51 protein-coding genes and 1 tRNA gene (1 of these 52 only partly in view) are annotated in these 57671 nt (G+C 64.9%); 28 read left to right on the top strand and 24 right to left on the bottom strand.

Annotated features, from left to right (window positions below; all coding sequences use genetic code 11):
• Positions 1 to 58 precede the first annotated feature (58 nt).
• From L286_RS33505 to L286_RS33515, 3 genes are all read right to left on the bottom strand, one after another.
• Positions 59 to 1252, bottom strand: a complete 1194-nt coding sequence (locus L286_RS33505; RefSeq protein WP_007685797.1) for a type III PLP-dependent enzyme — start codon at positions 1250 to 1252, stop codon at positions 59 to 61.
• A gap of 148 nt (positions 1253 to 1400) precedes the next feature.
• Positions 1401 to 2573, bottom strand: a complete 1173-nt coding sequence (locus tag L286_RS33510; RefSeq protein WP_020820760.1) for a carboxynorspermidine decarboxylase — start codon at positions 2571 to 2573, stop codon at positions 1401 to 1403.
• 92 nt (positions 2574 to 2665) lie between these two features.
• The gene (locus L286_RS33515) at positions 2666 to 3871 is read right to left on the bottom strand and encodes a saccharopine dehydrogenase family protein (RefSeq protein WP_020820761.1); all 1206 of its coding nucleotides are present in this window, start codon (positions 3869 to 3871) and stop codon (positions 2666 to 2668) included.
• A gap of 435 nt (positions 3872 to 4306) precedes the next feature.
• Between L286_RS33515 and L286_RS33520 the strand changes: the two genes are divergently transcribed.
• A complete protein-coding gene (locus tag L286_RS33520) occupies positions 4307 to 5092 on the top strand; it encodes a hypothetical protein (protein ID WP_029986881.1) in 786 nt (261 codons plus the stop codon).
• Between the two features lie 15 nt (positions 5093 to 5107).
• On the opposite strand, the gene L286_RS33525 is transcribed toward L286_RS33520, so the two are convergent.
• The 4 genes from L286_RS33525 to murI form a co-directional block, all read right to left on the bottom strand.
• On the bottom strand, positions 5108 to 6691 hold the full coding sequence (locus L286_RS33525) for a cisplatin damage response ATP-dependent DNA ligase (protein WP_020820763.1): 1584 nt from the start codon (positions 6689 to 6691) through the stop codon (positions 5108 to 5110).
• A 138-nt stretch (positions 6692 to 6829) separates the two neighbouring features.
• On the bottom strand, positions 6830 to 7822 hold the full coding sequence (locus tag L286_RS33530; protein ID WP_020820764.1) for a ligase-associated DNA damage response exonuclease: 993 nt from the start codon (positions 7820 to 7822) through the stop codon (positions 6830 to 6832).
• A 220-nt stretch (positions 7823 to 8042) separates the two neighbouring features.
• On the bottom strand, positions 8043 to 9263 hold the full coding sequence (gene hemA, locus L286_RS33535; protein ID WP_025160536.1) for a 5-aminolevulinate synthase: 1221 nt from the start codon (positions 9261 to 9263) through the stop codon (positions 8043 to 8045).
• A gap of 153 nt (positions 9264 to 9416) precedes the next feature.
• Entirely contained in the window at positions 9417 to 10220 is an 804-nt protein-coding gene (gene murI, locus L286_RS33540) for a glutamate racemase (protein WP_020820766.1), read from the bottom strand.
• A 242-nt stretch (positions 10221 to 10462) separates the two neighbouring features.
• Between murI and plsY the strand changes: the two genes are divergently transcribed.
• The 3 genes from plsY (at position 10463) to topA (ending at position 14857) form a co-directional block, all read left to right on the top strand.
• Positions 10463 to 11077, top strand: a complete 615-nt coding sequence (plsY, locus tag L286_RS33545; RefSeq protein WP_025161032.1) for a glycerol-3-phosphate 1-O-acyltransferase PlsY — start codon at positions 10463 to 10465, stop codon at positions 11075 to 11077.
• Complete coding sequence (dprA, locus tag L286_RS33550; RefSeq protein ID WP_020820768.1) at positions 11074 to 12156, top strand: DNA-processing protein DprA; 1083 nt, start codon at positions 11074 to 11076, stop codon at positions 12154 to 12156. The genes plsY and dprA overlap by 4 nt, the downstream gene beginning before the upstream one ends.
• A 112-nt stretch (positions 12157 to 12268) precedes the next feature.
• Complete coding sequence (gene topA, locus L286_RS33555) at positions 12269 to 14857, top strand: type I DNA topoisomerase (protein WP_020820769.1); 2589 nt, start codon at positions 12269 to 12271, stop codon at positions 14855 to 14857.
• 89 nt (positions 14858 to 14946) lie between these two features.
• On the opposite strand, the gene era is transcribed toward topA, so the two are convergent.
• The 3 genes from era to lepB form a co-directional block, all read right to left on the bottom strand.
• A complete protein-coding gene (gene era, locus L286_RS33560; RefSeq protein ID WP_020820770.1) occupies positions 14947 to 15855 on the bottom strand; it encodes a GTPase Era in 909 nt (302 codons plus the stop codon).
• Positions 15856 to 15968: 113 nt separating this feature from the next.
• Positions 15969 to 16640, bottom strand: a complete 672-nt coding sequence (rnc, locus tag L286_RS33565) for a ribonuclease III (protein ID WP_020820771.1) — start codon at positions 16638 to 16640, stop codon at positions 15969 to 15971.
• Positions 16637 to 17461: a signal peptidase I gene (gene lepB / locus L286_RS33570; RefSeq protein WP_007685824.1), complete on the bottom strand. Its 825-nt coding sequence runs from the start codon at positions 17459 to 17461 to the stop codon at positions 16637 to 16639. The genes rnc and lepB overlap by 4 nt, the downstream gene beginning before the upstream one ends.
• A 235-nt stretch (positions 17462 to 17696) precedes the next feature.
• On the opposite strand from lepB, the gene pgi reads away from it, so the two are divergent.
• Both pgi and gor read left to right on the top strand, forming a co-directional pair.
• A complete protein-coding gene (gene pgi, locus L286_RS33575; protein WP_020820772.1) occupies positions 17697 to 19202 on the top strand; it encodes a glucose-6-phosphate isomerase in 1506 nt (501 codons plus the stop codon).
• 101 nt (positions 19203 to 19303) lie between these two features.
• Positions 19304 to 20650 carry a glutathione-disulfide reductase gene (gor, locus tag L286_RS33580; protein WP_020820773.1) on the top strand — a complete coding sequence of 449 codons (1347 nt, stop codon included), beginning with the start codon at positions 19304 to 19306 and terminating at the stop codon, positions 20648 to 20650.
• Between the two features lies 1 nt (position 20651).
• On the opposite strand, the gene L286_RS33585 is transcribed toward gor, so the two are convergent.
• Together L286_RS33585 and L286_RS33590 are read right to left on the bottom strand one after the other, a co-directional pair.
• Positions 20652 to 21365, bottom strand: a complete 714-nt coding sequence (locus tag L286_RS33585; protein ID WP_020820774.1) for a 2OG-Fe dioxygenase family protein — start codon at positions 21363 to 21365, stop codon at positions 20652 to 20654.
• Between the two features lie 85 nt (positions 21366 to 21450).
• Complete coding sequence (locus tag L286_RS33590; RefSeq protein ID WP_013040031.1) at positions 21451 to 22866, bottom strand: helix-turn-helix domain-containing protein; 1416 nt, start codon at positions 22864 to 22866, stop codon at positions 21451 to 21453.
• Positions 22867 to 22986: 120 nt separating this feature from the next.
• Between L286_RS33590 and L286_RS33595 the strand changes: the two genes are divergently transcribed.
• The 8 genes from L286_RS33595 to alr all read left to right on the top strand — a co-directional run bounded on the left by L286_RS33595 (position 22987) and on the right by alr (position 34020).
• A complete protein-coding gene (locus L286_RS33595) occupies positions 22987 to 24519 on the top strand; it encodes an acyl-CoA carboxylase subunit beta (protein WP_007685833.1) in 1533 nt (510 codons plus the stop codon).
• Positions 24520 to 24629: 110 nt separating this feature from the next.
• Positions 24630 to 25067, top strand: coding sequence for a methylmalonyl-CoA epimerase (gene mce / locus L286_RS33600; RefSeq protein WP_007685838.1), 438 nt, complete (start codon positions 24630 to 24632; stop codon positions 25065 to 25067).
• Positions 25068 to 25215: 148 nt separating this feature from the next.
• Positions 25216 to 27381, top strand: a complete 2166-nt coding sequence (scpA, locus tag L286_RS33605) for a methylmalonyl-CoA mutase (RefSeq protein ID WP_020820775.1) — start codon at positions 25216 to 25218, stop codon at positions 27379 to 27381.
• Between the two features lie 116 nt (positions 27382 to 27497).
• The gene (bioB, locus tag L286_RS33610) at positions 27498 to 28484 is read left to right on the top strand and encodes a biotin synthase BioB (protein ID WP_020820776.1); all 987 of its coding nucleotides are present in this window, start codon (positions 27498 to 27500) and stop codon (positions 28482 to 28484) included.
• 162 nt (positions 28485 to 28646) lie between these two features.
• On the top strand, positions 28647 to 30632 hold the full coding sequence (locus L286_RS33615) for an acetyl-CoA carboxylase biotin carboxylase subunit (RefSeq protein ID WP_007685845.1): 1986 nt from the start codon (positions 28647 to 28649) through the stop codon (positions 30630 to 30632).
• 73 nt (positions 30633 to 30705) lie between these two features.
• Positions 30706 to 31077: a tRNA-binding protein gene (locus tag L286_RS33620; RefSeq protein WP_020820777.1), complete on the top strand. Its 372-nt coding sequence runs from the start codon at positions 30706 to 30708 to the stop codon at positions 31075 to 31077.
• Positions 31078 to 31342: 265 nt separating this feature from the next.
• A complete protein-coding gene (locus tag L286_RS33625) occupies positions 31343 to 32932 on the top strand; it encodes an MFS transporter (protein WP_020820778.1) in 1590 nt (529 codons plus the stop codon).
• 41 nt (positions 32933 to 32973) lie between these two features.
• Positions 32974 to 34020, top strand: coding sequence for an alanine racemase (gene alr, locus L286_RS33630; protein ID WP_025161033.1), 1047 nt, complete (start codon positions 32974 to 32976; stop codon positions 34018 to 34020).
• A gap of 139 nt (positions 34021 to 34159) precedes the next feature.
• Here alr and L286_RS33635 read toward each other — a convergent pair whose 3' ends face one another.
• Positions 34160 to 35332: an acetyl-CoA C-acetyltransferase gene (locus L286_RS33635; protein WP_007685849.1), complete on the bottom strand. Its 1173-nt coding sequence runs from the start codon at positions 35330 to 35332 to the stop codon at positions 34160 to 34162.
• A gap of 51 nt (positions 35333 to 35383) precedes the next feature.
• Complete coding sequence (locus tag L286_RS33640; RefSeq protein WP_020820781.1) at positions 35384 to 36472, bottom strand: alpha/beta hydrolase; 1089 nt, start codon at positions 36470 to 36472, stop codon at positions 35384 to 35386.
• Here L286_RS33640 and phaR point away from each other — a divergent pair.
• Complete coding sequence (phaR, locus tag L286_RS33645; protein WP_007685851.1) at positions 36471 to 37049, top strand: polyhydroxyalkanoate synthesis repressor PhaR; 579 nt, start codon at positions 36471 to 36473, stop codon at positions 37047 to 37049. The two genes, L286_RS33640 and phaR, sit on opposite strands and share 2 nt — an antisense overlap.
• A gap of 102 nt (positions 37050 to 37151) precedes the next feature.
• The gene (locus L286_RS33650; RefSeq protein ID WP_025160907.1) at positions 37152 to 38678 is read left to right on the top strand and encodes an aminoacyl--tRNA ligase-related protein; all 1527 of its coding nucleotides are present in this window, start codon (positions 37152 to 37154) and stop codon (positions 38676 to 38678) included.
• Between the two features lie 165 nt (positions 38679 to 38843).
• On the opposite strand, the gene hslU is transcribed toward L286_RS33650, so the two are convergent.
• Complete coding sequence (hslU, locus tag L286_RS33655) at positions 38844 to 40145, bottom strand: ATP-dependent protease ATPase subunit HslU (RefSeq protein WP_007685854.1); 1302 nt, start codon at positions 40143 to 40145, stop codon at positions 38844 to 38846.
• 147 nt (positions 40146 to 40292) lie between these two features.
• The gene (hslV, locus tag L286_RS33660; RefSeq protein WP_025160906.1) at positions 40293 to 40859 is read right to left on the bottom strand and encodes an ATP-dependent protease subunit HslV; all 567 of its coding nucleotides are present in this window, start codon (positions 40857 to 40859) and stop codon (positions 40293 to 40295) included.
• Positions 40860 to 41030: 171 nt separating this feature from the next.
• Here hslV and L286_RS0124490 point away from each other — a divergent pair, with 171 nt between their 5' ends.
• A complete protein-coding gene (locus L286_RS0124490; RefSeq protein WP_013040016.1) occupies positions 41031 to 41219 on the top strand; it encodes a hypothetical protein in 189 nt (62 codons plus the stop codon).
• Between the two features lie 18 nt (positions 41220 to 41237).
• On the opposite strand, the gene L286_RS33665 is transcribed toward L286_RS0124490, so the two are convergent.
• Positions 41238 to 41366, bottom strand: coding sequence for an entericidin A/B family lipoprotein (locus L286_RS33665; protein WP_007685859.1), 129 nt, complete (start codon positions 41364 to 41366; stop codon positions 41238 to 41240).
• 134 nt (positions 41367 to 41500) lie between these two features.
• On the opposite strand from L286_RS33665, the gene L286_RS33670 reads away from it, so the two are divergent.
• The 5 genes from L286_RS33670 to L286_RS33690 all read left to right on the top strand — a co-directional run bounded on the left by L286_RS33670 (position 41501) and on the right by L286_RS33690 (position 46599).
• Positions 41501 to 41575: transfer RNA gene (locus L286_RS33670), tRNA-Val, on the top strand.
• A 127-nt stretch (positions 41576 to 41702) separates the two neighbouring features.
• Positions 41703 to 43922 (top strand): S9 family peptidase, encoded by a 2220-nt coding sequence (locus tag L286_RS33675; protein ID WP_025160484.1) that lies wholly within the window; start codon positions 41703 to 41705, stop codon positions 43920 to 43922.
• A 194-nt stretch (positions 43923 to 44116) separates the two neighbouring features.
• A complete protein-coding gene (locus L286_RS33680) occupies positions 44117 to 45142 on the top strand; it encodes an aspartate-semialdehyde dehydrogenase (protein WP_007685970.1) in 1026 nt (341 codons plus the stop codon).
• Between the two features lie 10 nt (positions 45143 to 45152).
• Entirely contained in the window at positions 45153 to 45833 is a 681-nt protein-coding gene (locus tag L286_RS33685) for a DUF2238 domain-containing protein (protein WP_020820850.1), read from the top strand.
• Positions 45834 to 45837: 4 nt separating this feature from the next.
• Positions 45838 to 46599, top strand: coding sequence for an alpha/beta fold hydrolase (locus L286_RS33690; RefSeq protein ID WP_020820851.1), 762 nt, complete (start codon positions 45838 to 45840; stop codon positions 46597 to 46599).
• Between the two features lie 130 nt (positions 46600 to 46729).
• Here L286_RS33690 and L286_RS33695 read toward each other — a convergent pair whose 3' ends face one another.
• Together L286_RS33695 and L286_RS33700 are read right to left on the bottom strand one after the other, a co-directional pair.
• On the bottom strand, positions 46730 to 48184 hold the full coding sequence (locus L286_RS33695) for an AMP nucleosidase (RefSeq protein WP_020820852.1): 1455 nt from the start codon (positions 48182 to 48184) through the stop codon (positions 46730 to 46732).
• Between the two features lie 74 nt (positions 48185 to 48258).
• Positions 48259 to 48741: a peroxiredoxin gene (locus tag L286_RS33700; protein WP_007689220.1), complete on the bottom strand. Its 483-nt coding sequence runs from the start codon at positions 48739 to 48741 to the stop codon at positions 48259 to 48261.
• A gap of 146 nt (positions 48742 to 48887) precedes the next feature.
• Here L286_RS33700 and L286_RS33705 point away from each other — a divergent pair, with 146 nt between their 5' ends.
• From L286_RS33705 to ahcY, 3 genes are all read left to right on the top strand, one after another.
• Complete coding sequence (locus L286_RS33705) at positions 48888 to 49448, top strand: YqgE/AlgH family protein (RefSeq protein WP_020820853.1); 561 nt, start codon at positions 48888 to 48890, stop codon at positions 49446 to 49448.
• Positions 49449 to 49610: 162 nt separating this feature from the next.
• Positions 49611 to 50162, top strand: a complete 552-nt coding sequence (locus tag L286_RS33710; RefSeq protein ID WP_021223329.1) for a hypothetical protein — start codon at positions 49611 to 49613, stop codon at positions 50160 to 50162.
• A gap of 121 nt (positions 50163 to 50283) precedes the next feature.
• Positions 50284 to 51693 (top strand): adenosylhomocysteinase, encoded by a 1410-nt coding sequence (gene ahcY / locus L286_RS33715; protein ID WP_007689212.1) that lies wholly within the window; start codon positions 50284 to 50286, stop codon positions 51691 to 51693.
• 150 nt (positions 51694 to 51843) lie between these two features.
• Here ahcY and L286_RS33720 read toward each other — a convergent pair whose 3' ends face one another.
• From L286_RS33720 to L286_RS33730, 3 genes are read right to left on the bottom strand one after another with little or no spacing between them, the layout of a single operon-like run.
• A complete protein-coding gene (locus L286_RS33720) occupies positions 51844 to 52125 on the bottom strand; it encodes an acylphosphatase (protein ID WP_020820855.1) in 282 nt (93 codons plus the stop codon).
• The gene (locus L286_RS33725) at positions 52125 to 52859 is read right to left on the bottom strand and encodes an NYN domain-containing protein (RefSeq protein WP_020820856.1); all 735 of its coding nucleotides are present in this window, start codon (positions 52857 to 52859) and stop codon (positions 52125 to 52127) included. Before L286_RS33725 ends, L286_RS33720 begins: the two co-directional genes overlap by 1 nt.
• Before the next feature lies 1 nt (position 52860).
• The gene (locus tag L286_RS33730) at positions 52861 to 53511 is read right to left on the bottom strand and encodes a carbonic anhydrase (protein ID WP_025160485.1); all 651 of its coding nucleotides are present in this window, start codon (positions 53509 to 53511) and stop codon (positions 52861 to 52863) included.
• 20 nt (positions 53512 to 53531) lie between these two features.
• On the opposite strand from L286_RS33730, the gene lipA reads away from it, so the two are divergent.
• Complete coding sequence (gene lipA, locus L286_RS33735) at positions 53532 to 54515, top strand: lipoyl synthase (RefSeq protein WP_020820858.1); 984 nt, start codon at positions 53532 to 53534, stop codon at positions 54513 to 54515.
• 4 nt (positions 54516 to 54519) lie between these two features.
• Positions 54520 to 54996 carry a type II toxin-antitoxin system RatA family toxin gene (locus tag L286_RS33740; protein ID WP_007689200.1) on the top strand — a complete coding sequence of 159 codons (477 nt, stop codon included), beginning with the start codon at positions 54520 to 54522 and terminating at the stop codon, positions 54994 to 54996.
• On the opposite strand, the gene L286_RS33745 is transcribed toward L286_RS33740, so the two are convergent.
• Together L286_RS33745 and L286_RS33750 are read right to left on the bottom strand one after the other, a co-directional pair.
• Positions 54942 to 55460, bottom strand: a complete 519-nt coding sequence (locus L286_RS33745; RefSeq protein ID WP_007689197.1) for a CinA family protein — start codon at positions 55458 to 55460, stop codon at positions 54942 to 54944. The two genes, L286_RS33740 and L286_RS33745, sit on opposite strands and share 55 nt — an antisense overlap.
• 5 nt (positions 55461 to 55465) lie before the next feature.
• Positions 55466 to 56632, bottom strand: a complete 1167-nt coding sequence (locus L286_RS33750; protein WP_029986414.1) for a bifunctional 2-C-methyl-D-erythritol 4-phosphate cytidylyltransferase/2-C-methyl-D-erythritol 2,4-cyclodiphosphate synthase — start codon at positions 56630 to 56632, stop codon at positions 55466 to 55468.
• A 106-nt stretch (positions 56633 to 56738) separates the two neighbouring features.
• Between L286_RS33750 and dusB the strand changes: the two genes are divergently transcribed.
• A protein-coding gene (dusB, locus tag L286_RS33755) for a tRNA dihydrouridine synthase DusB (RefSeq protein WP_020820861.1) crosses the window boundary here: on the top strand, positions 56739 to 57671 show its 5' portion. The gene runs 87 nt beyond the window's last position; only the first 933 of its 1020 coding nucleotides appear in the window; it begins with the start codon at positions 56739 to 56741; the stop codon falls past the right edge of the window.

The following is a 57671-nucleotide window of genomic DNA, read 5'->3' on the forward strand; positions in this document are numbered from 1 at the left end:
CCGCGGGGGAGTGCGGCGAGGGGCCTTGCATCCTCTCCCCAAGGGGAGGCCTGAGCCTCTACCCCAGCTTGATGACAGTGGCGCGACGGCGGACCGGGACGGCGTCGACATAGAGGCTGGCCATCGGCTCATCCTCCACTTCAACGACAGCTTCGGACGTGAAGCCGTTGAAGCCGGTGCGCATCGCAGCGCCATAGGCGCCCAGCATGCCGATCTCTATATAGTCGCCCGCCTGCACGTCGTCCGGCAGCATGAAGGGGCCAACCATATGGTCCATGTCGTCGCAGGTGGGGCCATAGAAGGAGAAGCCGGTCAGTTCCGCCTCGCTCTCTTCCTCCCGCAGCAGGGCCACGGGGAAGCGCCAGCCGATATGCGCCGCGTCGAACAGCGCGCCATAGGCGCCGTCGTTGATGTAGAGTTCGGTGCCGCGACGGCGTTCGACGCGCACGACGACCGAGCTATATTCGGCGGAAAGGGCACGGCCAGGCTCGCACCACAGTTCAGCCGAATAGCTGATCGGCAGGCTTTCGAAACCGCGGTGGATCGCGTCGAAATAATTTTCGAGCGCGACCGGCTCCATGCCTGGATAGATGGACGGAAAGCCGCCGCCGACATCGATGATGTCGACCGTGACGGCCGCATCGACGATGGCTGCGCGGACGCGCTCTATGGCGTCGCTATAGGCCTGGGGCGACATGGCCTGGCTGCCGACATGGAAGCAGATGCCCAGCGCGTCGGCGGCCTGGCGGGTGGCCATCAGCAGTTCGCGGGTTTCGCCCAGTTCCGCGCCGAATTTGGAGGCGAGGCTGAGTTCCGAATGTTCGGACGACACGCGCAGGCGGACGCACAGTTCCAGGTCCGTCGCGTCGTTGGTGGCGCGCATGATCTTGGCCAGCTCGTCCATCGAATCGAGCGAGAAGGTACGCACGCCGTGGACATGATAGGCTTCCGCGACGGCTTCCTCGGCCTTGACCGGGTGCATGAAGCAGAGCTTCGCCTCATTCCCCAGCGTCTCCGCGACAAGGCGCACTTCCGCGATGGACGCCACGTCGAAATGCGTGACTCCGCAAGCGAACAGGGTGCGGATCAGATCGGGAGACGGATTCGCTTTGACCGCATAGAGCGAGCGCCCCGGAAACTTCTCGGAAAAGAAGCGGGCGGCCCGGGCCGCAGCCTGGGGTCGAACAAGCGTTACCGGAGCTGCCGGTTTGAGGGTGGTCGCTACCCCCAGCGCGCTATGATGCTTGTGCAACTCAAGGGACCTCCAGGGTAGTCGTTGGCAAAGAAGCTGCCTTGCGGTGGAAGTCCCATGGGGCAGCGGAAGGGCGATATATGCGGCGGGGGTCCCCCTGTAAAGCGCGTCCGTAAATTTTGTTGCGCTTGCCGCTATGAAATGTGCGTCAGGAGAGGCGGGACTTGAAATCCTCGTAGGAAAACTGGCGGATTTGCTGGAGTTCGTCGGTTTCCGAGTTCCACAGCCAGATGGACGGCAGGGGCACGCCGTTGAATGTATTGGTCTTTACCATCGAATAATGGGCCTGGTCGAGGAAGGCGATCCGCCGTCCCGGAGTCGCGCCGCCGGGGACTCGATAGTCGCCGATGATGTCCCCTGCCAGGCAGGACGGGCCACCGAGTCGGGTGAGCTGGCCTTCCATTTCCTCATGCAGCATGGCGGGGCGGTAGGGGGCCTCTATGACGTCGGGCATGTGGCAGGTGGCGGAGATGTCGGTGATCGCGACGGGCATGCCGTTGTCGATGACGTCCAGGATTTCGCCGATCAATATGCCGGCGTCCAGAGCCATGGCTTCGCCCGGTTCGATATAGAGTTCCAGGCCCGTCTGCGCTTTGATCCGCTGGAGGAAGGCGATCAGCAGGTCGGTCTGGTAATCGGCGCGGGTGACATGGTGGCCGCCGCCGAAGTTCAGCCATTTGAGACCGCCGACATGCGGCATGACGCGGGATTCGATGGCGGCCCAGGTGCGTTCCAGCGGCAGGAAATCCTGTTCGCACAGATTATGGACGTGCAGGCCGTCGACGCCCGCCAGATGTTCGGGGCGCAACTGGTCGATGGGGAAGCCCAGGCGGCTGTGGGGCTGGGAGGGGTCGTATTTGGGGACTTCGCCCTCCGCGTGGAGGGGGTTTATGCGCAGGCCGATGTCGAAGTTCACACCGTTGTTGCGAGCATTTTCGATGACCGGGCGCAGGCGGGCGATCTGGCCGGGGCTGTTGAAGATCACATGGTCGGAAATCTTCAGGATTTCGGCCAGATCTTCGGCCTTGTAGGCGGCGCAATAGGTGGCGATCTCGCCCCGATATTCCTCATGGGCGAGGCGCGCTTCGTAGATGCCGGAGGCGCAGACGCCGTCGAGATATTCCGCGATGACGGGGCCGAGGGACCACATGGAAAAGGCCTTGAGCGCGCCCAGCACCTTGATGCCCGCGCGGTCGCCTATGTCGCGCAGGACCGAAAGGTTGCGGCGCACCGCGGCCTCGTCCACCACGAAGGCGGGCGAGGGGACGCGGTGGAGGTCGAAGCGGGCGAAGGCGGCGGGGTCGCCGGCTTTGGTTTCCATGGGCATTCCATTCGATGCCGTGTTCCTGCGTAGGCAGGAACCCAGTTCAGACGGCGGGACTGGGCTCCTGCCTTCGCAGGAGCACGTGGCTTTTAAAAGTCGAGCGGCGCGGCCAGTTCCTTTACCTGCCAGGGCAGGCCGTGCTTGTTCAGCATGTCCATGAAGGGGTCGGGATCGAACTGTTCGATGTTGAACACGCCTTCCCCCTTCCACGCGCCGGTCAGCATCAGCGCGGCGCCGACCATCGCCGGGACGCCGGTGGTGTAGCTGACCGCCTGGTTGCCGGTTTCGGCATAGGCGTCCTCATGGTCGCAGACATTATAGACATAGACGGTCTTCTGCTGGCCGTCCTTCTGGCCGGTCGCGATGTCGCCGATATTGGTCTTGCCTTTGGTTGTGGAACCCAGGCTGGACGGTTCGGGCAGCACGGCCTTCAGGAACTGGAGCGGGATGATCTCCTGGCCGTTGTAGATGACCGGATCGATGCGGGTCATGCCGACATTCTGGAGCACCTCCAGATGCTTCAGATAGGCGTCGCCGAAGGTCATCCAGAAGCGGATGCGCTTGATTTCCGGGTAGAATTTGGCGAGCGATTCCAGTTCCTCATGATACATGAGGTACATGTTCTTTTCGCCCACCTGATCGAAGTCGAACGGCTGCTTGTGCTTGAGCGCCGGGCCTTCGACCCACTTGCCGCCTTCCCAGTGCCGGGAGGGGGCGGTGACTTCGCGGATGTTGATTTCCGGGTTGAAGTTGGTCGCGAAATGCTGGCCATGGTCGCCGCCATTGCAGTCGAGAATGTCGAGCGTGTCGATCCGGTCGAGCAGATGCTTCTTGATATAGCTGGCGAAGACGCTGGTGACGCCGGGGTCGAAGCCGGAACCCAGCAGCGCCATGATCCCGGCTTCCTTGAAGCGGTCCTGATAGGCCCATTGCCAGCTATATTCGAACTTCGCCGTGTCGCGGGGTTCGTAATTGGCGGTGTCGAGATAGTCGGTCTTTGTCGCCAGGCAGGCGTCCATGATCGCCAGATCCTGATAGGGCAAAGCGAGGTTCACGACCAGCTTGGGCTGCACCCGTTCGATGAGGGCGACGGTTTCGGCGACATTGTCCGCGTCCACCTGCGCCACGTCGATGGTGACGCCGGTGCGGGCCTTCACCGATTCGGCCACCTTCTCGCAGGAGACGATGCGGCGGCTGGCGAGGGTGATATGGCTGAAAATATGAGGGTTTTGGGCCATCTTGTGAACCGCGACAGAACCCACGCCGCCCGCGCCAATGACCAGAACCTTGCTCAATTCAACTGCTCCATCGCTGTGCCGCGCCTCAGGCGCGAAAGCGCCCATATAGGGACTGTGCGTGACAGCGCAAAGTCGGAGGTTGGGGGAGGGGTGATCGACTCCTTACCGTTCGCGCTGAGCCTGTCGGCGCTTCCTGAGCGGCTGCCTTGGAGGGGTGCTTGTTTTGAAAGGGAGAAGTGAGGGGCTTCGACAGGCTCAGCCCGAACGGGGGTGGATTTTTGTGACGCGGGTAGGTTTTTGTGACGGGGGTGGGGTTCTCGTGACGGCGGTGGGGCTTTTTGTGACGGTAGCCGATTTGAGGATGCTCCGGACCACGGCTCATCTTCTCATCGGCATGGGGACGGTATATCAAGGGAAGCATCGCGGCGTGGGCATGAGGGGCGATGGAGAGGACATTGCTTTTCCGGCCTTGATCACAGGGGGGGAATGGAGATGGCGACAATCAGCGATGAGGCCTTGCGGCAGCGGGGCTTTCCGGATGCCGAGCGCAATTTTTTCCGCGTCATGGCGGTCGTGATGGCGATGGTCATCGTTGCGGGCTTCACGCTCAATCTGGCGATGGGGCGATCGACCTTCGCCGTGCCGGTCGTCTATCATGTCCACGCCTTGGTCTTTTTCGGCTGGGTGGCGCTCTATGTCGCGCAAAACTGGCTGATCGCGGGCAATCATGTCGCCCTGCACTGGAAGCTGGGCCTGCTGGCCTATGGCTGGGTTCCGGTGATGGTGGTGCTGGGCTTTGCCATCATGTTGACGTCGCTGCGCCGGACGGGCGGACCCTTCTTCTTCGACCAGAGCGAGTTTCTGTTCAGCAATTCGATGCTGCTGCTGCTTTTCGGCGCGATGGCGATGACCGCGTTGCGCCGCCGCCGCCACATGGGTTGGCACCGCCGGTTGATGATGACGGCCATGGCCATCCTGACCGGACCGGGACTGGGGCGGTTGCTGCCCATGCCGCTGTTCATTCCCCATGCCTGGCGGATCGGGATATTGGCGACGCTGATCTTTCCGGTGATCGGCATGATCGCCGACAAGCGGCGGCATGGCCATGTCCATGCGGCCTGGTTCTGGGGCGTGGGAGCGATCGTCCTGACGCAGCTCCTCGCCGATGTCATCGCCTATAGCGGTTTCGGGATCGGCATCACCCACGCCTTGCTGGAAGGCACGCCCGGAAGCGCGCGGCCCATAGAAGCCTTCCTTCCGCCGGCTTTCGGTTCCTGACGGCGGGGCGCGCAGTCAGATCAGGAACCGCCTGAGGCCGGCGATGCTGTCCGCCTCATGCGCCGGCTTGTCGCGGCGGATGCGGGATATGCGGGGGAAGCGCATGGCGAGGCCGGATTTGTGGCGCCTGCTTTCGTGAATGCTGTCGAAGGCGACCTCCAGCACCAGCGACTTTTCCACCTCCCGCACCGGGCCGAAGCGGTTGACCGTGTTGGTCCGCACGAAGCGGTCCAGCCATTTCAGTTCCTCGTCGGTGAAGCCGCTATAGGCCTTTCCCACGGGCAGCAGTTCGCCCTCCTCCGTCCAGCAGCCGAACGTATAGTCCGAATAGAAGGATGAGCGTTTGCCGTGGCCGCGCTGCGCGTACATCATCACGCAGTCGGCGGTCAGCGGGTCGCGTTTCCACTTATACCAGAGCGCGGCCCTTCGCCCCGCGACATAGGGGCTGTCGCGGCGTTTGAGCATCACGCCCTCTATGGCGGCGTCGCGGGCGCCTGCGCGTATTTCCGCCAGGCTCTCGAAATCGGGCGCTTCGATCAGGGCGGACAGGTCGAAGCGGTGCGGGTCGAGTTGCGGGACGATGCTTTCCAGCCGGGCGCGGCGTTGTTCCCACGGCAGCGGGCGGAGGTCTTCGTCGGCGTCCAGCAATATGTCGTAGAGGCGGACGAAGGCGGGATAGTCGTCCATCATCTTTGCCGTCACCGCCTTGCGGCCCAGCCGTTGCTGGAGGGCGTTGAAGCTGGCGGCTTCGCCTCCCTGGAATTCGCCCTTCACCAGCAGTTCGCCGTCGAGGACGGCGTGGTGGCGCAGGGCCTGCGCTATGTCGGGGAAGCTGCCGGTGATGTCGTCCCCGGCGCGGCTGTAGAGGCGGGTTTCATTTGGCGTGCCGACGATCTGCACGCGGATGCCGTCCCATTTCCATTCGGCGGCATAGTCGGAGAGGTCGACGCTTTCCGCCTCCAGCGGGTGGGCGAGCATGAAGGGGCGGAAGAAGGGCGTGCCCGCCGGGTCGGGGCGGTCGGCCTTCCCCTCCGCCCATTGGAAGAGGTCGGCATAGGGCGGTGCGAGGGCGTGCCAGCATTCCTCCACATCGTCGACGTCGAGGTTGAAGGCCTGCGCGAAGCCGGTCTTGGCGAGGCGGGCGGAGATGCCGACGCGCAGGCCGCCGGTCGCCAGCTTGAGCAGGGCGAAGCGGCCGGAGGCATCGAGATGGTCCATCATCCGGGCGAGGATCGCGGGGGCGGCGGCGCGGCTGGTGGCGTGGAGCCGGTCTATGATGGCGGAGAGGGAGAGGGAGCCGTCGTCCACCTCCGGCGGCTGGTCTTCGGCCTTGGGCCAGAGCAGGGCGACGGTTTCGGCCAGGTCGCCGACATAGTCGCGGCTCATTTCGAACAGCACGGGGTCGACGCGGGCGCGGGTCATTTCGGCGATGGTGGAAGCCTTGACCGCCTTCAGGTCCAGATTGCCGGTGAGGGCGGCGAGCGCCCAGCCCCGGTCGGGGTCGGGGGCGCTGCGCATATAGGCGGCGATAAGGTCCAGCTTGCCGTTGCGGGAGCGGGTGTAGACCAGGCCGTCGAGGAGTTGGGAGAAGGCGCGCATTTCAATCCCGACCCCCGTTCGTTTCGAGCGCAGTCGAGAAACGAGGCAGGACCGAGTTCAGCGACGCCAAATGGTATGTGCGTGCTATCCGTTTCTCGACTTCGCTCGAAACGAACGGATGTGGTGCGGTGGGGACCATCAGCCCTCATCCTCGTCTTCGCGGCCGATCAGGGCCAGCGCGCGGGCTCGCATCTGGTGGGTCATGCACCAGTGGAGCAGGGCTTCCTCCCGGCCGTGGGTGATCCAGGTTTCCGACGGGGCGACTTCGCGGATGGTGTCGGTCAGTTCGTCCCAGTCGGCATGGTCGGAGATGATGAGGGGCAGTTCGACATTGCGCTGGCGGGCGCGCTGGCGGACGCGCATCCAGCCCGACGCCATGGCGGTGATCGGATCGGGCAGGCGGCGGCTCCAGCGGTCGTTGAGGGCGGAGGGGGGCGCCACGACGATGCGGCCGCGCAGCTCTTTGGCCGGTTGGTCGGTGGCGGGGCGCAGCTCGCCCAGATCGACGCCGAATTGCGCGTAGAGGGCGCACATGCGGTCGAGCGCGCCGTGGATGTGGATGGGGTCGTGATGTCCTCTTGCGCGGAGTTCGCTGATGAGGCGCTGGGCCTTGCCGAGGGCATAGGCGCCGACCAGCACGCAGCGGTCGGGATTGGCGTGGAGGGCGGCGAGCAGGCGGTCGACTTCGCTGCCGGTGTCGGGATGGCGGAAGACGGGGAGGCCGAAGGTGGCTTCGGTGACGAAAATGTCGCAGGGGACGGGCTGAAAGGGCTGGCAGGTGGGGTCGGGGCGGCGTTTATAGTCGCCGGTGACGACGACGCGCTCGCCCGCATGGTCGAGGACGATCTGGGCGGAGCCGAGGACGTGACCGGCGGGGATGTAGCTGATCGTGACGCCGTTCATGCGGATTTCTTCGCCATAGGCAAGCGCCGTGCCGGATGTAGTGCCGTAGCGCAGGGCCATGATGGCCAGCGTCTCCCGCGTCGCCCACACATGGCCATGGCCGCCCCGCGCATGATCGGCATGGCCGTGGGTGACGAGGGCGCGCTCCTGAGGGACGGACGGATCGATCCAGGCATCGGCCGGGCGGACATAGATGCCGGTCGGGTGGGGTTCGATCCAGTGGGGCATGGCTGTCTGAAATGGTGAGGGAGGCGGGTTGGTTCCGCAAGGGGCTTTGCATGGCCGCGGGGTGGGTGGGGGCGCGGGGCGGCGTGGCGTTGCGCTTGGCACCGTTAGGAGGCCCGGCAGGCGGGGTGAATTGTTCGAAGGATGGAAGAGGATTTGCCTCGGGCGTTGCGTTGGCCCACCCCCTAGCCCCCTCCCGCTTGCGGGAGGGGGAATGCGGTTGTCAGGCGGCCTTTTTGAATTCCAGTTCCAGGCGGTCCCAGATTTCGACCAGGGCGTCGACCAGTTCGCGCATCATCTCTTCGTTGTGCGCCGGGCCAGGGGTGAAGCGCAGGCGTTCCGTGCCGCGGGGGACGGTGGGGTAATTGATCGGCTGCACATAGGCGCCATATTCGGCGAGCAATATGTCGCTGATCCGCTTGGCCTTCACCGGATCGCCCACCATCAGCGGGACGATGTGCGTGACCGAGGGCATGACCGGCAGGCCCGCTTCGGCCATCAGCCGCTTGAGGGTCGCGGCGGACGCCTGCTGGCCGTCGCGTTCCTCGCTCGACTGCTTCAGGTGGCGGACGCTGGCCAGCACGCCCGCGACCAGCACCGGCGACAGGGATGTCGTGAAGATGAAGCCGGGCGCATAGCTGCGGATCACGTCGACGATCATCTGGTCGGCCGCGATATAGCCGCCCATGACGCCGAACGCCTTGCCCAGCGTGCCTTCGATGATGGTCAGGCGGTGGGCGACATCGTCGCGTTCGGAAATGCCGCCGCCGCGCGCGCCGTACATGCCGACCGCATGGACCTCGTCCAGATAGGTGAGGGCGTTATATTCGTCCGCCAGGTCGCAGATCGCCGCGATGGGGGCGATGTCGCCGTCCATCGAATAGACGCTTTCGAAGGCGATCAGCTTGGGCGCGTCGGGGTCTTCGGCGGCCAGCAGTTCGCGCAGATGGTCGACGTCATTGTGGCGGAACACCCGCTTTTCGCAGCCCGAATTGCGGATGCCCGCGATCATCGAGGCGTGGTTCAGCTCGTCGGAGAAGATGATGCAGCCGGGCAGGATCTTCGCCAGGGTGGACAGCGTCGCCTCGTTCGAGACGTAGCCGGAGGTGAAGAGCAGCGCGCCTTCCTTGCCGTGCAGGTCGGCGAGTTCCGCTTCCAGATCGACATGATAATGGGTGTTGCCGCCGATGTTGCGGGTGCCGCCGGAGCCTGCGCCGACATCGTGCAGCGCCTCCTCCATCGCGGCGACGACCTTGGGATGCTGGCCCATGGCGAGATAGTCGTTGGAGCACCAGACGGTGATCGGCTTGGGCCCGTTATGGCCGTGGAAGCAGCGGGCGTTGGGGAAGGCGCCCTTGTTGCGCAGGATGTCGATGAACACCCGATAGCGACCTTCGCTATGGAGCCGGTCGATCGCCTGCGTGAAGATGTGCTTGTAGTTCACTTGAACGCCCAGTCCCTGTTCCCGCATCCCCTCTTTAGAGGGGCATTTATCCGCTGTTTCGGCCTATTACCAGTGATAACCGCTCGCAGCCTTAGGGAGAATTACCTATCACACTGATAGAAAGGCTTGCGATTGGACCAAAGGTCCACCCCTTCAAAGCCCCTCTATCCTTTGCAGGCCATAGCTTTCAAGAGCGGGGCGGAGCCGTTCGACGCTATCGTCCAGGCGGGTGAAGACGGCGGTTCCGGGGAGCGGTTCCGACGGCCATGGCTGCCCCTGGGTCAGATAGGCGATGCGGCGGGCAATTCCTTCACCGCCGTGCACGAAACGGAGCGGGCGGGGCGATGCGGCGGCCAGTTCGGCCTCGACCAGCGGGAAATGCGTGCAGGCGAGGACCACTATGTCCATCCGGTCGCCGCCGGGCTGGTCCAGCAGTCCGGCCAGAGCGTCGCGCGCCACGGCAGGGTCCAGCGGTTCGCCGCGCAATTTCGCTTCGGCCAGTTGCACGAGGGCAGCCGAGCCATGCCGCAGGACCGTGCAGTCGGAGCCATGTTCGGCGGCGAGCCGGTCCACATAAGGCTGGCGTACCGTGGCGTCGGTGCCGAGGACGCCGAAGACCCGGCTTTGCGAGAGCAGGGCGGCGGGCTTGATCGCGGGAACGGTGCCGACGACGGGGATGTCCAGCGCGGCGCGGACTGCTGGCAGGGCGATGGTGGAGGCGGTGTTGCAGGCGATGACCGCCAGGCGCGGGCGGTAGCGTTCGACCAGGCGGCCCAGCAATGCGGGCACGCGGGCGGCGATCTCCGCCTCGCTCCTTGTGCCGTAGGGGAAGCCAGCGCTGTCCGCCGCATAGATGACCGGGGCATGGGGCAGGGCGGCTTGGGCGGGGGCCAGGATGGAAAGGCCGCCGACTCCGGAATCGAAGAACAGCAGGGGGGCTTGGGGTGCGACTGTCATTATGGTCCGACATGTCGCGGGATGGGGCGGGCCTGTCAACATGGGGGAGGGGGATCATGTTGAGGTTGGTGGAGGGGGTGGGGCGTGACCTGTGGATTTCCCCTCCACCATTCGCTTCGCGAATGGTCCCCCCCCCCATCTGCGATGGGGAGGAATTGGGTGGGTTTCCATATATGTCGCCTTCGCCATTGCCCGGCGCGTTGGGGGCGCTATGGTCGCGCCGCAACTATTTCGGCGAGATCATGACTCCTCCCTGGCTTCTTCCCGCATTCGTCCTGCTGATCGGTTATCTGCTGGGTTCCATACCCTTCGGGCTGTTGCTGACGCGCTTCACCGGGGCGGGCGACCTGCGCAAGATCGGGTCGGGCAATATCGGCGCGACCAACGTGTTGCGGACGGGGCGCAAGGAACTGGCGGCGGCGACGCTGCTGCTCGACCTGCTGAAGGGCGGAGCGGCTGTGCTGGTGGGCGCGGCGCTGGTCGAGGGAGGCGGGCCGATGGCGGGGGGCATGGCCTTCATCGGCCATTGCTATCCTGTCTGGCTGCGCTTTGCCGGGGGGAAGGGCGTGGCGACCATGATGGGCGTGGTGACGGCGCTTTACTGGCCTGCCGGGATCGTCTTCGCGGTCGTGTGGCTTGGGGCGCTGTTCGGGACGAAATGGTCCTCCGTGGGCGGCATGGCGGCGGCAGTGAGCGCGCCTGTCGCCATGTGGTGCTTCGGCCGGATCGACCTGGTCCCCGTCGCGCTGGCGCTGGCGCTGATCGTGCTGTGGCGGCACCGGGAGAATATCGCGCGCCTCCTAAGGGGCACCGAGCCGAAGGTGGGCGCTTCGAAAAAGGCTTCGACCGGGGAATGAGCGAGCAGGAGCGGTTCAACCGCCTGCGCCTGATCCGTTCGCCGCGCATCGGCCCTGTCACCTTCCGCCAGTTGATGGCGCGCTTCGGCACGGCGGGCGAGGCTTTGCGGGCGCTGCCGGACATGGCGGCGCGGGGCGGCGGCAAGGCCAGCATCGTCGACGCGAAGATAATCGAGCAGGAAATCGCCCGCAGCCGGGCGGCCGGCGCCCGCTACCTGATCATGGGCGATGCCGATTACCCCTTCCTGCTCGACCAGATGGAGGGCGCGCCGCCCGCTCTGATCGTGCGCGGCGACGTGTCGCTGGCGGCGCGGGAATGCGTGGCGATGGTGGGGGCGCGCAATGCCTCCGCCGCCGCGTGCCGGTTCGCCCGCATGCTGGCGCAGGAACTGGGGCAGCGGGGCGCGGTGGTGGTGTCCGGGCTGGCGCGGGGCATCGATACGGCCGCGCATCGGGGCGCGCTGGAGAGCGGCACCATCGCCGTCATCGCCTGCGGCATCGACATCGCCTTTCCGCCCGAAAATGCGGAGTTGCAGGAGCGGCTGGCCGAGCAAGGGCTGCTCGTCACCGAGCATCCGCCGGGCACGCAGCCCCTGGCCCGGCAGTTTCCGGCGCGCAACAGGATCATAGCCGGGCTGGCCAGGGGCACCGTAGTGGTCGAGGCCGCGCCCAAATCCGGCTCGCTGATCACGGCGCGGCTGGCGGGGGAGGCGGGACGGGAGGTGATGGCGGTGCCCGGCTCCCCGCTCGATCCCCGCGCCCAGGGGTGCAACCAGTTGATCCGCGAGGGCGCGGTGCTGATCCAGAACGCCGCCGACGTGATCGAGGCGATCGGCGCCATCGATCCGCGCATGGTCCGGCAAGCCGGAGGCGACTTTGCGGGCGAGCCGCCGTCGGGCGATGTGGCCGAGCGGGAGCGGGCGTCGGTCGTCGCGCTGCTGGGGCCGGCGCCCGTGCCGGTGGATGAACTGATCCGGCTGTCGGGCCTTGGCCCCGCCGTGGTGCAGACCGTGCTGCTGGAACTGGAACTCGCCGCCCGGCTGGAACGGCATGCGGGCGGGAAGGTCAGCCTGTCGTGACGGGCGTCCTGACCGTGCGGAATGCCGCCTGCATCGCGGCGGCTTGACGGGGGGCGGAAACAGCTTTCAGACTCGCGCGTGTACGTGAGAGACAATTTGAACCGGGGCTTGAATGCAGCTTGTCATCGTTGAATCGCCGGCCAAGGCGAAGACCATCGAAAAATATCTGGGCGGCGATTTCCATGTGCTGGCCAGCTATGGGCATATTCGCGACCTGCCGCCCAAGGACGGGTCGGTGGACCCCGACAACGGCTTTGCCATGAGTTGGGAAAATTATGGCGACAAGGGCAAGCAGCTAAAGGCCATTGCCGACGAAGCCAAGAAGGCGACCCGGCTGATCCTGGCGACCGACCCCGATCGCGAGGGGGAGGCGATAAGCTGGCATGTGCAGGAGGTGCTGCGCGCCAAGAAGGCCTTGCCGCAGAAGGTCGACCGCGTGACCTTCAACGCGATCACCAAGCAGGCGGTGACGGAGGCGATGGCCCAGCCGCGCGCGCTGGACGAGGATCTGATCGACGCCTACCGGGCGCGGCGGGCGCTGGATTATCTGGTCGGCTTCACGCTATCGCCGGTGTTGTGGCGCAAGCTGCCGGGCGCCAAGTCGGCGGGGCGGGTGCAGTCGGTGGCGCTGCGGCTGGTGGTCGAGCGGGAGCGCGAGATCGAAAGTTTCGTGCCGCAGGAATATTGGTCGGTCGCGGCGGAAATGGAGCAGGCGGGACAGGGTTTCACTGCCCGGCTGGTCAAGTGGCGCGGCGAGAAGATCGAGCGGCTGACCATCGGCCGGGAAGGCGACGCCATGGCCGCGAAGGCGGACGTGGAGGCGGGGCGCTTCACCGTCGAGAAGGTCGAGACCAAGCCGGTTTCGCGCAATCCTCCGCCGCCCTTCACGACTTCGACGCTTCAGCAGGAGGCGGCGCGCAAGCTGGGCTTTTCCGCCAGCCATACGATGCGGATTGCGCAGCAGCTTTATGAGGATGGCGCGATCACCTACATGCGTACCGACGGCGTGCAGATGGACGGCAGCGCCATCTCCGCGGCGCGCAAGGCGATAGCGGAGCGTTATGACGGCGGCTATCTGCCCGAAAAGCCGCGTCAATATCAGACCAAGGCGAAGAATGCGCAGGAGGCGCATGAAGCGATCCGACCGACCGAATTTTACCGGGACAAGGTGGGATCGGGCGATCATGCGCGGCTGTACGACCTGATCTTCAAGCGGGCGCTGGCGAGCCAGATGGCGTCGGCGCGGCTGGAACGGACGACGGTCGATCTGGTGGACGGGACCGGGCAGCATGGGCTGCGCGCCACGGGGCAGGTCGTCATTTTTCCGGGGTTCCTGGCGCTTTATGAGGAAGGCCGGGACGATCCTGAGCGCGGCTCCGGCAAACATGCCTCCGCCGATGGCGAGGACGACGACAGCAAGCTGTTGCCGCGCATGGCGGCGGGCGATGCCCCGGCGAAGCGGAAGGTGACGGCGGAACAGCATTTCACCCAGCCGCCGCCGCGCTATTCCGAAGCGTCGCTGGTCAAGAAGCTGGAGGAACTGGGGATCGGGCGGCCCTCCACCTATGCGTCGACCTTGCAGGTGCTGAAGGACCGCGACTATGTGCGGATCGAGAAGAACCGCTTTTTCGCGGAGGAGAGCGGGCGGCTGGTGACGGCCTTCCTGGAGCGTTTCTTCGAGCGTTACGTGTCCTACGACTTCACGGCGGGGCTGGAGGAGGAGCTGGACGATATTTCCGGCGGGCGCGCCCAGTGGCAGGCGGTGCTGGAAGCCTTCTGGCGCGATTTCAAGCCCAAGACCGCCGAGGTGATGGAGCAGAAGCCGTCGGACATCACGGCGGAACTGGACAAGTTCCTGGAGCCGATGCTGTTTCCGCTCAAGGCGGACGGGTCCAACCCCCGCGCCTGCCCGATGTGCGGCGACGGGCAATTGTCGCTGCGCGGCGGGCGGTTCGGGGCGTTCATCGCCTGTTCCAACTATCCCGAATGCAAATATACGCGGAAGTTCGGGCAGCCGGGGGGCAAGGACGGGGCCGAGGATAGCGGGCCGGAAGTGCTGGGCAAGCATCCTGAGACCGGGCAGGACATCGTCCGGAAATCCGGGCGTTTCGGCCCTTATCTCGAGATGGGCGAGGGCAAGGAGGCGAAGCGCGGGTCCATTCCCAAGGATTTGCCCGATGGCGAATTGACGCTGGACTGGGCGGTGAAGCTGCTGAGCCTGCCCCGCGAGATCGGGCTGCATCCGGAGACGGGGAAGCCCATCGTGGCGAATATCGGGCGGTTCGGGCCTTATCTGCTGCATGACGGCAAATATGGGCGGCTGTCCTCCACCGCCGAGATTTTCGAGGTGGGGATGAACAGCGCCGTCGCGAAGCTGGCGGATGCGGCGAACAGGGGCGGGCGCGGGGCTTCATCGCGGGAGCCGCTCAAGGTGCTGGGCAAGCATCCGCGCACGGAGGCCGAGATCAAGCTGATGGCGGGGCGCTATGGGCCTTATGTGACTGACGGCACGACCAACGCGACCTTGCCCAAGACGATCGAGCAGGACGCCCTGACGCTGGAGGAAGCGGCGCAGTTGATCGATGCGCGGGCTGCTGCCGCGCCGGCGAAGAAGGGGAAGAAGGCGGTGGCGAAGAAAGCGGCGGCGAAGAAGCCCGCTGCCAAGAAGGCGCCTGCGAAGAAGAAGGTGGCGGCGGAGTAAAGCTCTACCTCCGTTCGCCCTGAGCGAAGTCGAAGGGCCTGGCTGAGCGCAGCCGAAGCCACTTCGACAAGCTCAGTGGAGGGCGAACTTTACTCCACCCAGTCCAGGCCGATGTCGCGGTAGATGAAGCGGTCGTCCTCCCAATCCTCCTTCACCTTGACGTGGAGGTAGAGGTGGACCTTGACGCCCAGTAGGCTCGCCAGTTCGGCGCGGGCCTTCGAGCCGATTTCCTTGAGGCGCTGGCCGCCCTTGCCCAGCACGATGGCGCGCTGGCTGGCGCGGCCGACCAGGATCTGCTGGTGGATTTCGACCGATCCGTCGTCCCGCTCGCTATATTTTTCCGTGTCGACGGCGGCGGCATAGGGGAGTTCGGCGTGGAGTTGATGGTATAGCTGCTCGCGGGTGATTTCCGCCGCCAGCATGCGGTCGGTGGCGTCGGAGACCTGATCCTCCGGGAAGTGCCAGGGGCCTTCGGGCATGGCCCTGGCGAAGGCGGTCTTGAGTTCGGGAAGGCCGTCGCCGGTCGCGGCGCTGACGAAGAAGGTCTCCGCTATGTCGAGCTGTTCGTAGAGACGCTGGGTGTGGACGAGCAGCTTTTCCTTGATGGCGATGTCGACCTTGTTGAGGATCAGCCATTTCTTTTCCGGGCGGGCGGCGAGGGCGCCGACGATCGGTTCCATCTTGGCGCCGAGGCCCGCCTTGCCGTCGACGACCAGCGCGATCAGGTCGGCGCCCTGCGCGCCGCCCCAGGCGGCCTGCACCATCGCGCGGTCCAGGCGGCGCTTGGGCTGGAAGATGCCGGGGGTGTCGACCAGCACGATCTGCGCGTCGCCTTCGATCGCCACGCCCATGACGCGGGTGCGGGTGGTCTGCGCCTTGGGGCTGGTGATCGCCACCTTCTGGCCGACCAGCGCGTTCACCAGGGTGGATTTGCCCGCATTGGGCGCGCCGACGATGGCGATGACGCCGCAGCGCTGATTGTCGAGATCGAGGTCCAAAAATTACTCCGTTTCACAAAAGCGAAGCGTGTTCCTGCGAAGGCAGGAACCCAGGTCAAACGGCTGAACTGGGCTCCTGCCTACGCAGGAGAACGCCATATCATAAAAGTCGCTCAGATTGTCAGCTTGTCCAGCAGGGCCTTTGCCGCTGCGGTTTCCGCTTCCTGTTTGGAACCGCCCGTCGCGCTTGCTTCGCCTGCGCCCTTGATGCTGACCGTTACCGTGAATTTCAGGGCGTGGTGGGGTCCGGAGCGGTCGGTCATCGCATATTCCGGGGGCTTGCGCTTGTTGGCGGCGGCCCATTCCTGGAGGGCGGATTTGGGATGTTTGGGCGCGCTTGCCTGGGTGTCGACGCGGTCGGCCCAGAGGCGGCGGACCAGGGTGCGGGCTTCCTCCAGACCGCCCTCCAGATAGAGTGCGCCGATCAGCGCCTCCATGACGTCGCCCAGCACATTGTCGCTGTCGGCGGCGCCGTCGTCGCGGGCCTGCTTGCCAAGGATGAGATGCGCCGGAACCCCGGCGCCGCGGGCGACTTCGGCGCAGGTCTCGCCCGACACCAATGCGTTGAAGCGGCGGGAGAGCTTGCCTTCGGGTTCGCCCGAAAAGCGGTCGTAGAGCCACTCCGCGATCAGCAGGCCCAGGATGCGGTCGCCCAGGAACTCCAGCCGCTCATAGTTCACCGCATGGGCGCTGCCATGGGTCAGCGCCTGGGCGAAGGCCGTCCGGTCCTTCGGCGCGTGGCCGATCAGGGCCTTCAGCCAGCCTTCGGTGTCCGCTTTCGTCAAAAGCCTTCCCCGATGCGGCTCCAGCGCGCCGCGGACACCCAAGTCCAGGGCAGCAGCCAGTTGGCGCTGCCGTCGGTCGAGAAGACGGAGATCATCGCCTTGCCCACCAGATTTTCCTCCGGCACCAGGCCGATGCCGCCGCCGTCGACCGCCGGGAAGCGGCTGTCGGCGCTGCGGTCGCGATTGTCGCCCATCATGAAGAGGTGGCCTTCGGGCACCACCACCGTGTCGCGGTCGTCCGCCGCGCCGTCCGGCACCAGGTCGAGGACATTGTAGCTCTTGCCGCCGGGCAGGGTCTCGCGAAACTGCGGGTAGCGGCACTGGCGGCCGCCTCCCGCAAGCGGTTCCTCGAACTTGGGGCGGTAGCAGGGGGAGGGGCTGCCCTCCCTGGCCGCCGCATCCTCCATATTGGGGGTGACGGGGATGACGAGGTCGGCCACCTTCTGCTTCGGGATCGCCTGGCCGTTCAGATAGACGGTGCCGCCGCGCACGGAGATCATGTCGCCGGGCAGGCCGATGACGCGCTTGATATAGTCGTTCTTCTGGTTCGGCGGCGCCTTGAACACCACGACGTCGCCCCGCTGCGGCGTGGAGGCGAGAATGCGGCCGGGGATCAGCGGAATGCCGAAGGGCAGCGAATAGCGCGAATAGCCATAGGGCCATTTCGCCACCAGCAGATAATCCCCGATCAGCAGCCGCGGCTGCATGGATTCCGACGGGATGTTGAAGGGCGACACGATGAAGCTGCGCAGGACGAAGACGAACACCGCCAGCTTTGCGAGAAACCAGAGGAAATCCCGCGTTTCGGATTTTGCGCTCATGCTTTGGTCGTCTTTTCCTTCAATTCGCCCTGAAAACAGGCCGTCGCGGCTTTTGCGGGTTCGTAAAGCCGCCGTCAAGCAGGCTAGAGACCAAGCGATCATCACCCGATGACCCTTCGCGACCTGAATTTTCTGTCCAAACGGTGCAATAGCGGAACGACTTGGCTAGGATGGGCAAGAATCGACAGGTGCAGCGTCGGTATCGATCAACGGCGAAACAAGAGGATATTCCCCAATGTCCAGCCCTGCACTGGCAGCGCTCGCGGCTCTTCCCCAGGCCGATCTCAAGGCCATCTTCACCGCCGATCCCGACCGGCTGAGCAAGTTCACGCTGACCCAGGGGCCGATCCGTTTCGACTGGTCGAAAACGCATCTGACTGACGATCTGTTCGCGGGCTTTCTGAAGCTGGCGGAGGAGAAGGGCTTTGCCGCGCAGCGGGACGCGCTGTTCGCGGGCGAGGCGGTGAACAACACCGAGGGCCGCGCCGCCGAGCATCCCGCCGAGCGGGGCGAGGGCAATGCCGACAGCGTGGCGCGGGCCAAGATGTTCCATGCGCGGATGCGGGCGCTGATCGACGCGATAGAGGGCGAGGCGCTGGGGCCGATCCGGCATATATTGCATATCGGCATCGGCGGGTCGGCGCTGGGGCCGGACCTGATCGTCGATGCGCTGGGCGGGGACGGGGCGCGTTATGACGTCGCCATCGTGTCCAATGTCGACGGCACGGCGCTGGAACGGGCGATTTCGCGCTTCGATCCGGAAGCGACATTGATCGCCGTGGCATCCAAGACCTTCACCACGACCGAAACCATGCTGAACGCCGCGAGCGCGATCAACTGGATGGTCGAGGCGGGGGTGGACGATCCTTATGGCCGGGTGATCGCGCTGACCGCCTCGCCGGACAAGGCCATCGAATGGGGCGTGGACGAGACGCGGGTGCTGCCCTTCGCGGAGTCCGTGGGCGGGCGCTATTCGCTCTGGTCGTCCATCGGCTTTCCGGCGGCGCTGGCGCTGGGGTGGGATGCGTTCGAGAGCCTGCTGGAGGGCGCGGCGGCGATGGACCGGCATTTCCGGTTGAATGATCCCGGCCGGAACGCGCCGCTGATCGCGGCCTTTGTCGACCAATATTATGCGCGAGTGCTGGGGTGCCAGACGCGGGCCTTGTTCGCCTATGATGAAAGGCTGCGGCTGCTGCCATCCTATCTCCAGCAACTGGAGATGGAGAGCAACGGCAAGAGCGTGACGCGGGACGGCAAGCCTGTCGACGGGCCGACGGCGGCGATCACCTGGGGCGGGGTTGGCACGGACGCGCAGCATGCGGTGTTCCAGTTGCTGCATCAGGGGACGATCCTGACGCCGGTGGAGTTCATCGCCTCCATCGAGCCGGGCCATGCGCTCGACCCGGCGCATCATCGGGCGTTGCTGGTCAACTGCTTCGCGCAGGGGGCGGCTTTGATGCGGGGGAAGGAGAATGACGCTGATCCGGCGCGGGCCTATCCCGGCAACCGGCCTTCGACCACCATCCTGCTGGACGATGTGACGCCGGAGGTGCTGGGGGCGCTGATCGCCTTCTACGAGCATCGGACCTTCGCCAATGCGGTGCTGATGGGAATCAATCCGTTCGATCAGTTCGGGGTCGAACTGGGCAAGGAGATCGCCAGGTCCATCGAGGCGGAGGGGCCGCAGGGCTTCGATCCGTCGACCATGGCGTTGATCGACCTGGCCTTGGGCGGGCTTTGACGAGCAGGCCCATCCCGCTTGCGGGACGGGCTTAGCCAGATTCCGATTTGTAACTCCGCCGGGGACGCTCCATATGCGGGCGCAATGCAGCGGAGGCTTATATGAGCGACTACGACTTCGACCTTTTCGTCATCGGCGCGGGATCGGGCGGCGTGCGGGCTTCCCGCGTGGCGGCGGCCCATGGCGCGAAGGTCGCGGTGGCGGAGGAATATCGCGTCGGCGGCACCTGCGTCATTCGCGGTTGCGTGCCCAAGAAGCTGCTGGTCTACGGCGCGCATTTCGCCGAGGATCTGAAGGATGCGCGGCGTTTCGGCTGGAACGTGCCGGATTGCGGTTTCGAATGGAAGACGCTGCGCGACAATGTGCTGGCCGATGTGGACCGGCTGGAGGGTCTCTACAGGAACACGCTGGACAACCATAAGGTCGAACTGATCCCGGAACGGGCGACGATCACGGGGCCGCATGGCGTCAGGCTGGCGAGCGGGCGGGAAGTCAGCGCGAAATATATCCTGGTTTCGACCGGGGCATGGCCCATCGTTCCCGACATCGAAGGCGCGGAACATGGCGTGACCTCCAACGAGGTGTTCCATCTGGACGAGTGCCCGAAGCGGATCGTGATCGTGGGCGGCGGCTATATCGCCAATGAATTTGCGGGCATTTTTCACCAGTTCGGCAGCCATGTGACCATGGTGAACCGTTCGGGCACGCTGCTGCGCGGCTATGACGCGCAGATACGCGATCGGCTGCTCCAGATTTCGACAATGAAGGGGATCAATTTCCGCTTCAATGCGGAGATGGAGAAGATCGAGAAGAAGGAGGACGGCACGCTGACCGTCCGGTTCAGGAGCGGCGATCCCATCGCGTGCGACCTGCTCCTCTTTGCGACCGGGCGTAGGCCGCATGTCGAGGGGCTGGGGCTGGAAAATGCCGGGGTCGAACTCAGCGACAAGGGCGCGATCAAGGTCGATGACTATAGCCGCACCAGTTGCGAGAGCATCTATGCGGTGGGCGACGTCACCGACCGGATGCAGTTGACGCCGGTGGCGATCCGGGAGGGACATGCCTTCGCCGATACGGTGTTCGGGGACAATCCGCGCACCGTCGACTATGCCTGCGTGCCGTCCGCCGTGTTCAGCCATCCGCCGCTCGCCGGGGTCGGGATGACCGAGGCGGAGGCGAGGAACAAGCTGGGCACGGTGAAAATCTATACCTCCGATTTCCGGCCGATGAAGAATGTGCTGGCCGGGCGGGACGAGCGGGCGCTCTACAAGATGGTGGTGGATGCGACGACCGACCGGGTGGTCGGGCTGCACATGATCGGCCCGGACGCGCCGGAAATATTGCAGGCGGCGGCCATCGCGGTGAAGGCCGGTCTCACCAAGCAGGCTTTTGACGACACCGTGGCCCTGCATCCCAGCATGGCCGAGGAACTGGTGCTGTTGAAATAGGTCAGGCGGCGGCCGCGAAGGTGACTACCAGGGCGTCGCGCCAGGCGGGTCGGGCCGGGTCGACGGCATGGATTTCGGTGACGCCGTGCATGATGCGGTGGTCGTCGATCAATACCGCGTCGCCGGGGCGGGCGAGGGTGAATTCGCCCAGTTCCCTGCCCTGCGGCGTGCCGATGCGGGTGACGCCTTCGCGCACGTTGCGGCGCTCGACCAGCATCACGAACACCCAGTCGACGCCGTCGCGGTGCATGCCTTCGGGCGTGGGGCGGCCCCGTTCGCCGCTGCGCGCCTCTATGCGGAACTGGTGGAGTTCGACATGCTGCCGCCCCGACAGGGGGAAGCTGCGGGCGCAGAAGGCCAGGATCGACTGCATCGCGGCATTGTCGACGGTGCTTTGTTCGATGGGGTCGAACCAGCGCTGCACGTCGCCGTTCAGCGGATTATAGTCGCGGCTCTGGAAATGGGGCTGGTGCGGCATGCGCGTGAAGCCGTCCTGATCGCAGGCGAAGGTCGCGTGGCGGCGGCGGCGATACCGGCCGCCGTCGGCCATATAGAGGTCGGGGCCGAGATCGTCCCAGCTTCGGGCGAGCGCGGCCCAGTCGGCGCTCCGGATCGCGAGCAGGTCGAACAGGCCGGAACCCGGCAGGCGGGCATAGCCGTCATCCACCAGTTCCTGCCGGAGGGAGTTGTTCGTCAGAATATCCGCGTCGCTCATCCATCATTCCTTATCCGGAAGGGCGGACGAGCGACAGGGCCAGTTCCCGCAAGCAGGATTGGCGGAAAAAAGCCCCTTTTGCTTGTCAGCCGATCCAGTAGGGCACGATCTGCCGATTGTCGGGATCGACGCGGATCGGGCGGTCGGCGGGCGGGAAGGCGCGCTGGTCGCAGCTTTGGCGCGGGCAGAGGCGGCAGGTGATGCCGATGGGGGTCGCGGCCCCCTCCACCTCCAGTTGCAGGCCGTCGGCATAGACGAAATTGGCCGCATGGGCGGTCTCGCAGCCCAGCACCACGGCGAAGCGGCGGGGGGTGCGGCTGTAGCTGCCGGAGGGCTTCACCAGCCCCTTCGCCATGGAGACATAGCGGACGCCGTCAGGCGTTTCCCCCAGTTGCACGTTGATCCGGTCGGGGACGGCGACCGCTTCATGGACATTCCAGAGCGGGCAGGCGCCGCCGAAGCGGGCGAATTGCAGACGGGTGGCGCTGTGCCGCTTGGTGATGTTGCCCGCCATGTCGACGCGGCAGAAGAAGAAGGGGATGCCGCGCAGGCCGGGCCTTTGCAGCGTCGAGAGGCGGTGGCAGGCCTGTTCGAAGCTGACGCCGAAGCGGCGGGCGAGACGGTCTATGTCATGGCGCACTTCGCGAGCGGCTTCGCGGAACGGGGCATAGGGCATCAGCAGCGCGCCCGCCGCATAATTGGCGAGGCCGATGGCGAGCAGCCGGTCCGCGCCGGGCACGGGCAACGCCGCCTTGTTGACCACGTCCGCGATCACGGCCTGCCCCTCCAGCATCATCAACTGGTGGGCGAGCATGAATTTCCGGCTTTCGGTCGGCAGGGCCGCGTTCACGAACAGGCGCTTTTCGCTGCTGGTGTAGGAGCGGAGCGCGGAATCCGGCGTCTCGGCGATCAGCGTTTCGATGCCGTGGCGGCGGGCCAGCGCCTCCACCAGCATGCCTTCGTCCAGCGTCTGGCCGGCGGTGAAGCTGGCGGCCATATCCTCCGCCAGGCAGTCGAGGACATGGACGTAATTGCCGGCTTCGTGGAACCAATCCCGCGCCGCTTCCCAGGGCAGGCGGGCCTGCACCGCATGATCGTTGGCGATCGCCTCCTCGATCATGTTGATGCGTTCGTTGGCGCGCATATGGGCGTTGTAGAGGTCGACATAGCGCGCCGCGAATTCGGGGAAATGCAGGTGCAGCTTCTCGATCCGCTCCGGCTCCATCGGCGTGCCGGGCAGTTCGGGATGGGCGAGGGCGAAGGTGAAGGCGCCCAGAAGCTGCTCCTCCTCCCGACTGTCGAAGCTGGCCCAGTCGGTGGGAAAGGCGCTGGCGACGGCCGCCTTGACCTTGGCCGTCAGGGGACGGTCGTCATTCTCCAGCTGGCTGAGATAGGATACCGATATGCCCAGCGCATGGGCCATGGTCGCCTGGTCCATACGGTGATCCAGGCGGAGTTGGCGCAGGCGCGGACCTGCGAAGATTCGATTGCCACGGGCCATGATTCGTCCATAATTTGCAAAGTCGCAATTTGCAAATTGGCAAAATCGCATTTGCGAAAATGCGGAAAGATTGGGAAGGGCGGGCAAAGATGTCCGCGACAAGCCGGAGAAATGCCTGATATGTCGAAGCTCGCCATCATCGAACAGCTCGAAGCCAAGCGCGACGCAGCCCGCCTGGGCGGCGGACAGCGCCGCATCGACGCCCAGCATGCCAAGGGCAAGTTGACGGCCCGTGAACGGCTGGAAGTGCTGCTGGACGAGGACAGCTTCGAGGAGCTGGACATGTATGTCGAGCATAATTGCATCGACTTCGGCATGGACGAGCAGCATATCCCCGGCGACGGCGTCGTCACCGGATCGGGCACGATCAACGGCCGTCTGGTCTATGTGTTTTCGCAGGACTTCACCGTTTATGGCGGCGCGGTGTCGGAACGGCATGCGATGAAGATCTGCAAGATCATGGACATCGCCATGAAGGTCGGCGCGCCGGTGATCGGCCTCAATGACTCCGGCGGCGCGCGCATTCAGGAAGGCGTGGCGTCGCTGGGCGGCTATGCGGAGATTTTCCAGCGCAACGTGCTGGCTTCGGGCGTGGTGCCGCAGATCAGCGTGATCATGGGGCCTTGCGCGGGCGGCGCGGTCTATTCGCCCGCCATGACCGACTTCATCTTCATGGTGAAGGATAGCAGCTTCATGTTCGTGACCGGGCCGGACGTGGTGAAGACCGTCACCAACGAGGTGGTCACGCAGGAGGAACTGGGCGGCGCGGTGACGCACACGACCAAGTCGGGCGTGGCGGACGTGGCGTTCGAGAATGACATCGAGGCGCTGCTGGCGGTGCGCGATTTCGTGGACTTCCTGCCCGCCTCCAACAAGGAGCCGGTGCCGGAGCGGCCGAGCGCCGATCCGTGGGACCGGATCGAGGAGAGCCTGGACACGCTGATCCCCGCCAATGCGAACCAGCCCTATGACATGCACGAGCTGATCCGCAAGGTGGTGGACGAGGGCGACTTCTTCGAAGTGCAGCCGGCCCATGCGGGGAACATCATCTGCGGTTTCGGACGGGTCGAGGGCAAGACCGTCGGCATCATCGCCAACCAGCCGATGGTGCTGGCGGGGGTTCTGGACATCAACTCCTCCAAAAAGGCCGGGCGGTTCGTGCGTTTCTGTGATGCGTTCGAGATTCCCATCGTCACCTTCGTCGACGTGCCGGGCTTCCTGCCGGGGACGGCGCAGGAGCATTCGGGCATCATCAAGCATGGCGCGAAGCTGCTGTTCGCCTATGCGGAGGCGACCGTGCCGAAGATCACCGTCATCACGCGCAAGGCCTATGGCGGCGCCTATGACGTGATGGCGTCGAAGCATCTGCGCGGCGACCTGAACTATGCCTGGCCGACGGCGGAGATCGCGGTGATGGGCGCGAAGGGCGCGGTGGAGATCATCTTCCGCGGCAAGACGCCCGAAGAGATCGCGCAGAAGACGAAGGAATATGAGGATCGCTTCGCCAACCCGTTCGTGGCGGCGAGCAAGGGCTTCATAGACGAGGTGATCCAGCCGCACTCGACGCGCAAGCGGATCGCGCTAGGGCTGCGCAAGCTGCGCAACAAGGCGTTGGAGAACCCCTGGAAGAAGCACGACAATATTCCGCTTTGATGCCCCAACGGCCGTCATCCCAGCGCAGGCTGGGATCTCAGGCGGCCATGTGGAACGTAAAGGCACGAGACCCCAGCTTTCGCTGGGGTGACGAAGTTGGGAATGGGACTATGAAACTCGGTCGCTTGAACCATATCGGCGTCGCGACGCCTTCGCTGGAAGCCAGCATCGCTTATTATCGCGACGTCATGGGCGCGACGATCGCGCATGAGCCTTTCGACCTGCCCGCGCAGGGGGTGAAGGTGTGCTTCGTCGATACGCCGGGCGAGAATGGCACGGCGGGGACGCAGATCGAACTGATCGAGCCTTTGGGCGAGAACAGCCCGATCCATGGCTTCATCGCCAAGAACCCGGCGGGCGGGCAGCATCATATGTGCTATGAGGTGCCCGACATTCATGAGGCCAAGGCATGGTTCGAGGGCCTTGGCAAGAAGGTGCTCGGCGAGCCGCGCATCGGGGCGCATGGGACGCTGATCTTCTTCGTCCACCCCAAGGATATGAACGGGGTGCTGACGGAGATCATGGAGACGCCCAGGGAGGCGCATTGAATAGCGCCGTTCGTCCTGAGTAGCCGCCGAGCCTGTCGAAGCGGGAGATCGAAGGATGGGTTGCGCAAGGCCCTTCGATACGAGGCTTCGACAAGCTCAGCCTCTACTAAGGGCGAACGGATTTGGGTTTGAGGGTAGGTTAGAGACAATGACCGAGAAGCCGACGCTGGATCAGTGGGCCGCCGCCGCCGCCAAGGAGGTGAAGGGCAAGAACCTGAACTGGGAAACCCCCGAAGGGATCACCGTCAAGCCGCTCTACACGGCGGAGGACGTGACCCCAGATAAAGTTGGCGATCCGGGCCTTCCCGGTTTCGCGCCTTTCACGCGGGGCGTGCGCGCTTCCATGTATGCGGGGCGGCCCTGGACCATCCGGCAATATGCGGGCTTTTCCACTGCCGAGGAATCCAACGCCTTCTATCGCCGCAACCTGGCGGCGGGGCAGAAGGGGCTTTCCGTCGCCTTCGACCTGGCCACCCATCGCGGCTATGACAGCGACCATCCCCGCGTCGTCGGCGACGTCGGCAAGGCGGGCGTCGCCATCGACACCATAGAGGACATGAAGATCCTGTTCGACGGCATTCCGCTCGACAAGATGTCCGTTTCCATGACGATGAACGGCGCGGTGATCCCGATCCTGGCCTTCTTCATCGTCGCGGGCGAGGAGCAGGGGGTCGAGCGCAAGCTGCTGGACGGGACCATCCAGAACGACATCCTCAAGGAGTTCATGGTCCGCAATACCTATATCTACCCGCCCGAACCCTCGATGCGGATCATCTCCGACATTTTCGGCTATACCAGCCGCGAGATGCCGAAGTTCAACAGCATCTCCATCTCCGGCTATCACATGCAGGAGGCCGGGGCGACGCAGGTGCAGGAACTGGCCTTCACCATCGCGGACGGCATCGAATATGTGAAATATGGCGTGGCGTCGGGCCTGGACATCGACAAGTTTGCCGGGCGTTTGAGCTTCTTCTTCGCCATCGGCATGAACTTCTTCATGGAGATCGCGAAGCTGCGCGCCGCCCGCGTGCTGTGGCATCGCGCCATGACGAAGCTGGGCGCGCAGGACGAGCGCAGCAAGATGCTGCGCACCCATTGCCAGACGTCGGGCGTGTCGCTGACCGAACAAGACCCCTATAACAATGTCATGCGCACCACCATCGAGGCGATGGCGGCGATGCTGGGCGGCACGCAGTCGCTGCACACCAACGCGCTGGACGAGGCGATCGCGCTGCCGACGGATTTTTCGGCCCGCATCGCCCGCAATACGCAGATCGTCATCCAGGAAGAGACCGGCATGTGCAATGTCGTCGATCCGCTGGGGGGCAGCTATTATATCGAGGCGCTGACGCAGCAGCTTGTCGACGCCGCGCAGCAGATCATCGACCGGGTCGAGGCCGAGGGCGGCATGGCGAAGGCCGTGGGCGCGGGCTGGCCCAAGGCCATGATCGAGACCGCCGCCGCCGCCCGTCAGGCTCGCGTGGATCGGGGCGAGGACGTCATCGTCGGCGTCAACAAATATCGTCTGGCGAACGAAGACCTGCTGGAGACGCTGGAAGTCGACAACACGAAGGTCCGGGAAGCGCAGATCGCCCGCATCAACAAGGTGAAGGCGGAGCGTGACGAGGCCGCTTGTCAGGCCGCGCTGGAATCGCTGCGTGCAGCCGCCGCCGGTCCGCAATCCATCGAAAACAACCTCCTCGCCCATGCGGTCGAGGCGGCGCGGGCGCGGGCCACGCTGGGCGAAATCTCCTCCGCCATGGAGGACAGCTTCAACCGCTACGGCACGGTGCCGACGCCGGTGAAGGGGGTCTATGCCCAGCCCTATGCGCAGGATGCCCGCTGGAAACAGGTACTTGACGGGGTGCAGGCCGTCGAGCGGCGCCTCGGTCGCAAGCCGAAGATCCTCATCGCCAAGATGGGGCAGGACGGCCATGACCGGGGCGCCAACGTGATCGCTTCGGCGTTCGGGGACATGGGTTTCGACATCGTGTCGGGGCCGCTGTTCCAGACGCCGGAGGAAACGGTGGTGCTGGCGCTGGACAGCGGCGTCGACGTGGTGGGCGCTTCGTCGCTGGCCGCGGGGCACAAGACGCTGATCCCCGAACTCATCCGGCAGCTTCGGGAGAAGGGGCGGAACGATGTCAAGGTGATCGCGGGCGGGGTCATTCCGCCGCAGGATTACGACTTCCTCCGTGACGCGGGCGTTCAGGGGATTTATGGACCGGGTTCCAACGTCGTGGAATGCGCCGCCGATGTGCTGCGCCTCCTCGGCCACAACATGCCCCCAGCGGGGCTGGAGGAAGCCGCTTGACCGACCTGAATATTTCCAGTGCTCCTGCGAAAGCAGGAGCCCAGGGCTCCAAAGGAAGCGCCCCGAACCCCACTCCGAACTCTGGGCCCCTGCCTTCGCAGGGGCGCACCGCGGGCGTGCGGTGCGACTGGACTCGCGAAGAGATCGCCGCGCTGTTCGACCTGCCCTTCAACGACCTGATGTTCGAGGCGCAGTCGATCCATCGCGCGAATTTCCCGCGCAATGAAGTGCAGTTGTCGACCCTGCTGTCGATCAAGACTGGCGGGTGCCCGGAGGATTGCGGCTATTGCAGCCAGTCGACCGAGGCGGAAAGCGGGCTGAAGGCGACCAAGCTGATGGACGTGCAGGCCGTGCTCCAGGCGGCGGCGCAGGCGAAGGACCATGGTTCGGGCCGGTTCTGCATGGGCGCGGCGTGGCGCAATCCCAAGGAACGGGACATGCCCAAGCTCATCGAAATGGTGAAGGGCGTTCGCCAGATGGGCATGGAAACCTGCATGACGCTGGGCATGCTGTCGGCCGGTCAGGCGAAGCAGTTGGCCGATGCGGGGCTGGATTATTACAACCATAACATCGACACTTCGCCGGAAAATTACGCCAACGTCATCACCACCCGCACCTTCGAGGACCGGATCGAGACGCTGGAGAATGTGCGCTCCGCGGGCATCAACGTGTGCTGCGGCGGGATCGTCGGCATGGGGGAGACGCGGAGCGACCGGATCGGTTTCCTGCATGCTCTGGCCACCATGCCGCATCCCGAAAGCGTGCCGATCAACGCGCTGGTGCCGGTAGAGGGCACGGTGCTGGGCGACATGCTGAAGGACACGCCGCTCGCGAAGATCGATGAAGTCGAGTTCGTGCGGACCGTGGCGGTGGCGCGGATCGTCATGCCGCAGTCGATGGTGCGGCTCTCCGCCGGGCGCGAGAGCATGAGCGAGGCCTGTCAGGCCCTCTGCTTCATGGCGGGGGCGAACAGCATCTTCACCGGCGACAAGCTGCTGACGGCGGCCAATGCCGGGGACGACAAGGATAGCGCGCTGCTTTCCAAGCTTGGGCTGACGCCGATGATGGCGCAGCCGCATGGGCATCTGGAGGCTGCGGAGTGATCGATTAAGGCACTAGCTCGTCACCCCGGACTTGATCCGGGGTCCCGCTTCCTGTCGCTGCCGTCGCATGGGAAGACAGCGGGATGCCGGATCAAGTCCGGCATGACGAGGGTGCTTGAGTGCTAACGAACGGCAGCATAAGGACTGGGGCAAGGATAGATAATGGCAATCACCAAGATCCTGATCGCGAACCGTGGCGAAATTGCGTGCCGGGTCATCCGCACAGCGCGGAAGATGGGCATCAAGACCGTGGCGGTCTATTCGGATGCGGATGCGCGCAGCCCCCATGTCCTGATGGCGGACGAAGCCGTGCATCTCGGCCCGCCGCCCGCCGCCCAGTCCTATCTGCTGGCCGACAAGATCATCGAGGCGTGCAAGGCGACCGGCGCGGACGCCGTGCATCCGGGCTATGGCTTCCTGTCGGAGCGGGAGAGCTTCCGCAAGGCGCTGGACGAGGCGGGCATCGTCTTCATCGGCCCCCCCGCAAACGCCATCGCCGCGATGGGCGACAAGATCGAGTCGAAGAAGCTGGCCAAGGAAGCGGGCGTCAACGTCGTTCCCGGCTATGTCGGCGTGATCGAGGATACGGAACATGCCGTCCGCATCTCCAACGAGATCGGCTATCCGGTGATGATGAAGGCGTCGGCCGGCGGCGGCGGCAAGGGCATGCGCCTGGCCTATAGCGAGCAGGACGTCCGCGAAGGTTTCGAAGCGACCAAGCGCGAGGGGCTGAACAGCTTCGGCGACGACCGCGTGTTCATCGAGAAGTTCATCGAAAGCCCGCGCCATATCGAAATCCAGATATTGGGCGACCAGCATGGCAATATCCTTTACCTGAATGAGCGCGAATGCTCGATCCAGCGCCGCCACCAGAAGGTGGTCGAGGAAGCGCCTTCGCCCTTCGTCAGCCCCGAAATGCGCAGGAAGATGGGCGAGCAGTGCGTCGCTTTGGCGCGGGCGGTGGGCTATTTCAGCGCGGGTACGGTCGAGCTGATCGTGTCGGGCGCGGACAAGACGGGCGACGGCTTCTACTTCCTGGAAATGAATACCCGTTTGCAGGTCGAGCATCCGGTGACGGAAGAGATTACCGGCCTGGACCTGGTCGAGCAGATGATCCGCGTCGCCAATGGCGAGGAGCTGAGCTTCCGCCAGGAGGATGTGAAGATCAATGGCTGGGCGATCGAGAACCGCGTCTATGCCGAAGATCCCTATCGCGGCTTCCTGCCGTCGACCGGGCGTCTGATCCGCTATAATCCGCCGGAAGCGGTGGACGGCGTGCGCGTCGATGACGGGGTGGTCGAGGGCGGCGAGGTCAGCATGTTCTACGACCCGATGATCGCCAAGCTGATCACCTGGGCGCCGACCCGTCTGGAGGCCATCGACAAGCAGATCGCGGCGCTCGACCAGTTCGAGATCGAGGGGCCGGGGCATAATATCGATTTCGTATCGGCGCTGATGCAGCATGAGCGGTTCCGTTCGGGCAACATCACCACCGGCTTCATCGCGGAGGAATATCCGGAGGGCTTCACCGGCGCTCCGGCATCCGAAACGCTGCTGAAGCGTCTGTCGGCCATAGGCGCCTTCGCGGCCATGGCGCAGGCGGATCGCGCCCGCCGGATCGAGGGGCAGTTGGGCAAGCGCCTTGCGCCGCCGACCGGATGGCAGGTGAAGATCGGGGATGTCATCCATGACGTCGTGATCAACGGCGATGACGTCACGGTGGATGGCGAGGCCATCGAACTGGCGCTGGAATATACACCGGGCGACCGGCTGATCGAGGCGGAGTTCGGCGAGGAGCAACTGGCGGTGAAGATCGCGCCGGTGCGTTCGGGCTTCGTGCTGACCGCGCATGGCGCCAGCCACAAGCTGCGCATCCTGCCCGCCCATGCGGCGGTGCATGCCAGGCATATGATCGAGAAGATTCCGCCGGATCTGTCGCGCTTCCTGATCTGTCCGATGCCGGGCCTGCTGGTCGCGCTGAACGTCAAGGAAGGCGACAAGGTCGAGATCGGCCAGCCACTCGCCGTGATCGAGGCGATGAAGATGGAGAATATCCTGCGCGCGCAGAAGGCGGGCGTGGTGAAGAGCGTGTCCGCCGCGCAGGGCGAAAGCCTGCCGGTCGACGCGATCATCCTGGAACTGGAATAATTCGGGCCATTTGGGCGAAGTCGGGGGATCATGTCCCTCGACTTCGGCTGGCTGCTGGCATTAGCCTGTCGGCATGCATCTGAACCATGATCCCGCGGCGGCGGCCGCAGACCTTGTCGGCTTCGACGATTTCCTGAAGGTCGATATTCGCGTCGGCACGATCCTGTCGGCGGAGCCTTATCCGGAGGCGCGGAAGCCCGCCTATAAGCTGCTGATCGATTTCGGGCCGGGGATCGGGCGAAAGAAATCGAGCGCGCAGATCACCGAAAATTACGCGCTGGAAGATTTGCCGGGGCGGCAGGTGGCGGCGGTCGTCAATTTTCCGCCGCGGCAGATCGGGAAATTCCTGTCCGAAGTGCTGACGCTGGGGTTTGCGGACGAGGCCGGGGCGGTGGTGCTGTTCGCGCCGGATCGGGTTGTGCCGGATGGGTCGCGGTTATTTTGAGGGGGTGCGGATTTGGGCTGTGGGCGGCCATCAATTCCTCCCTGCGCGAAGCGTGGGGAGGGGGACCGCCGCCGAAGGCGGTGGTGGAGGGGAATTTTCGGAGGTCGTGCCCCTTCCCCTCCACCAGCCTGCGGCTGGTCCCCCTCCCCATCTCTCGATGGGGAGGAATGGGATAACCCATATCGACGATAGTCCTTCTCGCGCTTGCCGGAATTCAGCGCTTCATTACAACGACGGCGAACGGACAGGATGAGCAAGGGGCGGAATGGTGGGAAGTGCTGGCGGCACCGGCTATGTGATGGACGCCCGGCGGGACCGGCTGGTGATCACCGCGTCCGCGCTGGGCACGTTGTTCGAATGGTATGATTTCTACATTTACGGCGTGCTGGCGCCGATCATCGGGCGGACATTCTTCCCGACCGACAATCCGACCGTCGAACTGCTCTATTCCCTCGCCGGTTTCGCCATCGGCTTCGGGTTCCGGCCGTTGGGCGCGGCGCTGTTCGGCTATCTGGGGGACAGGCTGGGGCGCAAATATACTTTCCTGGCCACCATCGTGCTGATGGGCGCGGCGACGGCGGGCGTCGGGCTGACCCCGTCCGCCGCGAGCATCGGCATCGCCGCGCCCATCATCCTGATCCTGCTGCGGATCGCGCAGGGGCTGGCGTTGGGCGGGGAATATGGCGGCGCGGCTATCTATGTCGCGGAACATGCGCCGCCGGGGAAGCGGGGCTTCTACACCAGTTTCATCCAGGCGGGCGTGATCGGCGGGTTCGTCCTGTCGCTGATCGTTGTGGTCGGCACGCAATGGGTCGTCGGCAAGGCAGTGTGGGAGGATTGGGGCTGGCGGCTGCCCTTCATATTCTCGTTGGCGTTGCTGGCGATCTCGCTCTGGATGCGGCTGATGCTGCGCGAAAGCCCGATCTTCGCGGCGATGAAGGCGGCGGGCGAGCAATCGCGCAACCCGTTGAAGGAGGCGTTCACCTATCCCGGCAACAGGCGGCGGATGCTGGTGGCGATGATCGGCCTCGCGGCGGGCTTTACCGTCATCGCCTATACGGCGATGTTCCAGGCGCTTTATTTCCTCCAGAACGGCCTGCATGTGACGCCGGGCATGGCGCAGTTGCTGGTGGGCGGCAGCGCCTTTGTGGGGGTCGGCTCCTTTGTCTTCTTCGGCTGGCTGTCGGACCGGGTGGGGCGGAAAAAGCCCATCATCGTCGGCTATGCGCTGCTGCTGGCGCTGCTGTTGCCGCTCTATCAGTTCATGGGGAGCGTGGCGAACCCGGCGCTTTATCGGGCGGCGGAGCGCGCCCCGGTGGTCGTCAGCGGTCCCGATTGCAGCTTCGATCCCTTCGCCAAGGTTCAGCTGACTGCTTGCGGCAAGCTGCTCGATCATTTTTCCAGGCGCGGCATCGCCTATGAAAAGCGGGAGGCGGCGGCGCCTTCGGTCAGCATCGGGTCCGTGCCGGTCGCGGATCTCAGCCCCCATGGGCTGGATGCGGCCCTGCATGCGGGGGGATATGATTCGGCGGCGGTGACGCCCGACTGGCCCCGCGCCCTGCTGCTGTTCGTGGCGCTGCTGCTGCTCTGGACGCTGTCCGGAGCGACCTACGGCCCGGTGGCGGCGCTGCTGTCGGAATATTTCCCGGCGCGGATACGCTATAGTTCGCTGTCCATCCCCTATCATATCGGGACCGGCTATTTCGGCGGGTTCCTGCCGCTGGTCAGCCAATATATCGTGGCGCGGACGGGCGATCCCTATGCGGGGCTGTGGTACACCATGGCAGTGGTGGCGGTCGCCCTGCTGACCTGCATCGTCGCCCTGCCGGAAACGCGCGGGGCGAAGATGGACTGATGGTCTCGACGGCCGCGTTCCGGGACGCTAACGGGGCTGGCATGACTGAATTTTCCGCACCGTTGCGCTTGCGTATGGATGAAGGGGCGCTGCTTTCCAACTGGCGCTGGTTGAAGCGGCAGGGCGGCGACGCGGCCTGCGGCGCGGCGATCAAGGCCGATGGCTATGGCCTGGGCGCCGTGGAGGTGATGCGGCGCCTGCTGGGTGCGGGGTGCCGGGATTTCTTCGTGTCCAACTGGGCGGAGGCTGCGGTTCTGGAACCGCTCGTGACGGAGGGGGTGTCGCTTTCCGTGCTGCATGGCGTGCGGGAAGAGGATCTGGCCGTGGCGCTGGCTTCCCGCGCGCGGCCGGTGCTGTGCACCGAATGGCAGATCGCGCGCTGGAGGCATGCGGGCGGCGGCCCTTGCGACGTCATGGTCGACACGGGCATGAACCGGCTGGGCCTGGACTGGCGCGGCGATGTTCCGGCGCGGTTGGCGGGGCTGGAGATCGCGAACCTGATGAGCCATCTGGCCTGCGCCGATGAGGACGGGCCGCTCAGCCCTGTGCAGTTGGAGCGGTTTTCCGCCTTGCGGGGGCAGGTGAAGGCGGCGCGCTACAGCCTGGCGAACAGCGCGGGCATCTGCATGGGCGCCGACTATGCCTTTGACATGACGCGGCCGGGGATCGCGCTTTATGGCGGGGTGCCGCGTCGGGAAGCCGCCGGACACATCCGGCAGGTCGTGGTCCCCGAAGCGCAGGTGCTGCAACGCCGCCGCGTCCGGGCGGGCGACACCATCGGCTACAATGCGACATATCGCGCACCGAAGGACATGCAGATCGCGGTGCTGAACCTGGGCTATGCCGACGGCTATCTGCGCTGCTTTTCCGGGCGCGGTTCCATGAGCGCGGGGGGCAGGCACCTGCCGGTGGTGGGGCGCATATCGATGGACCTGACCGCCGTGGACGTGAGCGGCCTGCCCGACATTTCGGAGGAGGACTGGCTGGAGGTCGATTACAAGCTGGTCGACGCGGCGGCGGCTTCGGGCCTGTCGCAATATGAATTGCTGACGGGGCTGGGGGCGCGGTTCGACCGGGTGTGGCGCTGAGTCCGGGGCGGACGTTGGGACTGGGTTCCTGCCTTCGCAGGAACACGTCCCACTTCAACCTCGCCGGTGGGTATCAGCCGACATGAAAAGGGCCGCCGATCTGCAATGAGATCGGCGGCCCTTTTCGTTTACCGCAAGCTCAACGTTCGATGCACATGGCGACGCCCATGCCGCCGCCGATGCAAAGCGTGGCAAGGCCCTTCTTCGCGTCGCGCTTCTGCATTTCGTAGATCAGGGTGGTGAGCACGCGCGCGCCCGAAGCGCCGATCGGGTGGCCGATGGCGATGGCGCCGCCGTTCACATTGACCTTTTCCGCGTCCCAGCCCAGTTCCTGGCCAACCGCCAGCGCCTGCGCGGCGAAGGCTTCATTGGCCTCGATCAGGTCCAGGTCTGCGAGCGACCAGCCCGCCTTGGCCAGCGCCTGGCGGCTCGCCGGAGCCGGGCCGATGCCCATGATCGACGGATCGACGCCGCAGGTCGCGAAACTGGCGATGCGGGCCAGCACGGGCGCGTCGCGCTTCGCCGCTTCTTCCGCGCTCATCAGGACCAGGGCGGCCGCGCCGTCGTTGATGCCGCTGGCATTGGCGGCGGTGACGGTGCCGTCCTTCCTGAACGCGGGACGCAGGCTCTGCATCGCCTCCAGCGTGGCGCCGGCGCGGATATATTCGTCGGTGTCGACGATGGTGTCGCCCTTGCGGCCCTTGACGGTCACGGGCGCGATCTCGTCCTTGAAACGGCCCGATGCGCGGGCGGCCTCCGCCTTGTTCTGGCTGCCGACGGAGAAGACGTCCTGCGCTTCGCGGCTGATCTGATATTTCTCCGCCAGATTTTCCGCCGTGATGCCCATGTGATAATTGTTGAAGGCGTCGGTCAGGCCGTCATGCGTCATCGTGTCGACCAGGGAGATCGGACCCATTTTCGCGCCGCCGCGCAGATATTGGGCGTGCGGGGCGAGCGACATGCTTTCCTGCCCGCCCGCGACCATGATGCGGGCGTCGCCGGCGCGGATCGCCTGCGCCGCCAGGGCGACGGCGCGCAGGCCCGAACCGCAAAGCTGGTTGACGCCGATGGCGGTGCGCTCGACCGGGATGCCGGCGTTGACGGCGGCCTGGCGGGCGGGGTTCTGCCCCTGGCCGGCGGTCAGGACCTGGCCCAATATGACCTCGTCCACCTCCTCCGGCGCGACGCCCGCCTGGGCGAGGGCGGCGAGGATGGCGGTACGGCCCAGTTCATGCGCGGGCGTCGATCCGAAGGCGCCCATGAAGCCGCCGACGGCGGTGCGCTTGGCGGCGGTGATGACGATGTCTGACAAGGGCATTGATCCTCAGTTCCAGGGGTGATGCTTTCGCGGTTGCACATATCATCATCCGCCATGGCTGGAAAGCCATTGGGACAGGGGTTCCCACAGCATCGTTCGCGCCCGGCCGCCCACGATCATGCCGACATGGCCCAGGTTCAGGGTCGCGTTCTCCGCCATTTCCGGCGCGGCGGCGGCGGGCACGATGCGGTCGGCGGCGGAACGGATCGACAGCGTGGGACAGGCCAGCCGGCGCGACTCGATCGCGCGGCCGCCGACAAGCCACTCCCCCCGTCCGCTCGCATTTGCGGCATAGAATTGCTCGAAAAGGTCGCGCCCCGCGGCATGGCTGAGCGGCGGACCGCCATTGGCCCAATCCTCCACCGCCAGAAAGGCATGTTCTTCGTCGGAACCCGGCGCCATGTCGGCGAAGGCGGCATATTTGCGAATCGTCCGGGCCGGGTCCATCGCCCAGAAGCCCGATTGCAGCACCTCCATCGGCACATAGCCCAACCGCTGGCACATCGGCTTGGAACTGCGCCAGAGCGCGCCGATCTCTTCCCGGTCGGCGGCCGGGAAGCCGTCGAAATCCCAGGGCGTGGCGATGGTCGCCAGCGCCCTTACGGGGTGCAGCACCGCCGCGCCGATCGCCAGATTGCCGCCCAGGCAATATCCCACGACGATCGCCGGTCGGTCGAGGGCGGCCAGCATCGGCAGCAGCCGTTCCGTCACGTGCCGGTCGAGGCCCAGCGCGCCGTCGTCCGCGGCCGGCGTGCCCCAATCGACCAGATGGGCGTCATGTCCTGCTGCACTCATGTGGCGCAGCATGGAGCGGCTGGCGGACAGGTCCAGCACCTGCGGCGGGTTGATCAGCGAGGGCACGAACACCACCGGAAAACGGCCGTTTTCCGTCCCATATCGAAGCAGCCGGGCGCTGCCCGCGCTGGCGACGACCGGAACGGCCGGCGGCGGGGAAGGGCGGCTGGCCTCCTGATATTTCCGCAGGCCCTGGAAAGCCCGTTTGCGCAGTTCGGGATCATCCTGCGTTTCGCGCCATAAAATATTGAGAAAAAGGGGTAAGGGCCGCGGGCCATGTTGCGGCGCGGCATTGCCTTGTGCTAATGCGGAAAATGCAGGTGTGGGAGAGGTATCCATGGCCAAATCTAAGACCGCGAACGAATCCGAGCCGGTCGTTATCAAGAAGTACGCTAACAGGCGGCTCTATAACACAGAAACGTCAAGCTACATCACGCTGGATCTTTTGTCGCAAATGACTCGCGAGGGGCGCGAGTTCGTCGTCGTTGATGCGAAGACGGGAGAGGACATCACGCATAATGTCCTCACGCAAATCATCATGGAGGAGGAGCAGCGGGGCAAGAACATGCTGCCCGTCAACTTCCTGCGCCAGTTGATCGCCATGTACGGCGATTCCATGCAGTCCATGGTGCCGCAATATCTGGAAGCGTCGATGGACGCGTTCCGCAAGAACCAGCAGCAGTTCCAGGAAGCGATGAAGGGCGCGTTCGGCGGCGGCCCGCTGGCCGAGATCGCCAAGCGCAACATGCAGATGTTCGAGGCGGCGGCGAGCGCCTTCGGCACGGGCATGCCCGGAATTCCCGGCATGCCGACGCCCGCTTCCCCGCCCGCCTCCGACGGGGCGAAGGACGATGAGATCGCGGAACTCAAGGCGCAGCTTGCCGCGCTCAACGCGAAGATCGACAAGCTGAGTTGATCGTCATCCCGGCGTCGACCGGGATCGTGACCGTTGGGAGTCGACAGGGGCGGCGCGCTTGTCCTATGGCGCGCCATCCACTCGAATTTTAAGGTCGACCCCGTGAAGCATGCCCTTTCCGTTACCCGCGAACAGGATTTTTCCGCCTGGTATCAGGCCGTCATCTCCGAAGCCGACATGGCCGAGGAAAGCGGCGTGCGCGGTTGCATGGTCATCCGGCCCTGGGGCTATGGCATCTGGGAACGGATGCAGAAGCTGCTGGATGACCGGATCAAGGCGACCGGCCATGAAAATTGCTATTTCCCGCTGTTCATCCCGCTTTCCTATTTCGAGAAGGAGGCGGAGCATGTCGACGGCTTCGCCAAGGAGATGGCGGTCGTCACCCATCACCGGCTGATCCAGAAGGACGGCAGGCTGGTGCCCGATCCCGATGCGAAGCTGGAGGAGCCGCTGGTGGTGCGTCCGACTTCGGAGATGGTGATCGGCGCGGCCTTTTCCCGCTGGGTGCAGAGTTGGCGCGACCTGCCGGTGTTGATCAACCAGTGGGCCAATGTGGTGCGGTGGGAGATGCGCACGCGCATGTTCCTGCGCACGGCGGAGTTCCTCTGGCAGGAGGGGCATACCGCCCACGCCAGCGTCGAAGAGGCGATGGAAGAGACGCTCAAGATGCTGGAAGTCTATCGCGGCTTTGCCGAGGAGTGCGTGGCGCTGCCGGTGATCGCGGGCGAGAAGCCGGAGAATGAGCGCTTTCCGGGCGCGGTCGCGACCTATTCCATCGAGGCGATGATGCAGGATGGGAAGGCTTTGCAGGCCGGGACTTCGCATTTCCTGGGCACGACCTTTTCTTCGGCGCAGAATATCAAGTTCCAGAATGCCGAAGGAGCGCAGGAACTGGCGCAGACCACCAGCTGGGGCATGTCGACGCGCATGATCGGCGGGCTGATCATGGTGCATGGCGATGATGACGGGCTGCGCGTGCCGCCCCGGATCGCGCCCTATCAGGTGGTCGTGGTGCCGATGTTGCGCGATACGGACGAGGATGCGGCGATCCTGGATTATTGCGGCGATCTGGTAGCGGAACTGAACCGGCAGGATGTGTTCCGGGAGCCGGTGCGCGCCCTGTTGGACCGGCGGCCCGCCAAGGCGGCGAACAAGCGTTGGGGCTGGGTCAAGAAGGGCGCGCCCATCGTGATCGAGGTTGGCGGGCGCGATGTGGCCGGGGGCAATGTGTCCGTCATTCGACGCGATCGGCTGTATCGCGAGGATGGGAAGCTGGACAGCCGGATCGTGGCGAAGGGCGAATTCCTTGGCGCCGCGACCGGGATGCTGGAGGAGATACAGCAGGCGCTGTTCGCGGACGCTCAGGCGCGGTTGCTGGGGAATATCGACAAGTCGGTGACTTCGCTGGATGGGCTGAAGGCCTATTTCGGCGCGAGCAAAAAGCCGGGCTGGGCGCTGGTGCAGTGGGCCAGGCCGACCGGGGCCGCACTCGACAAGGTGGTCGAGTGGCTGAAGGGCGAGAAGCTGACGCTGCGCAATGTGCCTTCGGATGCGGAAGCGGCGGATGGCGTTTGCGTGTTCACCGGCGAGAAGGCGGTGGAGCGGGTGCTGGTGGGGCGGAGCTACTGACGTTAGTCATTCGGCAAATCGCGATACCGCCCGCCTTCACTTGATTGACGGAGGCGTCGGTTAAATCGCATCGTGTTCCTGCGCAGGCAGGAACCCAGTCCCAGCGTTTGAACTGGGTTCCTGCCTGCGCAGGAACACGGATATTAGTAGGCGGCAGCTTCGCCCTTACAGCACATATTTGCTGAGGTCGGTGTTGCGAGCGACCGCGCTCAACTGTTTCTCCACATAGGCCGCGTCGACCAGCAGCGTTTCGCCCTGGCGGTCTTCCGCGTCGAAGCTCACATCCTCCAGCAGCTTTTCCATCACGGTCTGGAGGCGGCGGGCGCCGATATTCTCGACCTCGCTGTTCACCTCCGCCGCGATCTTCGCCACGGCGCGGATGCCGTCGGGCGTCAGGTCGACGGTCACGCCTTCGGTCGCCAGCAGCGCGCGATATTGCGCAACAAGGCTGGCCTTGGTGTCGGAGAGGATCGACACGAAATCATCCTCCGTCAGCGCCTTCAGTTCGACGCGGATCGGCAGGCGGCCCTGCAATTCCGGCAGCAGGTCGCTGGGCTTGGCCACATGGAAGGCGCCGCTGGCGATGAAGAGGATGTGATCCGTCTTGAGCGGGCCATATTTGGTCGAGACCGTGGTGCCCTCGATCAGCGGGAGCAGGTCGCGCTGCACGCCCTCGCGGCTGACGGAGCCGCCGCGCACGTCGCTGACGGCGATCTTGTCGATCTCGTCGATGAAGACGATGCCGTTCTGCTCCGCGCTGTTGATGGCGACGCGGGCGACGTCGTCCTGGTCCAGGCGCTTGTCCTGCTCCTCCTCGACCAGCTTGTCCCAGGCCTCCGCGACGCGCAGCTTGCGGCGCTTCTTCTGTTGCTGGCCAAAGGCCTTCGACATCATGTCGGACAGGTTGATCATGCCGATCTGGCCGCCCATGCCGGGGATTTCCATCGGCATGGAGGGGCTGTCGGCGACTTCCACCTCCACCTCGACATCGTTCATCTGGTTATTCTCGATCCGCTGGCGGAAGGAGAGGCGGGTGGCCTCGCTCGCTTCCTTGCCGGTCAGCGCGTCGAGCAGGCGGGCCATGGCGGCTTCGGATGCGGCTTCGCGCACGGCTTCGCGGCGGCGGTCCTTTTCCAGGCGCACCGCTTCCTCCACCAGGTCGCGGACGATCTGCTCCACGTCGCGGCCGACATAGCCGACTTCGGTGAATTTGGTGGCCTCGACCTTCACGAAGGGCGCGTCGGCCAGCTTGGCGAGGCGGCGGCTGATCTCCGTCTTGCCGCAGCCGGTGGGGCCGATCATCAGGATGTTCTTCGGCGTCACCTCGTCCCGCAGGTCGGGCGAGAGGCGCTGGCGGCGCCAGCGGTTGCGCAGGGCGACGGCCACGGCGCGCTTGGCGTCGGCCTGGCCGATGATGTGCGCGTCGAGGGCGGAGACGATGGCTTTGGGGGTCAGATTGTCGTTCATCTTCATCTCACTCCCCTCCCATTCAAGGGAGGGGCAGGGGGTGGGTGCGATTGCGCCGGCAATCGCTTGCAACGTTTGAGGGATAGGTTGGAAGCTCGCTTTGCTCGCGGCCCACCCCACCCCCTCCCGCCTGCGGGAGGGGCTTTATTATGTCGCGCTTTCCAACTCTTCGACCACAAGCTGATCGTTGGTGTAGACGCAGATGTCCGCCGCCACCTTCATCGCCTTGCGGGCCAGGGTTTCGGCATCTTCCTCATATTCCACCAGCGCTCGCGCCGCGGCGAGGGCGAAATTGCCGCCGGAACCGATTGCCGCGACGCCGCCCACCGGCTCCAGCACGTCGCCGTTGCCGGTCAGGATCAGCGTCACGTCCCTGTCCGCGACGATCATCATCGCTTCCAGGTTGCGGAGATATTTGTCGGTCCGCCAGTCCTTGGCCAGTTCCACCGCGGCGCGCATCAACTGGCCGTTATGCCGCTCCAGCTTGGCCTCCAGCCGCTCAAACAGGGTGAAGGCGTCCGCCGTCGCTCCAGCGAAACCGCCAATCACCGATCCGTCGTGGAGGCGGCGGACCTTGCGGGCGTTGGGCTTCATCACCGTCTGGCCCATGGAAACCTGGCCGTCGCCGGCGACGATCACCTTCCCGTTCTTGCGTACCGACATGATGGTGGTGCCATGCCAGACGGGCATGGAACTGGAGCGTTGGTCGTTCATGGCCGGCATATGGGAGCGATGAGGACGGCGCGCAAGCATCCGCTGCATAAGCGCCGGATCGTGGCATTTTCTGGACGGATTTATTTCAATTCGTTCAGGAACCAATCTGGCTCAATTGACATTGTGCAACGCAGCAACAATCATCCAGGCATGTTGCAGAGAGGCAGGATCATGACCCTCAAGGCCAGAGCGCGGGAAAAGGTCGAACGGGCGGGAATATCCAACTATTCCTTCGACCAGGACGTGCTGGTGATGTGCGGCGTGCGCTACACGATCGCGGCCTGCGACTGCGGCGAGCCGGAATGCGACGGTGTCCGGCTGGAGAAGGATGCGGCCGTCGCCAGCCGCATGCTCCAGTGATCGGACGATCCGGCCGGATCAGTTGATCGCTTTTTCCCCGGCTCGGCCGACGGATTCGATGTCCCGGCCCGCGCCCTTCACGGTATTGCACGCAGCCAAAGAGGTAAGAAGCAGCCCGGCGATGACCAGGGCGACGGTTTGACGCATGTATAGGCACTCCTTCTGAAAGCGTATCGACTATAACGCGGATGGAGCGGATAAGTCCATTTTCGGAAAATAGCTTGTGCGATATGCTTGACAGGCGGCGCGGTGGATGCCAATGGCCGCCTCCTCCTTAAAGGGGGCGCGTAGCTCAGCGGTAGAGCACACCCTTCACACGGGTGGGGTCACAGGTTCAATCCCTGTCGCGCCCACCATGGCCCATCTGGAAGCGGCCATGGGTTTGAAGAAATATTATTTCCCAACATTGATCTTTTCATCCGCTTGGCGCTAATTTCGCGCGCATGCGCTGCGGCTCTGTCGCGGTCCAAGCAAGGGATGAAAATGTCGCCATATCTGAAAAGCGGCGCGGCTGTCGGCGCGCTGTTGCTTTCCGTGATTTCCGCCCAGGCGCAGGAAAAGCTGACGCTGGAGCGGGTGTTCGCCAGTCCCGACCTGTCCGGTCCGCAGCCCAGGGCGTTGAAGCTGTCCCCCGACGGCAAGCTGGTGACGCTGCTGAAACCGCGGACGGATGAGAAGGAGCGGCTCGACCTGTGGGCCATCGACACGTCCACCGGCGCGGAGCAGATGCTGGTCGATTCGAAGAAGACCGGCAGCGGCGCGGAGCTTTCCGAGGCGGAGAAAATGCAGCGGGAGCGGGATCGCTCCGTCGCGGGCAGCACCGGCATCGTCGGCTATGACTGGGCGCCGGACGGGAAATCCATCCTGGTGCCGGTCGATGGCGACCTTTATCTGGCGGCGCTGGACGGAAAGGTGACGCGGCTCACCGATACGCCGGACGGGGAGCTGAACGGAGTGGTCAGCCCGAAGGGCGGCTATGTCTCCTTCGTGCGCGGCGGCAATTTCTTCGTCCAGCCGATGGGCGGCGCGGAAAGGCAGTTGACCCAGGGCGCCGGCGATACGGTGAGCTGGGGCGTCGCCGAATTCGTCGCGCAGGAGGAAATGGACCGGCGCACCGGCTATTGGTGGTCGCCCGACGACAGGCTGATCGCGGTCGCCCGCGTGGATGAAAGCCCGGTCAGCACCGTCACTCGCACCGCCATCGGCGGCGACGAGGGCACCAAGGTCTATCAGCAGCGCTACCCGGCGGCCGGAACGCCCAATGCGCTGGCCGACCTTTATGTCATGAAGCCGGACGGCAGCGGCCAGGTGAAGGTCGATCTGGGGACGGAGAGGGATATCTATCTTGCTCGCGTCGACTGGTCGAAGGACGGCAGGACGCTCTATGTCCAGCGCGAGAGCCGGAATCAGAAGACGCTGGACCTGCTGGCTGTCGATCCGGCGACCGGCAAGGCGCGGGTGATCCTGACCGAAAGGGCGAAAAGCTGGATCAACCTCAGCAACAATTTCACGCCGCTCAAGGACGGCAGCTTCCTCTGGTGGTCGGAAAGGACCGGCCATGGGCATCTTTATCATGTGCGGGGCGGCAAGTGGACGGCGCTCACCAGCGGCGATTGGGAAGTGCGCGACGTGGTGGGCGTGGATGAGGGCAGGGGCCTCGTCTATTTCACCGGCAACAGGGAAACGCCGCTGGAGCAGCAGCTTTACGCGGCATCGCTGGCCAAGGCGGGGCCGCTGCGGCAATTGACCGCGACCGGCTGGTGGAATGACGCGGTGATGGATGGCGCGGCTAGCCGCATCGTCGTGGCGCGCAGCAATGCGGACCAGCCCAGGCAGGTCTATCTGGCCGACAGCGCGGGCAAGCAACTGAACTGGCTGTCGGAAAATGCGATCAAGGGGGATCATCCCTATGCGCCCTATCTCGCCAGCCATGCGAAGACGAGGTTCGGCACGATCAGGGCGGCCGACGGGTCAACGCTCTATACCCGGATCATGACGCCGCCGCTGGAGGCCGGGAAGCGCTATCCGGTCTTCATGTTGCATTATGGCGGGCCGGGCGCCGGGCGGCAGGTGACGAATTCATGGGGTTCGCCCATCTACCAATATCTGGTGGACCGGGGCTGGATCGTCTTCGCGGTCGACAATCGCGGCACGCCCGACCGGGGCAAGGCGTTCGAGGACCAGATCCACCGCGCCATGGGCACGGTCGAGGTGGAGGACCAGTTGAAGGGCGTCGAGTGGCTCAAGGCCCAGCCCTATGTCGATCCCCGGCGGATCGCGACCTATGGATGGTCCTATGGCGGCTATATGTCGGTGAAGCTGCTGGAGAAGGCGCCGGGCGTTTTCTCGGCGGCGGTGGCGGGCGCGCCGGTGACGAAGTGGGAATTGTACGACACCCATTATACCGAGCGCTATCTGGGGCAGCCGCAGGAGAAGCCGAGCGCCTATCCTGGATCCGGCGCAGTGGATGAGGCGGTGAAGATCAAGGATCCGCTGCTGCTGGTCCACGGCATGTCGGACGACAATGTGGTCTTCGACAATTCGACCGCGCTGATCGCGAAGATGCAGGCGGCGGCCGTGCCGTTCGAGATGATGGTCTATCCGGGCCAGACCCATCGCGTCGGCGGGCCGGGGATCAGCGTGCATCTGTGGCGGACTATCGAGGATTTCCTGGCGCGGGAGGGGACGGGGCCAGAAAAATGAGGTTCCGTGTTCCTGCGCAGGCAGGAACCCAGTTCAACGGTGGAACTAGGCTCCTGCCTGCGCAGGAGCACGGAGCGGCAGCATGGAGATAAGAAGCCCCGCTTCGGCCCGATAAACCGCTTGTCGCTGGACAAACGGCGCAATGCCGCTATGGCGCCCACTCCGCAATTGTGCATGGAGTGGAGTGTTAAGTCATGGGCTACAAGGTCGTCGTCGTTGGTGCCACCGGAAATGTGGGCCGCGAGATGCTGACCATTCTCGCCGAGCGCGAGTTCCCTATTGACGAGATCGCGGCGGTCGCATCGCCCCGATCGCAGGGCACCGAAATCGATTTCGGTGACACCGGCAAGACGCTCAAATGCAAGAATATCGAGCATTTCGACTTCACCGGCTGGGACATCGCGCTGTTCGCCGCGGGTTCCGGTCCGACAGCGGAATATGCGCCCAAGGCGGCTGCCGCGGGCTGCGTGGTGATCGACAATTCGTCGCTCTACCGCATGGACCCGGACGTGCCGCTGATCGTGCCCGAAGTGAATCCGGACGCCATCGACGGCTACAAGAAGAAGAACATCATCGCCAATCCCAACTGCTCGACCGCGCAGATGGTCGTGGCGCTCAAGCCCCTGCATGACGCCGCGACGATCAAGCGCGTCGTCGTCGCCACCTATCAATCGGTTTCCGGCGCGGGCAAGGCGGGCATGGACGAGTTGTTCGAACAGTCCCGCAACATCTTTGTCGGCGATCCGGCCGAGCCAAAGAAGTTCACCAAGCAGATCGCCTTCAACGTGATCCCGCATATCGACGTCTTCCTGGACGATGGTTCGACCAAGGAAGAATGGAAGATGGTCGCGGAAACCAAGAAGATCCTCGATCCCAAGGTGAAGGTCACGGCCACCTGCGTGCGCGTGCCGGTGTTCGTCGGCCATTCCGAAGCGATCAACATTGAATTCGAGAATGAGATTTCGGCGGAGCAGGCCCAGAACATCCTGCGGGAGGCGCCGGGCGTGATGCTGGTCGACAAGCGCGAGGATGGCGGTTACGTCACCCCGGTCGAGTGCGTGGGCGACTATGCGACCTTCATCAGCCGCGTGCGGGAGGATTCGACCATCGACAACGGCCTGAACCTCTGGTGCGTCAGCGACAATCTGCGCAAGGGCGCGGCGCTCAATGCCGTGCAGATCGCGGAACTGCTGGGCCGCCGTCACCTGAAGAAGGGCTGAGGTTCTTGCCATGATCTCCGGCGCTGCTGTCTGGAAAGCCGTTCCAGTCGCGCAGCGCCGGATGATCATTGTGGCTGTAGCGGCGATTTTCGCCGCCAATGTCGACCAACCCTATCCCGAACTGGCTCCGCTCCAGCATGGGCCGACGCTCCTGCTGGCCCTCGTCGCGCCGTGGCTGCTGCGGCGATGGCCTTTGTCGAACGGGTCGGCGGCGTGCATCCTCATTTTCCTGCTGCTGCACACGCTGGGCGGTCGGTATATCTATTCCTACGTGCCCTATGACGCCTGGGCGCGGGCGGTCAGCGGGCATGATGTTTCCGGCACCTTCGGGCTTGCGCGCAATGGTTATGACCGGCTCGTGCATTTCGCCTTCGGCGCTCTGCTGACGGCGCCCATGGCGGAGGCGGTTCGGCGTCATGGCAATATGCGGGCGGGCTGGAGCCTTGCCTTCGCCTTCATCTTCGTGGGGTTCGCGGGGGCCCTGTACGAGATTTTCGAATGGCTGCTGAGCGTTGTCGCCGCCGGCCGGACCGCCGACTGGTATAATGGCCAGCAAGGCGACATGTGGGATCCGCAAAAGGACATGGCGGCCGCGCAGATCGGCAGCGCCCTGGCTCTCGTCTGGCTTCTCGCCACTCGACAAGGGCAGGGCGAGGCCATATCGCCGGACCCGCATTCATCCAAGGAGTAGCCGCGTGTCCGACCTGCCCATCGAAAAGCTGGAGATCAAGGGTTTGGGAGGGCTTCCGCTTGCCGTGCATGTGGTGGGGCAGGGGCGAGACCTGGTGCTGATCCACGGCTATTTCTCCAATGCCTGGACCAACTGGATACGCTACGGCCATGCCGCGAGACTGGTCGAGGCGGGTTTCCGCCTCATCCTGCCGGACCTGCGGGGGCATGGCGAAAGCGGCAAGCCGCATGACCCGGCCGCCTATCCGCCGGACGCCTTGACGGAGGACGGGCTGGCGCTGGTCGAACAGATGGGGCTGACCGACTATGATCTGGGCGGCTATTCGCTCGGCGCGCGGACGACCGTGCGGATGCTGGCGCGGGGAGCGACGCCGCGCAGGGTGATCCTGGCCGGCATGGGGCTGCGCGGCCTGGTCCAGACGCTCGACAATGGCGGCTATTATCGCAAAGTCCTGACAAACCTGGGCACGTTCGAGCGCGGGACTTCGGAATGGATGACGGAAGCCTTCCTGAAGACCACCAAGGGCGATCCTGTCGCGATGCTGCACATCCTCAACACCTTCGTCGATACGCCGAGGGATGTCATCGCCGGCTTCCAACAGCCAACCGAGGTCATTTGCGGGGCCGACGACCGGGACAATGGCGTGGCGCAGGAACTGGCCGATCTGCTGCCCAATGGGCGCTATGTCGAAATTCCGGGGAACCATATGAATGCCGTGACCCGGAAGGAATTGGGGCAGGCGATGGTGGATTTCCTGACGGCTTGATTTTCGGGCGTCCCCCTCCGTTCGGGCTGAGCTTGTCGAAGCCTCTCCCTTTTCTTCAAGAAAGTAAGACCCTTCGACAAGCTCAGGGCGAACGGGTGTTGGGTGATCGCTTCATGGGATATGGCTGCGCTTAACGGAATGGCGGTTCGTTGAAGGCGCGCAGCTTGCGGCTGTGCAGTTTCGGCCCCTCCTGCCGCAGCAGCTCGCAGGTCATCAGGCCCACGCGCAAGTGGCCCGCAATCGCCTCCTCATAGAAGCGATTGGCCTGACCAGGCAGTTTCAGTTCGCCATGGATCGGCTTGTCCGACACGCACAGCAACGTCCCATAGGGCACCCGGAAGCGATAGCCCTGCGCCGCGATGGTGGCGGACTCCATGTCGATGCCCACGGCTCGCGACAGGCTGAACCGCAGGGCCGAACTCGAATAGCGCAGTTCCCAGTTGCGGTCGTCGGTCGTCACGACCGTGCCCGTGCGCAGGCGACGCTTGAAATCCTCCCGGTCGTCGCCGCCCAGCACGGCCTCGGCCGCCTTGGCCAGCGCCACCTGAACCTCCGCAATGGCGGGAACCGGGATTTCCGGCGGCAGCATCTCGTCCAGCACATGGTCGTCGCGTAGATAGGCGTGCGCCAGCACATAGTCGCCGATCCTTTGGCTGGGGCGCAGGCCGCCGCAATGGCCGATCATCAGCCAGACCTCCGGCCGCACCACCGCCAGATGGTCGCAGATCGTCTTGGCGTTGGAGGGGCCGACACCGATATTGACCAGCGTGATCCCGCTGCGATCCGGGGCGATCAGGTGATAGGCGGGCATCTGGTGCTTGCGCCAGGCGCTGTCCGCGATCATCCGGGCCGGATCGGCGGTCTCCGGCGTCACATAGACCCCGCCTGCCCCTGACAGCGCGGTATAGAAACTGCCCTCCCGCTGCAATTCAGCGCAGGCCCAGGCCACGAATTCATCGACATAGCGGTGATAGTTGGTGAACAATATGTAGCGCTGCACATGTTCCGCCGGAGTGCCGGTATAATGTTTGAGGCGCGCCAGAGAGAAGTCGGTGCGCAGGCCGTCGAACAGCGCCAGCGGCCTTTCGCCCTCCACATCCTGCATGAACAGGCCGTCCGCGATCTCGTCCCCGATTTCCGCCAGTTCGGTGGCCGGGAAATGGCGGGCGAGTTCGGTGGGCGGCGTGCCGTCCAGCGCGCTCATGTCCAACCCGTCCAGGACATAGGGGAAGGGAATCTGCTGGCCGCTGATCCCGGTTTCCACCGTCACGCCATAATCGCGGACGAGGAGGTCGATCTGTTCCGCCAGATAGTCGCCGAACATGGCGGGGCGGGTGACGGTGGTCACATAGCGCCCCGGCCTGGACAGCCGCGCGAAGGAGCGGCCGGGCGGCGGCGCCTCCGACTCGCCATGATGGACGATGCGCAATTCCGGATAGCAGAAACGCCTGTCGGTCTTGGCTTCCGCTGGCGGAACGCTGCCGTCGCGGGCGTAGGCGCGCATGGCCTCGCGGAGATTTTCGATGGAGTTCCGATAGATGTCGTCGAGTTCGGCGACGATTGCACTGCCGATGCTTCTTGTCATCGTCCCTTGGTAACGCACTTATAGGGCCGAAGGAAGATGCGCGCCCGAATTGCAGGCGCGCATCCTGGCGAAAATCAGATCTGGTCGAGCAGATATTCGGCCGACGACACCTTGAAATCGCCCGGCGCCTCGACATTCAGTTCCGCGACGACGCCGTCCTTGACGATCATGGAGAAGCGCTGTCCCCGCGTGCCGAGGCCGAACTTGCTGCCGTCCATGGTAAGGCCCACGGCCTGCGCGAATTCGCCATTGCCGTCCGCCAGCATCGTCACCTTGCCGTCGGCATTGGCGGACTTGCCCCAGGCGCCCATGACGAAGGCGTCGTTGACGGCGGTGCAGGCGATCTCGTCCACGCCCTTGCCCTTCAGTTCCTCCGCCTTCTCGACGAAGCCGGGCAGATGGCGCGCGGAGCAGGTGGGCGTGAAGGCCCCCGGCACGGAGAACAGCGCGACGGTGCGACCGGCGAAGAAATCGTCCGAAGCGACCTGCTCCGGGCCGTTCTCGGTCATCTTGACGAAAGTGGTGCTGGGGACGCGTTCGCCCTTCGAAATGGTCATGGTCTGCCTCCTGGCCTTGTTGGGGTCGGCGGCACGTTGGGCCTGGCGGGCGGTCTGTCAAGGGGGCGGCATGGAATATGGCGCGCCGCCCCGCTCAAGCGACGGCCCGCCATTGGCAAAGGCGACAAGGGGCGTATATTTGCCCCATGATCACAGCGCGCTCCTATGCCGGACAGTTTCTGCTCGCCCTGCCGGGAATGGAGGACATGCGGTTCGATCATTCCGTCATCGCCATGTGCGTCCATGACGAGAACGGATCGCTGGGGATCGCCGTCAGCGACGAGATCGACGGCGTCAGCCTGCACGATCTGCTGGAGAGCTTCGACATCGAGCCCGGCGACGTTCCGGATACTCCCGTCCTGCGCGGCGGTCCGGTCGAACCGCGGCGCGGCTTCGTGCTGCATTCGCTCGACTGGAACGGACATGACATGGTCGCCGTGGGCGAAGGGTGGGGCCTGTCCGGATCGCTGGAAATCCTGAAGGCCATCGCGGAAGGAAAGGGGCCGAGTCGCTATCTGGTCGCCCTGGGCTATGCCGGATGGGGCGCGGGGCAACTGGACGAGGAAATGAACGGGGAAAGCTGGTTTCCGACCGACTGCACCGCGGAGCTTCTGTTCGACATCCCGGCGGCGCGGAAATGGTCGGCCGCCTTCGCCGCCGCCGGAGTCGACGCCTCCCACCTGGTCAGCGGCGCGGGATCGGCCTGACCGATGGTCGGAACGCGGCCGTAAGCATGGCCGTTCCGGGCGCTTGTTTCCCCGGCGTAACTGAACCCTTTACGGTAAAATCCGGCTAACCTTCGCCGTTGAGAGTCCGGCAACCGGATGGGCGCACCCTGATCATCGGGCAATTGGACGGGGGTTCAACTCATGAGGATATTGATCGCAGCGGCGCTTGCCGCGACGATGCCGCTTGCGCCGGCGACGGCGGCGACATGCTGGAAGCAGACTGCCGTGGAAGCGGCGCAGATCCGCGATTTCGAGATGATGCTGATGGTGTCCGCGCTGCGATGCCGGGCGACGGGACATGATTTCCTGGCCAGCTATAACCGCTTCATCCGGGAAAAGCGCGAGACGCTGACGCAAGTGAATGACGAATTGCGGGAGCATTTCCGCTCGATCGCCGGGCCGGTCGGCGCGCTGGCGGCTTATGACAATTACGTCACGGGCCTGGCCAACATCTACGGCGCGGGGGCGGACGGGCTGGCCTGCCGCGACCTACAGTCGATCACGGAGGCCGCCAACGCGCTGCCGCCCAGCCGGTCGGCCCTGCTGGAACTGGCGGACGCCGCTGCGATCGGCCCGCATCTGTCGGGCGCCCGGTGCGACATCGTCACGGCGATGGCTGGGAAGGCGCGGAAAACCGGCGAATCCGCGTCTGACGCGCCGCTGCGGGTGGCGGTGCGCGGGCCGGCGGAATAAGACATAAAGAAAACTTTATATTGAGTTGCCTTGGACGGCGGCGATTGGTAAAGCCCAGCCCATCGTCGCCGTTCGTTCATTCGGGCGGCGGCTTCAATCTTAACGATATGGAGACAGGCTCGTGGCCACCGCACCCGCCACCCAGGCGCAGGACTATGTGATCCGCGACATCGGCCTTGCCGCTTTCGGCCGCAAGGAAATCGAGATCGCGGAGACCGAAATGCCGGGCCTGATGGCCCTGCGCGCCGAATTCGGCGCCGCCAAGCCGCTGAAGGGCGCGCGCATCACCGGATCGCTGCACATGACGATCCAGACCGCCGTGCTGATCGAGACGCTGGCCGAACTGGGCGCGGAGATCCGCTGGGCGTCGTGCAACATCTTCTCGACGCAGGACCATGCCGCCGCCGCCATCGCGGCGCGGGGCATCCCGGTCTTCGCCGTCAAGGGCGAGACGCTGGAGGAATATTGGGACTATGTCATCCGCATCTTCGACTGGGGCGACACGGTCTGCAACATGATCCTGGACGATGGCGGCGACGCCACCATGTTCGCGCTGTGGGGCGCGCGCGTCGAGGCCGGGGAGGAACTGTTCACGCCGGGCAATGAGGAAGAGGAAATCTTCGTCGCAACGCTCAAGCGCTTCCTGGCGGAGCGTCCCGGCTATCTGACCGAGACGGTCAAGGCCATCAAGGGCGTGTCGGAAGAGACCACCACCGGCGTCCATCGCCTCTATGAATTGGCGAAGAAGGGCAAGCTGCCCTTCCCGGCGATCAACGTCAACGACAGCGTCACCAAGTCGAAGTTCGACAATCTCTACGGCTGTAAGGAATCGCTGGTCGACGCGATCCGCCGCGCCACCGACGTGATGCTGGCCGGCAAGGTCGCGTGCGTCGCCGGTTTCGGCGACGTGGGCAAGGGTTCGGCCGCATCGCTGCGCAACGGCGGCGCCCGCGTGCTGGTGACGGAGATCGACCCGATCTGCGCGCTGCAGGCGGCGATGGAGGGCTATGAAGTCGTGACGATGGAAGAAGCGGCCACCCGCGCCGACATCTTCGTCACCGCGACCGGCAACGAAGCCGTCATCACAGTCGATCACATGCGCGCCATGAAGAATATGGCGATCGTCTGCAACATCGGCCATTTCGACAGCGAGATCGAGATTGCCGGCCTCAACAACATGCAGTGGACCGAGATCAAGCCGCAGGTGGACGAGGTTCAGTTCCCCGACGGCAAGAAGATCATCGTCCTCGCCAAGGGCCGCCTGGTGAACCTGGGCTGCGCCACCGGCCATCCGAGCTTCGTGATGTCGTCCAGCTTCACCAACCAGGTGCTGGCGCAGATCGAACTGTGGACCAAGTCGGACGAATATAAGAATGAAGTCTATGTGCTGCCCAAGCATCTGGACGAGAAGGTCGCGGCGCTCCACCTGGAGAAGCTGGGCGTGAAGCTGTCCAAGCTGACGCCGAAGCAGGCCGCCTATATCGGCGTGTCGGCGGAAGGGCCGTTCAAGCCGGATCATTACCGCTACTGAGCGGATGGGAAGGGGGAGGCGCGGACCTCCCCCTTTTTCTTTCGGGCAAGGGATCGGTCGATCGTGGCCGATGGGGCTTTTGGGCGTGGCTCGGTTAGAGGTTTTCAAGCAGATAGGATCTGCTGAATCGGGAACGCGATAACGGAAAAGTCAGGCGGTCGGCAGCTTTCGAAACGACCCATGGCCCTCGACTGCCGCATCGGTCGCATCTATCCGCGCTACCCGCGCCGCAGGGGGGCCTTGTCGCGCCAGCAGGATGAATCGCTCCACGCCGTCCTGCGATCCTTCCACCAGCGCTTCCACGCTGCCGTCCATGCGATTGCGAACCCAGCCGGCCAGGCCGAGGCCGCGCGCCGTCTCCACCGCCCAGTTGCGGTAGAACACGCCCTGAACCCGGCCGAGGATCGTCAGGCGACGGGCGATGACGGTCATCAATGCACCCGCTTGATCCAGGTCTGGCCGTCGCGGCTCTCCACCTTGAAATTCTTGATCGAGCGGACAAGGTCCGACAGCCGCTTGAAGCCATAGTTGCGCGTGTCGAAGCTGGAGCGGTTCCCCGCGAGCTTGCCGACTTCGCTGAGGCGGGCAAAGCCCTGATCGTCGCGTTTCACGGCATTATAGGCGTCGATCAACAGCTTGACGAGGTCGGGCGCGACTTCGGGGGCGTCAGGGGAGGGCGGCTCCTCCGTCGACTCCGCCAGTTCGACCGGCGTTTCCCTTGCGCTGGTGAGCGCCCCGACATCGATGAAGCGCGTGCAGGCGCTGCGAAAGGCCTGCGGCGTCTTGTCGGTGCCGAAACCATAGACCGGCAGCCCTTCCTGCCGGAGGCGCGTGACAAGCGGCGTGAAATCGCTGTCGCTCGACATCAGGCCGAAGCCGGTGACGCGGCCCGACGCCATCAGGTCCATGGCGTCGATGGTCATCTTCATGTCCGTGGCGTTCTTGCCCCTGGTCAGGTCGAACTGCTGCTGCGTTTCGATGGCCTGCGTCACGGCCTGCCGCGCCCAGCCCTTGAGCGCGGGCTTGCTCCAATTGCCATAGGCGCGGCGGATGTTGACGGTGCCCAGTTCCGCCAGGACGGTCAGCACCGGATCGAAATGGTCGGCGGAAACATTGTCAGCGTCGATCAGCAGGGCGATATTGCCGCTGGGGATCGACGCGGTCATGTCAGGCGTCCAGCGGCGCGGGATGGAATTCGCCGCTCGCCTCGTCCAGCAGATGAAGCTGCCCGTCGGCGATGGCGAAGAAGGCGCCGACCAGCTTGAGTTCTCCCTCGCGTTCCTTGACGCGGACGCAGGGGAAGGTGCGCAGATTGGCCAGGCTGACCTTGACGCCTTCCTGTTCCATGGCGCGTTCGGCGTCGCGGCTGTGATCCTCGCCGAAGCTCTCGACCACCTTTTCCCGCGCTTCGTCCAGCAGTTCGATCCAATTGTGGATGAAGCCGCCTTCGCCCGGAGGCGCGTCCTTCAGCGAATGGCTGAGCGCCGCCTTGCAGCCGCCGCACTTGCCATGGCCCATGACGACGATCTCGCCCACCTTCAGCACCTGCACGGCGAATTCCAGCGCGGCGGAAACGCCGTGGCGGCCGGGATTGGTCTCGAACGGCGGCACCAGCGCGGCCACGTTGCGGACCACGAAGATCTCGCCGGGGCTGGTATCGAAGATCTGCGCGGGATCGACTCGGCTGTCGGAGCAGGCGATGACCATGACGCGGGGGCTCTGCCCTTCGTTGAGTTCGTCCCATCGCTCGCGCTGCTCGGTCCAGCCGGTGTTGCGGAAGCGGCGATAGCCGGCAAGCATATCAGCGAAGTCGGTCATGCGCCGGTCTGTGCCGAACAATGATGGGGCTGGCAAGAGCGCTCTTGCATCGCTATCTGGGGCGCATGACCGACATCGTCCCGATCCCCGCGCCCGCCAACCGCCCCGAGCGCGCCCGCAAGCCCGACTGGATTCGCGTGAAGGCGCCGACCAGCCCCGGCTATCATGAGACGCGCAAGCTGATGCGGGACAAGGGGCTGGCGACGGTGTGCGAGGAGGCGGCCTGCCCGAATATCGGTGAATGCTGGACCAAGAAGCACGCCACGGTGATGATCCTGGGCGATGTGTGCACGCGGGCCTGCGCCTTCTGCAACGTCAAGACCGGCATGCCGCGCAAGGTCGATCCCAATGAGCCGCAGAACCTGGCCGACGCCTGCGCGGAAATGGGGCTGGAGCATATCGTCATCACCTCGGTCGACCGCGACGACCTGCCCGATGGCGGCGCTTCGCAATTCGTGAAGGTGATCGAGGCGCTGCGCCGCACGACCCCGGACACGACCATCGAGATATTGACGCCGGACTTCCGCAACAAGCATGAACGGGCGGTCGAGATGATCGTCGCGGCGCGGCCGGACGTTTATAATCACAATCTCGAAACCGTGCCCCGGCTCTATCCCACCATCCGCCCCGGCGCCCGCTATTATGCCTCGCTGCGGCTGCTGGAGACGGTGAAGAAGCTCGATCCGTCGATCTTCACCAAGTCGGGCATCATGCTGGGCCTGGGCGAGGAACGGCTGGAGGTCCATCAGGTGATGGACGACATGCGCTCCGCCGACATCGATTTCCTGACCATGGGGCAATATCTCCAGCCCACGCCCAAGCATGCGAAGGTGATGGAATTCGTCACTCCGGCGGCGTTCAATGCCTATGCGGCGATTGGGCGGGCCAAGGGCTTCCTGCAGGTGGCGTCCAGCCCGCTGACCCGCTCCAGCTATCATGCGGGCAAGGATTTCGCCGAAATGCGCGCCGCCCGCGAGGCGCAACTGGCGAAGGCCGCCCAATAAGCCGATGCCCAGGCACAACGAAACAAGGCCGCTTCCCTACACGCCCGAACAGATGTTCGACCTGGTGGCGAATGTGGAGGCCTATCCCGAATTCCTGCCTTGGGTCAGCGCGATCCGGGTTCGCTCCGACAGCGAGTCGGAAATGGTCGCGGACATGATCGTCGGCTTCAAGGGGATCAAGGAGAGCTTCACGTCCCGCGTCCACAAGCATCGGCCCGACCATGTGCGGGTCGATTATCTCGACGGGCCGCTCAAGCATCTCCACAATGAATGGAATTTCCGCGACGACGGCAAGGGCGGGGTGCTGGTGGATTTCGAGGTCGAGTTCGAATTCAAGAACCGGCTGTTCGAAATGCTGGCGGGCCAGGTTTTCGACAAGGCGCTGCGCAAGATGATCGGCGCCTTCGAAACCCGCGCTGCGGAGCTTTACGGCGCGGGCGAGTCGGGCAGCAGCAGTTCGAGCGCGCACAGCGCCGCCTGAAGGCGCACGCCGCCCCGGCCCGTATCCCCGAAATAACGCATGTCGGCCACGATCTTGTCAGGACTGGCGCCGCGTTCGGCGCGGGCGAAGACGACCGTGCCGACGGGCTTCTGCTCCGATCCGCCGCCGGGGCCGGCTATGCCGGTGATGGCGACAGCGACATTGGCGTGGCTCTTGTTGAGCGCGCCTTGCGCCATGGCCCAGGCGGTGGCGATGGACACCGCGCCGAAAGTTTCGATGACATCCTGCGAAACCTTGAGAAGTTCACTTTTCATATCGTTGGAATAAGTGATGAAACCTGCCTCGAACACTTCCGACGATCCGGCGATTTCGGTCAGCGCGGCAGAGACCAGACCGCCGGTGCAGCTTTCCGCCACGGCGATGGTCCGGCCGGCGCGGCGGTTGGCGATGATGACGCGCTCGGCCAGTTCGACCAGCGACGCGGGAAGGATGCTATCGGGCATGGCGATCAGATTAGCGCGGGGAGGGAGAGGGTGGCAACAGCCTGTGCGGCAATGCCTTCGCGGCGTCCGGCAAAGCCCAGCCGCTCGGTCGTCGTGGCCTTCACGCTGACCCGGTCGAGGGACAGGCCCAGTATTTCCGCGATCCGGCCACGCATCGCATCCCGATGCGGACCGATTTTCGGGGCCTCGCAAATCAGCGTCAGGTCGACATGTTCGATGAAGCCGTCCCGTTTTGCGACGCGCTCCGCCGCATATTCCAGGAACCGGGAGGAAGCGACGCCGCGCCATTGCGGGTCGGAGGGCGGAAAGTGGCTGCCGATGTCCCCCTCCGCCAGCGCGCCGAGCAGCGCGTCGACCAGCGCATGGATCGCCACGTCCGCATCGCTATGCCCCGCCAGGCCCCGGTCGTGCGGAATGCGGACGCCGCAGAGCCATAATTGCTCATCGGCGGCCAGGCGGTGGACGTCATAGCCCGTGCCGGTGCGGATGCTGCGGCCCGCGCCCAGCCGGACTTCGGCGCGGGCAAAGTCTTCGGCATAGGTCAATTTTTCCAGCCTTTCATCGCCCGCGACCAATATGACGTCATGACCCGCATGGCGCATGATCTGGGCATCATCGGTTGCTTCCCGCCCGCTATCCCAGGCCCGGTGGGCGGCCAGGATCGCATCGAAATGGAAGGCTTGCGGGGTCTGGACGCGGGCCAGGCCGTCGCGGTCCACGATTTCCCCGGCGCGGGCCGTTTCGTTCCTGACGAGAGTGTCGGTGACGGGCAGGGTGGGGATGGCGCCGGGCGCCTGAGCCAAGGCGGAAAGCAGCCGGTCGATCACCGCGCCGGGCAGGAAGGGGCGAGCCGCGTCATGGATGAGGATGCGGGCCGCCCCGCCGGAGGATGCGATATGTTCCAGCCCTGCGCGCACCGATCCGCGGCGGCTGTCCGCGCCCTGGACGATGGCGGCGACCGCGCAGCCCCCGATGGCCGTGCGCGCTTCGGCTTCCTGACCTGCGCCGACGACCAGGATGATGGAGTCGATGGCCGGATGCCGGGAAAGCGCGTCGACGGCATGGGCCAGCACGGGCTTTCCGCCGATCAGGCGGAACTGCTTGGCAATGTCGCCGCCTGCGCGGCTGCCCTGACCTGCTGCGACCAGCAATGCGACCGTTCTGTCTGTCATGGCCGCGCCTGTATCGCAGCGGCGGGCCAACCGCCAGCCCCGCTTCGCTTGCCGTTGCAGCGGATTTCCGCTAAGGGCTGCCTGTTTTTTAGGCAGTGATGGTTTGATGCAGACGCTTTCTCCGATTTCCATTGGTCCGGTGACGATCGACATGCCGGTCGTGCTGGCCCCGATGACGGGCGTGACGGACATGCCGTTCCGCACGCTGGTGCGGCGCTACGGCTCCGGCCTCAACGTGACGGAGATGATTGCGACGGCGGCAATGATTCGCGAGACGCGCCAGTCCTTGCAGAAGGCCGCCTGGCATCCGCTGGAGGAGCCGGTGTCGATGCAGTTGGCGGGTTGCTCGCCCAGCGAAATGGCCGAGGCGGCAAAGCTGAATGCGGATCGCGGGGCGGCGATCATCGACATCAATATGGGCTGTCCGGTGAAGAAGGTGGTGAACGGCGATGCGGGCAGCGCTCTGATGCGCGACCTGCCGCTGGCGGCTTCGCTGATCGAGGCGACGGTGAAGGCGGTCGACGTGCCGGTCACGGTCAAGATGCGCATGGGCTGGGACCATGCCAGCCTGAACGCGCCGGAGCTGGCCCGGATCGCGGAGGATCTGGGCGCGAAGCTGATCACGGTCCACGGCCGCACCCGCTGCCAGATGTACAAGGGGTCGGCCGACTGGGCCTTCGTGCGCAGCGTGAAGGACGCGGTGTCGCTGCCGGTCATCGTCAATGGCGACATCTGCTCCATCGACGATGCGGAAACCGCGCTGGAGCAGAGCGGCGCGGACGGCGTGATGATCGGGCGGGGCGCCTATGGGCGGCCTTGGCTGATCGGCCAGGTGATGCACTGGTTCCGCACCGGGGAACGGCTGGCCGATCCCTCGTTGGAAGAACAATATCGCGTGATTACCGAACATTATCGCGCAATGTTGGAACATTATGATAATCACACCGGCGTCAACATGGCCCGCAAGCATATCGGCTGGTACACAAAGGGCCTGCCCGGTTCGGCCGAGTTCCGCAACGCGGTGAACCAGGAGCCGGAC

Origin of the sequence: Sphingobium sp. HDIP04 (assembly GCF_000445085.1) — a bacterium.
GTDB classification, from domain to species: Bacteria; Pseudomonadota; Alphaproteobacteria; order Sphingomonadales; family Sphingomonadaceae; genus Sphingobium; species Sphingobium indicum.

Coding starts and splice junctions, on each gene's coding strand:
- L286_RS33725 (WP_020820856.1), bottom strand. CDS start 52,859: ATGACCGCGTCGATCCCCAGCGGCAATATCGCCCTGCTGATCGACGCT.
- dprA (WP_020820768.1), top strand. CDS start 11,074: ATGAGCGAGCAGGAGCGGTTCAACCGCCTGCGCCTGATCCGTTCGCCG.
- L286_RS33705 (WP_020820853.1), top strand. CDS start 48,888: ATGATCACAGCGCGCTCCTATGCCGGACAGTTTCTGCTCGCCCTGCCG.
- mce (WP_007685838.1), top strand. CDS start 24,630: ATGAAACTCGGTCGCTTGAACCATATCGGCGTCGCGACGCCTTCGCTG.
- plsY (WP_025161032.1), top strand. CDS start 10,463: ATGACTCCTCCCTGGCTTCTTCCCGCATTCGTCCTGCTGATCGGTTAT.
- L286_RS33740 (WP_007689200.1), top strand. CDS start 54,520: ATGCCCAGGCACAACGAAACAAGGCCGCTTCCCTACACGCCCGAACAG.
- phaR (WP_007685851.1), top strand. CDS start 36,471: ATGGCCAAATCTAAGACCGCGAACGAATCCGAGCCGGTCGTTATCAAG.
- L286_RS33625 (WP_020820778.1), top strand. CDS start 31,343: ATGGTGGGAAGTGCTGGCGGCACCGGCTATGTGATGGACGCCCGGCGG.
- scpA (WP_020820775.1), top strand. CDS start 25,216: ATGACCGAGAAGCCGACGCTGGATCAGTGGGCCGCCGCCGCCGCCAAG.
- murI (WP_020820766.1), bottom strand. CDS start 10,220: ATGACAGTCGCACCCCAAGCCCCCCTGCTGTTCTTCGATTCCGGAGTC.
- L286_RS33720 (WP_020820855.1), bottom strand. CDS start 52,125: ATGACCGTCATCGCCCGTCGCCTGACGATCCTCGGCCGGGTTCAGGGC.
- L286_RS33525 (WP_020820763.1), bottom strand. CDS start 6,691: ATGCGCGCCTTCTCCCAACTCCTCGACGGCCTGGTCTACACCCGCTCC.
- gor (WP_020820773.1), top strand. CDS start 19,304: ATGAGCGACTACGACTTCGACCTTTTCGTCATCGGCGCGGGATCGGGC.
- L286_RS33730 (WP_025160485.1), bottom strand. CDS start 53,511: ATGACCGACTTCGCTGATATGCTTGCCGGCTATCGCCGCTTCCGCAAC.
- alr (WP_025161033.1), top strand. CDS start 32,974: ATGACTGAATTTTCCGCACCGTTGCGCTTGCGTATGGATGAAGGGGCG.
- L286_RS33710 (WP_021223329.1), top strand. CDS start 49,611: ATGAGGATATTGATCGCAGCGGCGCTTGCCGCGACGATGCCGCTTGCG.
- L286_RS33695 (WP_020820852.1), bottom strand. CDS start 48,184: ATGACAAGAAGCATCGGCAGTGCAATCGTCGCCGAACTCGACGACATC.
- L286_RS0124490 (WP_013040016.1), top strand. CDS start 41,031: ATGACCCTCAAGGCCAGAGCGCGGGAAAAGGTCGAACGGGCGGGAATA.
- L286_RS33680 (WP_007685970.1), top strand. CDS start 44,117: ATGGGCTACAAGGTCGTCGTCGTTGGTGCCACCGGAAATGTGGGCCGC.
- L286_RS33685 (WP_020820850.1), top strand. CDS start 45,153: ATGATCTCCGGCGCTGCTGTCTGGAAAGCCGTTCCAGTCGCGCAGCGC.
- L286_RS33745 (WP_007689197.1), bottom strand. CDS start 55,460: ATGCCCGATAGCATCCTTCCCGCGTCGCTGGTCGAACTGGCCGAGCGC.
- L286_RS33640 (WP_020820781.1), bottom strand. CDS start 36,472: ATGGATACCTCTCCCACACCTGCATTTTCCGCATTAGCACAAGGCAAT.
- L286_RS33700 (WP_007689220.1), bottom strand. CDS start 48,741: ATGACCATTTCGAAGGGCGAACGCGTCCCCAGCACCACTTTCGTCAAG.
- L286_RS33595 (WP_007685833.1), top strand. CDS start 22,987: ATGTCGAAGCTCGCCATCATCGAACAGCTCGAAGCCAAGCGCGACGCA.
- lepB (WP_007685824.1), bottom strand. CDS start 17,461: ATGAGCGCAAAATCCGAAACGCGGGATTTCCTCTGGTTTCTCGCAAAG.
- L286_RS33585 (WP_020820774.1), bottom strand. CDS start 21,365: ATGAGCGACGCGGATATTCTGACGAACAACTCCCTCCGGCAGGAACTG.
- hslV (WP_025160906.1), bottom strand. CDS start 40,859: ATGAACGACCAACGCTCCAGTTCCATGCCCGTCTGGCATGGCACCACC.
- L286_RS33530 (WP_020820764.1), bottom strand. CDS start 7,822: ATGCCCCACTGGATCGAACCCCACCCGACCGGCATCTATGTCCGCCCG.
- L286_RS33620 (WP_020820777.1), top strand. CDS start 30,706: ATGCATCTGAACCATGATCCCGCGGCGGCGGCCGCAGACCTTGTCGGC.
- L286_RS33750 (WP_029986414.1), bottom strand. CDS start 56,632: ATGACAGACAGAACGGTCGCATTGCTGGTCGCAGCAGGTCAGGGCAGC.
- L286_RS33510 (WP_020820760.1), bottom strand. CDS start 2,573: ATGGAAACCAAAGCCGGCGACCCCGCCGCCTTCGCCCGCTTCGACCTC.
- pgi (WP_020820772.1), top strand. CDS start 17,697: ATGTCCAGCCCTGCACTGGCAGCGCTCGCGGCTCTTCCCCAGGCCGAT.
- L286_RS33520 (WP_029986881.1), top strand. CDS start 4,307: ATGGCGACAATCAGCGATGAGGCCTTGCGGCAGCGGGGCTTTCCGGAT.
- L286_RS33590 (WP_013040031.1), bottom strand. CDS start 22,866: ATGGCCCGTGGCAATCGAATCTTCGCAGGTCCGCGCCTGCGCCAACTC.
- lipA (WP_020820858.1), top strand. CDS start 53,532: ATGATGGGGCTGGCAAGAGCGCTCTTGCATCGCTATCTGGGGCGCATG.
- topA (WP_020820769.1), top strand. CDS start 12,269: ATGCAGCTTGTCATCGTTGAATCGCCGGCCAAGGCGAAGACCATCGAA.
- L286_RS33615 (WP_007685845.1), top strand. CDS start 28,647: ATGGCAATCACCAAGATCCTGATCGCGAACCGTGGCGAAATTGCGTGC.
- L286_RS33675 (WP_025160484.1), top strand. CDS start 41,703: ATGTCGCCATATCTGAAAAGCGGCGCGGCTGTCGGCGCGCTGTTGCTT.
- L286_RS33665 (WP_007685859.1), bottom strand. CDS start 41,366: ATGCGTCAAACCGTCGCCCTGGTCATCGCCGGGCTGCTTCTTACCTCT.
- hslU (WP_007685854.1), bottom strand. CDS start 40,145: ATGAACGACAATCTGACCCCCAAAGCCATCGTCTCCGCCCTCGACGCG.